53 protein-coding genes and 1 pseudogene (1 of these 54 running past the window's edge) are annotated in these 57,163 nt (G+C 68.6%); 32 read left to right on the top strand and 22 right to left on the bottom strand.

The annotated features are described in order from the left end of the window. The 8 genes from ABT115_RS11615 to ABT115_RS11580 form a co-directional block, all read left to right on the top strand. On the top strand, positions 1-457 hold the 3' portion of the coding sequence (locus ABT115_RS11615; RefSeq protein ID WP_351787049.1) for a cytochrome b N-terminal domain-containing protein. Its footprint begins 155 nt before the window's first position; only the last 457 of its 612 coding nucleotides appear in the window; its start codon lies off the left edge, out of view; it ends in the stop codon at positions 455-457. Then, complete coding sequence (locus ABT115_RS11610; protein WP_351787046.1) at positions 454-1,416, top strand: serine/threonine-protein kinase; 963 nt, start codon at positions 454-456, stop codon at positions 1,414-1,416. Before ABT115_RS11615 ends, ABT115_RS11610 begins: the two co-directional genes overlap by 4 nt. A 426-nt stretch (positions 1,417-1,842) precedes the next feature. After that, positions 1,843-2,706 carry a universal stress protein gene (locus tag ABT115_RS11605; RefSeq protein WP_351787043.1) on the top strand — a complete coding sequence of 288 codons (864 nt, stop codon included), beginning with the start codon at positions 1,843-1,845 and terminating at the stop codon, positions 2,704-2,706. 31 nt (positions 2,707-2,737) lie between these two features. Beyond that, positions 2,738-3,424: a CBS domain-containing protein gene (locus tag ABT115_RS11600; RefSeq protein ID WP_351787040.1), complete on the top strand. Its 687-nt coding sequence runs from the start codon at positions 2,738-2,740 to the stop codon at positions 3,422-3,424. Between the two features lie 244 nt (positions 3,425-3,668). After that, on the top strand, positions 3,669-4,271 hold the full coding sequence (locus tag ABT115_RS11595; protein WP_351787037.1) for a CBS domain-containing protein: 603 nt from the start codon (positions 3,669-3,671) through the stop codon (positions 4,269-4,271). A 12-nt stretch (positions 4,272-4,283) separates the two neighbouring features. Continuing rightward, on the top strand, positions 4,284-4,922 hold the full coding sequence (locus tag ABT115_RS11590) for a CBS domain-containing protein (RefSeq protein WP_351787034.1): 639 nt from the start codon (positions 4,284-4,286) through the stop codon (positions 4,920-4,922). Positions 4,923-5,047: 125 nt separating this feature from the next. Further along, positions 5,048-5,923 (top strand): universal stress protein, encoded by an 876-nt coding sequence (locus ABT115_RS11585; protein WP_351787031.1) that lies wholly within the window; start codon positions 5,048-5,050, stop codon positions 5,921-5,923. 93 nt (positions 5,924-6,016) lie between these two features. Then, on the top strand, positions 6,017-6,421 hold the full coding sequence (locus ABT115_RS11580) for a cation:proton antiporter domain-containing protein (RefSeq protein ID WP_351787028.1): 405 nt from the start codon (positions 6,017-6,019) through the stop codon (positions 6,419-6,421). 461 nt (positions 6,422-6,882) lie between these two features. Here the strand turns inward: ABT115_RS11580 and ABT115_RS11575 are convergent, their stop codons facing one another. The 5 genes from ABT115_RS11575 to ABT115_RS11555 all read right to left on the bottom strand — a co-directional run bounded on the left by ABT115_RS11575 (position 6,883) and on the right by ABT115_RS11555 (position 15,513). Beyond that, entirely contained in the window at positions 6,883-7,338 is a 456-nt protein-coding gene (locus tag ABT115_RS11575) for an Hsp20/alpha crystallin family protein (protein WP_351787025.1), read from the bottom strand. 54 nt (positions 7,339-7,392) lie between these two features. Next, on the bottom strand, positions 7,393-9,840 hold the full coding sequence (gene ppsA / locus ABT115_RS11570) for a phosphoenolpyruvate synthase (protein WP_351787022.1): 2,448 nt from the start codon (positions 9,838-9,840) through the stop codon (positions 7,393-7,395). Between the two features lie 334 nt (positions 9,841-10,174). Continuing rightward, complete coding sequence (locus ABT115_RS11565) at positions 10,175-11,686, bottom strand: AAA family ATPase (RefSeq protein WP_351787019.1); 1,512 nt, start codon at positions 11,684-11,686, stop codon at positions 10,175-10,177. 115 nt (positions 11,687-11,801) lie between these two features. After that, on the bottom strand, positions 11,802-14,204 hold the full coding sequence (locus ABT115_RS11560; protein WP_351787016.1) for a glycoside hydrolase family 65 protein: 2,403 nt from the start codon (positions 14,202-14,204) through the stop codon (positions 11,802-11,804). Between the two features lie 235 nt (positions 14,205-14,439). Next, entirely contained in the window at positions 14,440-15,513 is a 1,074-nt protein-coding gene (locus ABT115_RS11555; RefSeq protein WP_351787013.1) for a zinc-dependent alcohol dehydrogenase family protein, read from the bottom strand. A 175-nt stretch (positions 15,514-15,688) separates the two neighbouring features. On the opposite strand from ABT115_RS11555, the gene ABT115_RS30870 reads away from it, so the two are divergent. Next, positions 15,689-16,876, top strand: coding sequence for a CBS domain-containing protein (locus tag ABT115_RS30870; protein WP_502969071.1), 1,188 nt, complete (start codon positions 15,689-15,691; stop codon positions 16,874-16,876). A gap of 346 nt (positions 16,877-17,222) precedes the next feature. Here ABT115_RS30870 and ABT115_RS11540 read toward each other — a convergent pair whose 3' ends face one another. Then, positions 17,223-17,834, bottom strand: coding sequence for an Rv1733c family protein (locus tag ABT115_RS11540; protein ID WP_502969070.1), 612 nt, complete (start codon positions 17,832-17,834; stop codon positions 17,223-17,225). A 250-nt stretch (positions 17,835-18,084) separates the two neighbouring features. Here ABT115_RS11540 and ABT115_RS11535 point away from each other — a divergent pair, with 250 nt between their 5' ends. From ABT115_RS11535 to ABT115_RS11525, 3 genes are all read left to right on the top strand, one after another. Continuing rightward, the gene (locus ABT115_RS11535) at positions 18,085-18,816 is read left to right on the top strand and encodes a helix-turn-helix domain-containing protein (protein WP_351787010.1); all 732 of its coding nucleotides are present in this window, start codon (positions 18,085-18,087) and stop codon (positions 18,814-18,816) included. 49 nt (positions 18,817-18,865) lie between these two features. After that, entirely contained in the window at positions 18,866-19,390 is a 525-nt protein-coding gene (locus ABT115_RS11530) for a cyclic nucleotide-binding domain-containing protein (RefSeq protein ID WP_351787008.1), read from the top strand. Between the two features lie 93 nt (positions 19,391-19,483). Then, on the top strand, positions 19,484-20,194 hold the full coding sequence (locus ABT115_RS11525; protein WP_351787006.1) for a response regulator: 711 nt from the start codon (positions 19,484-19,486) through the stop codon (positions 20,192-20,194). Positions 20,195-20,213: 19 nt separating this feature from the next. Here ABT115_RS11525 and ABT115_RS11520 read toward each other — a convergent pair whose 3' ends face one another. Beyond that, positions 20,214-21,929, bottom strand: coding sequence for a sensor histidine kinase (locus tag ABT115_RS11520; protein WP_351787003.1), 1,716 nt, complete (start codon positions 21,927-21,929; stop codon positions 20,214-20,216). 364 nt (positions 21,930-22,293) lie between these two features. On the opposite strand from ABT115_RS11520, the gene ABT115_RS11515 reads away from it, so the two are divergent. The 9 genes from ABT115_RS11515 to ABT115_RS11475 are packed head-to-tail and all read left to right on the top strand — an operon-like array spanning position 22,294 to position 29,976. Next, on the top strand, positions 22,294-22,782 hold the full coding sequence (locus tag ABT115_RS11515) for a hypothetical protein (RefSeq protein WP_351787000.1): 489 nt from the start codon (positions 22,294-22,296) through the stop codon (positions 22,780-22,782). Continuing rightward, entirely contained in the window at positions 22,755-23,681 is a 927-nt protein-coding gene (locus tag ABT115_RS11510) for a hypothetical protein (RefSeq protein ID WP_351786997.1), read from the top strand. Before ABT115_RS11515 ends, ABT115_RS11510 begins: the two co-directional genes overlap by 28 nt. Beyond that, on the top strand, positions 23,668-25,074 hold the full coding sequence (locus ABT115_RS11505) for a V-type ATPase 116kDa subunit family protein (RefSeq protein WP_351786994.1): 1,407 nt from the start codon (positions 23,668-23,670) through the stop codon (positions 25,072-25,074). Before ABT115_RS11510 ends, ABT115_RS11505 begins: the two co-directional genes overlap by 14 nt. Further along, positions 25,071-25,493, top strand: coding sequence for an ATP synthase subunit C (locus ABT115_RS11500; protein WP_329815511.1), 423 nt, complete (start codon positions 25,071-25,073; stop codon positions 25,491-25,493). Before ABT115_RS11505 ends, ABT115_RS11500 begins: the two co-directional genes overlap by 4 nt. A 2-nt stretch (positions 25,494-25,495) precedes the next feature. Further along, a complete protein-coding gene (locus ABT115_RS11495; RefSeq protein ID WP_351786990.1) occupies positions 25,496-25,717 on the top strand; it encodes a V-type ATP synthase subunit F in 222 nt (73 codons plus the stop codon). Beyond that, positions 25,714-26,238 (top strand): hypothetical protein, encoded by a 525-nt coding sequence (locus ABT115_RS11490; RefSeq protein ID WP_351786987.1) that lies wholly within the window; start codon positions 25,714-25,716, stop codon positions 26,236-26,238. The genes ABT115_RS11495 and ABT115_RS11490 overlap by 4 nt, the downstream gene beginning before the upstream one ends. Next, a complete protein-coding gene (locus ABT115_RS11485; protein ID WP_351786984.1) occupies positions 26,226-27,968 on the top strand; it encodes a V-type ATP synthase subunit A in 1,743 nt (580 codons plus the stop codon). Before ABT115_RS11490 ends, ABT115_RS11485 begins: the two co-directional genes overlap by 13 nt. Next, positions 27,965-29,344, top strand: coding sequence for a V-type ATP synthase subunit B (locus ABT115_RS11480; RefSeq protein ID WP_351786981.1), 1,380 nt, complete (start codon positions 27,965-27,967; stop codon positions 29,342-29,344). Before ABT115_RS11485 ends, ABT115_RS11480 begins: the two co-directional genes overlap by 4 nt. Beyond that, complete coding sequence (locus tag ABT115_RS11475) at positions 29,341-29,976, top strand: V-type ATP synthase subunit D (protein ID WP_351786978.1); 636 nt, start codon at positions 29,341-29,343, stop codon at positions 29,974-29,976. The genes ABT115_RS11480 and ABT115_RS11475 overlap by 4 nt, the downstream gene beginning before the upstream one ends. Before the next feature lie 166 nt (positions 29,977-30,142). On the opposite strand, the gene ABT115_RS11470 is transcribed toward ABT115_RS11475, so the two are convergent. From ABT115_RS11470 to ABT115_RS11450, 5 genes are read right to left on the bottom strand one after another with little or no spacing between them, the layout of a single operon-like run. Continuing rightward, positions 30,143-31,534: a Ni/Fe hydrogenase subunit alpha gene (locus tag ABT115_RS11470; RefSeq protein ID WP_351786975.1), complete on the bottom strand. Its 1,392-nt coding sequence runs from the start codon at positions 31,532-31,534 to the stop codon at positions 30,143-30,145. Then, complete coding sequence (locus tag ABT115_RS11465; protein ID WP_351786972.1) at positions 31,531-32,313, bottom strand: NADH-quinone oxidoreductase subunit B family protein; 783 nt, start codon at positions 32,311-32,313, stop codon at positions 31,531-31,533. Before ABT115_RS11465 ends, ABT115_RS11470 begins: the two co-directional genes overlap by 4 nt. A 1-nt stretch (position 32,314) precedes the next feature. Further along, complete coding sequence (locus ABT115_RS11460) at positions 32,315-33,151, bottom strand: FAD/NAD(P)-binding protein (RefSeq protein ID WP_351786969.1); 837 nt, start codon at positions 33,149-33,151, stop codon at positions 32,315-32,317. After that, a complete protein-coding gene (locus ABT115_RS11455) occupies positions 33,151-33,609 on the bottom strand; it encodes a cyclic nucleotide-binding domain-containing protein (RefSeq protein ID WP_351786966.1) in 459 nt (152 codons plus the stop codon). Before ABT115_RS11455 ends, ABT115_RS11460 begins: the two co-directional genes overlap by 1 nt. Continuing rightward, on the bottom strand, positions 33,606-34,766 hold the full coding sequence (locus tag ABT115_RS11450) for a 4Fe-4S dicluster domain-containing protein (RefSeq protein ID WP_351786963.1): 1,161 nt from the start codon (positions 34,764-34,766) through the stop codon (positions 33,606-33,608). The genes ABT115_RS11455 and ABT115_RS11450 overlap by 4 nt, the downstream gene beginning before the upstream one ends. Before the next feature lie 177 nt (positions 34,767-34,943). Here ABT115_RS11450 and ABT115_RS11445 point away from each other — a divergent pair, with 177 nt between their 5' ends. Beyond that, complete coding sequence (locus ABT115_RS11445) at positions 34,944-35,447, top strand: hydrogenase maturation protease (RefSeq protein ID WP_351786960.1); 504 nt, start codon at positions 34,944-34,946, stop codon at positions 35,445-35,447. Between the two features lie 282 nt (positions 35,448-35,729). Here ABT115_RS11445 and ABT115_RS11440 read toward each other — a convergent pair whose 3' ends face one another. The 3 genes from ABT115_RS11440 to ABT115_RS11430 all read right to left on the bottom strand — a co-directional run bounded on the left by ABT115_RS11440 (position 35,730) and on the right by ABT115_RS11430 (position 38,355). Beyond that, complete coding sequence (locus ABT115_RS11440) at positions 35,730-36,602, bottom strand: CBS domain-containing protein (protein WP_351786957.1); 873 nt, start codon at positions 36,600-36,602, stop codon at positions 35,730-35,732. Positions 36,603-36,992: 390 nt separating this feature from the next. Further along, positions 36,993-37,412 (bottom strand): CBS domain-containing protein, encoded by a 420-nt coding sequence (locus tag ABT115_RS11435; RefSeq protein ID WP_351786954.1) that lies wholly within the window; start codon positions 37,410-37,412, stop codon positions 36,993-36,995. Positions 37,413-37,890: 478 nt separating this feature from the next. Then, positions 37,891-38,355, bottom strand: a complete 465-nt coding sequence (locus ABT115_RS11430) for a universal stress protein (RefSeq protein WP_351786951.1) — start codon at positions 38,353-38,355, stop codon at positions 37,891-37,893. 326 nt (positions 38,356-38,681) lie between these two features. On the opposite strand from ABT115_RS11430, the gene ABT115_RS11425 reads away from it, so the two are divergent. Then, positions 38,682-39,803, top strand: coding sequence for a DUF4118 domain-containing protein (locus tag ABT115_RS11425; RefSeq protein ID WP_351787111.1), 1,122 nt, complete (start codon positions 38,682-38,684; stop codon positions 39,801-39,803). Positions 39,804-40,329: 526 nt separating this feature from the next. Here the strand turns inward: ABT115_RS11425 and ABT115_RS11420 are convergent. From ABT115_RS11420 to ABT115_RS11410, 3 genes are all read right to left on the bottom strand, one after another. Then, entirely contained in the window at positions 40,330-40,989 is a 660-nt protein-coding gene (locus ABT115_RS11420) for an AAA family ATPase (protein ID WP_351786948.1), read from the bottom strand. A gap of 331 nt (positions 40,990-41,320) precedes the next feature. Beyond that, positions 41,321-41,989, bottom strand: coding sequence for a CBS domain-containing protein (locus tag ABT115_RS11415; protein WP_351786945.1), 669 nt, complete (start codon positions 41,987-41,989; stop codon positions 41,321-41,323). Positions 41,990-42,185: 196 nt separating this feature from the next. Continuing rightward, entirely contained in the window at positions 42,186-42,317 is a 132-nt protein-coding gene (locus tag ABT115_RS11410) for a hypothetical protein (protein WP_351786943.1), read from the bottom strand. Between the two features lie 441 nt (positions 42,318-42,758). Here ABT115_RS11410 and ABT115_RS11405 point away from each other — a divergent pair, with 441 nt between their 5' ends. Further along, a complete protein-coding gene (locus tag ABT115_RS11405; protein WP_351786940.1) occupies positions 42,759-43,559 on the top strand; it encodes a sigma 54 modulation/S30EA ribosomal C-terminal domain-containing protein in 801 nt (266 codons plus the stop codon). 70 nt (positions 43,560-43,629) lie between these two features. On the opposite strand, the gene ABT115_RS11400 is transcribed toward ABT115_RS11405, so the two are convergent. After that, entirely contained in the window at positions 43,630-44,964 is a 1,335-nt protein-coding gene (locus tag ABT115_RS11400; RefSeq protein WP_351786937.1) for a phosphoribosyltransferase family protein, read from the bottom strand. Positions 44,965-45,288: 324 nt separating this feature from the next. On the opposite strand from ABT115_RS11400, the gene ABT115_RS11395 reads away from it, so the two are divergent. Continuing rightward, the gene (locus tag ABT115_RS11395; RefSeq protein ID WP_351786934.1) at positions 45,289-45,576 is read left to right on the top strand and encodes a hypothetical protein; all 288 of its coding nucleotides are present in this window, start codon (positions 45,289-45,291) and stop codon (positions 45,574-45,576) included. 143 nt (positions 45,577-45,719) lie between these two features. Here the strand turns inward: ABT115_RS11395 and ABT115_RS11390 are convergent, their stop codons facing one another. Then, positions 45,720-45,947, bottom strand: a complete 228-nt coding sequence (locus tag ABT115_RS11390; protein WP_351786932.1) for a DUF1918 domain-containing protein — start codon at positions 45,945-45,947, stop codon at positions 45,720-45,722. A 309-nt stretch (positions 45,948-46,256) separates the two neighbouring features. Between ABT115_RS11390 and ABT115_RS11385 the strand changes: the two genes are divergently transcribed. The 6 genes and pseudogenes from ABT115_RS11385 to ABT115_RS11355 all read left to right on the top strand — a co-directional run bounded on the left by ABT115_RS11385 (position 46,257) and on the right by ABT115_RS11355 (position 52,061). Then, positions 46,257-47,012, top strand: a complete 756-nt coding sequence (locus ABT115_RS11385; protein WP_351786929.1) for a hypothetical protein — start codon at positions 46,257-46,259, stop codon at positions 47,010-47,012. Between the two features lie 6 nt (positions 47,013-47,018). Then, positions 47,019-48,989, top strand: a pseudogene (locus ABT115_RS11380) (cation-translocating P-type ATPase). Further along, the gene (locus tag ABT115_RS11370) at positions 48,965-49,729 is read left to right on the top strand and encodes a cation transporting ATPase C-terminal domain-containing protein (RefSeq protein WP_502969069.1); all 765 of its coding nucleotides are present in this window, start codon (positions 48,965-48,967) and stop codon (positions 49,727-49,729) included. Before ABT115_RS11380 ends, ABT115_RS11370 begins: the two are co-directional and overlap by 25 nt. A 76-nt stretch (positions 49,730-49,805) precedes the next feature. After that, positions 49,806-50,096, top strand: coding sequence for a hypothetical protein (locus ABT115_RS11365; protein WP_351786923.1), 291 nt, complete (start codon positions 49,806-49,808; stop codon positions 50,094-50,096). Positions 50,097-50,685: 589 nt separating this feature from the next. Then, positions 50,686-51,510 carry a SpoIIAA family protein gene (locus tag ABT115_RS11360; RefSeq protein ID WP_351786920.1) on the top strand — a complete coding sequence of 275 codons (825 nt, stop codon included), beginning with the start codon at positions 50,686-50,688 and terminating at the stop codon, positions 51,508-51,510. 131 nt (positions 51,511-51,641) lie between these two features. Next, positions 51,642-52,061 (top strand): avidin/streptavidin family protein, encoded by a 420-nt coding sequence (locus ABT115_RS11355; protein ID WP_351786917.1) that lies wholly within the window; start codon positions 51,642-51,644, stop codon positions 52,059-52,061. Positions 52,062-52,699: 638 nt separating this feature from the next. Here ABT115_RS11355 and ABT115_RS11350 read toward each other — a convergent pair. Both ABT115_RS11350 and ABT115_RS11345 read right to left on the bottom strand, forming a co-directional pair. After that, on the bottom strand, positions 52,700-54,130 hold the full coding sequence (locus tag ABT115_RS11350; protein WP_351786914.1) for a WS/DGAT/MGAT family O-acyltransferase: 1,431 nt from the start codon (positions 54,128-54,130) through the stop codon (positions 52,700-52,702). A gap of 1,022 nt (positions 54,131-55,152) precedes the next feature. Then, positions 55,153-56,451 carry an IS4 family transposase gene (locus tag ABT115_RS11345; protein WP_351787105.1) on the bottom strand — a complete coding sequence of 433 codons (1,299 nt, stop codon included), beginning with the start codon at positions 56,449-56,451 and terminating at the stop codon, positions 55,153-55,155. 360 nt (positions 56,452-56,811) lie between these two features. Here ABT115_RS11345 and ABT115_RS11340 point away from each other — a divergent pair, with 360 nt between their 5' ends. After that, entirely contained in the window at positions 56,812-56,943 is a 132-nt protein-coding gene (locus tag ABT115_RS11340) for a hypothetical protein (RefSeq protein ID WP_351786911.1), read from the top strand. Positions 56,944-57,163 lie beyond the last annotated feature (220 nt).

The following is a 57,163-nucleotide window of genomic DNA, read 5'->3' as shown; positions in this document are numbered from 1 at the left end:
CCCTGCATGGTGGCACGTGTCGGACGTCGGCAGATACATCAACAGTCTGCACCTGTGGAGTGTCGAACTGTTCATGTTCGCCATGGTCATCCACCTGTGGGGAAAGTTCTTCATGGCCGCTTGGCGCGGACGGCGGGCACTGACCTGGATCACCGGAGCCGTAGTTTTCATTACCTCGATCGGCGCCGCCTTCACTGGCTACCTGGTGCAGCAGAACTTCGACTCCCAGTGGATCGCGGACCAGGCCAAAGACGGCCTGAACTCGGTGGGCATCGGCGCCTGGTTCAACGTGCTGGACTTCGGCCAGATGTTCATGTGGCACGTCGTGCTGCTGCCCTTGGCGGTGGCCGTCCTCGCGGTGTGGCACATGCTGCTGGTGCGGCTGCGCGGTGTGGTACCGCCCATCGAGGTCAACACAGCCGAGCTCACCCCAGGCGCATCGCGGGAGTCCGTATGAGGGCACGAAAAGCCCATTGCAGGCCGGTGCCCTACCCCGGCTCCTTCCCCCAGCGGCGGTACGACCTGGTCAAGGAGTTCGTTCTTGCGCTGGTGGCGACAACACTGCTGGCCGTAGGCCTCGCGGCAGCCTTCTCCTCACCCGACGATCGACCGATCACCCTGGCCCGCTGGGCGAGAGCCGCCCCCAACGACTTCACCGCCACCGCCGTCGCCCAGCTGGGCGGCACCAGCGGCACCGCGCAGTACGGCCCCCCGTACACCGCCACTCCGGGTGCCGGGCAGAGGATCGGGCCCGTAAACCTCCAGCGCGCCGCCGGGGTGACCATCCCGATCGACACCGCACGCGACTTCGTGCTCCGCCCGCTCACAGCCGCGCCGGAGCCTGCTGCCGTCTCCGCAGGGCTGGCAGCTTGGCACACCGCCCCCGCCAGTCGTCAACAGCAGTGGACCTCCGGCTACGCCGACGCGCTCGGCAAGGCTCCTGGAGGCACCCCGGCCCGGGTCACGCCCGGCGACTACGGGCCCGTCCCGGTCCTGACCGCCCGATTGCTGGAGCTCGCAAAGGCGGGGGCCCTCGACGGCGAGCTGCTGGCTGCCGGGCACTTCTACCAGACGGACTACACCAAACCGCTGCTCTTCCTGGGCGATGGCTCATACCTCGAAGACCAGGCCCGCGCCCGGCACCTGGCAGGAGATCAGTGGGGAATGATGAACGAGACCGGCAACTACCCTGGTCAGCCCTGGTTGTGGCTGTACACGCTCTGGTACCAGATCGAACCGTTCAGCAGTTCGGGCAACGCCGACGCCCTGATCTGGGGCCTGATGGCTCTGCTCACCCTCGCGTTCATCCTGGTGCCGTTCATTCCGGGCGTCCGCTCGATCCCGCGATGGACTGGCATCTACCGCCTCGTCTGGCGCGACTACTACCACTCACAGCGGACAGCGCGGCGGCGCTGATGGTACGCCACCCGGCCCTCTCTGCTTCCGGCCGCATTGACCAGGGCGAAGGCGAGGGGACTCCGGTGTGAGAAACCGGTCGGCCAGGCGGGTGACCTTGTCCGAGTGGTCACCGGCCGCTTGCTGGCGGACACAATGCCGCCGCTGTCCGAATGCCCGACCGCATCCGGACCAAGTACCGGGGGCAGCCCCTGGCTGTCGCCCGTTTCCGCCGCCGCGACGAACGCTCGGTCGGTTCGACGCCGCCGTTTGCCTGTCGGCCCTAACACCGCAGCGGGACCGGGAGGCGGACTGGTGTGTGGCGTCCGCATCAATCGGGGCTGTTCGGCCGCGCAAGGGGCCACATGGCCCCTCCTGCGCCCCTGCCGCACAGGGCCAGGCTGAGAACACAGATCGCAGACGTGCAGCGCACAGGAGGTTCCCGCCATGCCACGTCTTGTGACAGTCGGCGTCGACGGCTCCCCCGAGAGCCGTGCGGCCGCCATATGGGCCGCCCGGGAGGCCTCCTCGCGGGAGGTGCCGCTGAGGCTCGTCCACGTCATCGACTGGCCCATCAGCCCAGCTGTTCCGCGGCTGGATCGCGAGACGGCCGACCGATGGGCCGATGAGGCACTCGCCGAGCCGTTGGAGGACGTACGCCGTCGGCACCCGCATCTGGAGATCACCACCCGGCGGCTCTCGGGCAGGCCGGCCGGTGTCCTGGCCGTCGAATCGGCCGATGCCGACCTGCTCGTCCTCGGTGCACGCGGCCTGGGCGGCTTGAGAGGATACCTCGTCGGCGCGGTGGGCACAGCGACGCTCATAGCCACTGAAACGCCCGTAGCCCTCATACGGGCGGCGGATATACCGGAGGGCAGCGGACCCGCCCGGTACGGCGAGATTGCCGTGGGTGTCGACAGCCACGAAGCTCCCGACAGGGTTCTCGCCTTCGCCTTCGAAGAGGCCGCCCGTCACAGTTGTGCCCTGCGGGCACTCCATGGCTGGCGGCTTCCTCCTGCCTACAGGTCCTTCCCATTCCTCGACTCCGACGGCGAACGGGAAGCCGCCCGGAAAGCCGCGATGATGCTCGCCGACCTGCTGCTGCCCTGGAGTCACAGATTCCCCGCGGTCAGCGTCAGCCAGATGACGTTCATGAGACCCAGCCAACTCGTCCAAGCGGCTGCGGGCGCGGATCTCCTGGTCATCGGCAGGCACCTGCGCCGCTCTCCCCTGGGCGCGCATCTCGGGCCGGTGGCGCATGCCGTTCTGCATCACGCAGCTACCCCCGTGGCCGTCGTCGCCCACGACTGACGACGACCCCGCACGAAAGGTGAATCGGACCATGATGCACCGCACCGTGGCCGAAGTCATGACCCGGGACGTGGCCACCGCCAGCCCGGAAGCGACGCTCAAGACGGTTGCCTGGAGCCTCGCCTACAACGATGTCTCGGCCCTGCCCGTCGTGGACAACCACCGCCATCCCATCGGAATCGTCTCCGAAGCCGACCTGCTCCGCAGGCAAGCCGGCCTCCCGGAGGCTGAAGGCCGTGATCAATTGCGGGGGACAGCACCCGTGGACCGCCACACCATGGACGCCCGCACCGCCGGAGATCTGATGTCCACCCCCGTGCTGACGGCCCGGCCCGAGTGGGGCATCGTCGAGACGGCCCGATTCCTGCAGGAGCGCGGCGTCAAACGCCTCCCCGTCATCGATGACACCGGCACACTCGTAGGCATAGTCAGCCGCTCCGATCTGCTGCGCCCGATGCTCCGCCGAGACGACGCCATACGCGATGAAATCGTCGACGAGGTACTGGGCCGTACTCTCCGCATGACACCCGGCGGCGTGACCGTAACCGTTCAGGAAGGAGTCGTCGTCCTGAGTGGCGGAGTCGAGGAACGTTCAACCATTCCCGTCATCGAACGCCTGTGTCTCTCCGTCGACGGCGTCGTCAGCGTCGACGAGTCCCTCGAATACGCCGTAGACGATCTGGCACCGGATCCCGATCCAGCGCACGGCAACTCCTGAGCGCTCACGCAATGGGGACGGAAAGAGCCAACCGCTTCTCGCGGTTCCTGATCGTGCGGTGCGCGGCCATCAGCCGCTTCTCCGCATCCTGGCAAATGGCTCCTCCCGCCGCTTCCATGAAAGCACCTGTTCATGCCGGGGCAACAGGGCCAAACAGTCCCCGGCGGACCCCGGGTGGTCCTATCGCCGGCAGCAGAGGATGCCGACGCTCGGACATACAGGGTCCCTTGTTCTTGGAGGAACCATGAAGCATCTGCGTACCGTCGACGACGTGATGACGCATGCCGTCATCTCGGCCAACCGCAGAACGCCGCTCAAGGACGTTGTGAAAACCATGCGTCAATGGCGGATCAGCGCGCTTCCCGTCGTGTCGGACGAGGGACGGGTCGTCGGCGTGATCTCCGAAGCCGACCTTCTGCTCAAGGCGCAGGGCGGAGATGAGTCCCGTGCCGTCTCCGCCGGTCAGCTGATGACCGTACCCGCCGTGACGGTGACCGGGAACGCGGGCATCGCGGGTGCCGCTCGGCTGATGGCCCGCGGCCACCTCAAGCGGCTGCCGGTCGTTGACGACGACGGAAGCCTGGTGGGCGTGGTCAGCCGGGGGGATCTGCTGAAGATCTACCTCCGCCCGGACGAGGACATCGCCCAGGAGCTGCGCGAGCTGATCATGACTCGGCTCATCCCGGCGGGCTCGGCCACCGTGTACGTTCATGTGTCGGACGGCATCGTCCACCTCGACGGCACCATCCCCGACCCGTCACTCAGTGACGTGCTGGTTCGGATCGCACGCACGGTGCCAGGAGTCGTGGATGTGACGGGCCAGTTCGACGCCGAAGTTCCGGCGTGAAGGAGAACGACGATGAGGCATCGCAGCGTCTGCGACCTCATGACACCCACAGCCATCAGCGTCCAGCGCGAAACCACGTTCAAGGAGATCGCCCGGCTCCTCGACGAGTTCGGCGTCACCGCCGTACCCGTCGTGGACGAGAACGGATGCGCCGTGGGCGTCGTTTCCGAGGCGGACCTGCTCCGCAGGCGCGGCTCCGGAAGCGGCACGAACGCCGCAGCCGACCTCATGAGCCACCCTGCGATCACCGCGGCTCCCGAATGGAGCGCCGTCCGCGCCGCTCGCGTCATGGAGAAATACAAGGTCAAGAGGCTCCCCGTCGTCGACAGCGGGGGCCAGCTGATCGGGGTCCTGAGCCGCAGCGACCTCCTGCAACTCTTCCTGCGCAGGGATCACGCAATCCAGGAGGAGATCCTCGAAGACGTCCTGGCCCTCACGCTCCGGCTCAGTCCCTCGTCGCTGACCGTCGAGGTCGCCGACGGACTCGTGACCCTCAGCGGCACCGTGAGCCGACACAGCCTCGTCCCCATCGTCCTGCGTCTGTGCCGGAGCGTCGACGGGGTCGTGGACGTGATCAATCGGCTCGACTACGAGCAGGACGACCTACCGGTCGACGAACGAACGGACACCCAGCGACAGAAAACGGCCTGACGCATCGACACATACGCGAGTTCCCGACCCGTGAGTTCGTCGCCGTCCCGAAAACGTCACCTCCAGGCATACAGAGAAGACGAATTCCTTGACCGCAAGCCGGGCCCATGCTCGAAGGAAGCATCATGAACCAACGCATTGTCGTCGGCATCGACGGATCCACAGAAAGTGCCGCGGCAGCTCATTGGGCAGCGCGGGAAGCGCTCCTTCGCAACGCTCCGCTGCACCTCGTCCATGCCGAAGAATGGTTCTCGCCCCTCAGCATTCCTGCCGCCAGGTCCGATGCGCGCCGCCAGTGGGCGCAGGCCCTCCTTCGCAAGGCTTCTGAGGAACTGCGGGAGGAACACCCCCAACTGGACATCAGCGCCGAATCGTTCGACGGCCGACCGGCCGACTCACTGACCAGTGCCACAGCGGGCGCGGGCATGCTGGTCCTCGGCTCCCGAGGGCTGGGCACGCTCACGGGTTTCGTCCTCGGCTCCGTCGGCATGGCAGTCCTCCACGCCGTGGAGGAACCCATTGTCGTGGTGCGAGCGACAGAGGACGCAGTGCCACACGCCCGGGGAGAGCACTCGGACCGTGACATGGTTGTGGGGATCGACATCGGCCGGCCGTGCGACGCCCTGCTCACCTTCGCGTTCGACGAGGCAGCCCGGCGCGGCTGCACGCTCCATGCGCTGCACAGCTGGATGCTGCCCCCGCTGGCGGGGTCCGGATCCGCGTACAGCCCGCAGGTCAATGCGCAGATCGCCCAGAACATGAGCACCGGCCTGGACGACATGCTGAAACCCTGGCGGGACATGTACCCAACGGTTGGTCTCGACGCGCAGGTGACGGTCGGACATGCCTCCGAGCAACTCCTGAAGGCAGGCTCCGAAGCAGGGCTCGTAGTCGTCGGCCGCCGCATCCGCCGCTCCTCGATCGGCACGCACGTCGGTCCCATCACTCATGCGATCCTCCACCACTCCACCGCGCCCGTCGCCGTCGTCGCTCACGAATAGGGTCCCGCGGCGCCGCGCCCCGAAGTCCGTCCCCTCCTGTCAGCCCATGGCGTGCGGCCGTACACCTTCGCTGATTCCCTCGCCGGAGTCGCCGTGGCCGGGAGCACGTCGGGCACTCAGGCCTCCGGAGGCGCTGTGGTGGAACTCGTCATCGGCCTGGTCTACGGCACCGTGCTCGGGCTGACGGCCGGATGGCTGCTGCGCTCCGCCTCGCGCAGAGGCTGGGCCACCGAGGATGTCGCGGGGGCGGGCGTGCTGGCATTGGCCCTGCTCGGCTACACCTCTTCCGTCGCGATCGGCGGCAACGGCTTCGTCGCCGCCTTCATGGCCGGTCTGGCTTTCGGATCGACGCACGGCGCCCCACACAGCGCGTGCTGTTGTTCATCGAGCAGTCCGCTTCGCTGCTTTCCGTACTGGTGTGGCTGCTCTTCGGTGCCGTACTGGTACCGGCCGCCGTCGATCACCTCACCTGGCAGGCAGTGCTCTACGCGGTGCTGAGCCTGACGGCGGTACGCATGGTGCCAGTGGCCCTGTCCTTCTGGCAATCGAGGAACTGGATCCGTCGTCCTCGCGGACGATCGTCCCGGTGGTCGCCTGCACCGTGCTGCTCAGTGTCCTCGCACACGGCATCACCTCCGCCCCGCTTGCCCGACGCTACGGCAGGGCATCAAGAGCCACTGGCACGCCCCCCGCAGGCCCAGCCATGAATGGTCTGCCCATCCGGGGCCTGTCGACAGGCCCCGGATGGTCACACGCCATGACGCTCTGGCGCGGCCGTCCACCGCCACGTATGCGTGCGTGCCAGTTGCGACGTCCTGGCGGGCTCTGCCGTGCCGCCTTCCTGAACGGGTCAAAGGCGCATCAGGACTATGCGTGACGGGGGCCGGCACCAGACCATAGCGGCGCTGTGGGTACCGGTGCGTGCGTCGGGCCAAGCACCACGGCACAGTAGCGGGTCGTCACGACTCGCCGCCTTCACTGGCCGCAATTCTCTTCACGGGGATGCTGCGTGTGGTTTCAGCCCTCTCGGGTTCCATCTCCACGCGCACGGTGAGGATGCCGTCCTCGTATTCTGCCTCGACTCCGTCGGACGGAATCTGGGCCGGGAGGCGAACGGTGCGATGGAAGGAGCCGTAGCGGAACTCCGAGTGGTCCTTCTCCTCCTTGCTCTCGGCGTGTTCGGCGCTGACGGTGAGGGTGTCGCCCTCAGCCGTGATGTGGATGTCCTTCTCCGGGTCCATTCCGGGAAGCTCTGCACGCAGCGTGTACTGCCCTTCCTGGCTGGTCACCTCGATCGGTATCGGGTGGACGTGAGGCATCGGCCTCCACATCGGGAAGCGGGGGAAGTCGGTTCCGAACCAGTCCATGAGGTCGGGGAAGAGACTGCGCCTGCGCTCCATCTCGGTTCCGGACATGGTGTCCTCCGTTTCCAGCGCCTTGTCGGCGCCCTCGTTGTTCGGTGTCTGTTTTCATTCGCGGTTACTGGACGACAGGCCCGCGTGGGGATGTCGGGTTTTGGATGCGGCAGTTCGGTCCTTCCCGCTCAGGTTCAGTTCGGCAGCAGCCACGTGCTGTTTCACCGTGGCGAAGCTGTCCGGGGCCACTGAGATCGAGTCGATGCCGGTCTTCACCAGGAACTCCGCGAAGCCTGGGTCATCGCTGGGGCGCTGGCCACAGAGGCCGACTGTGCGACCAACGGTCTGAGCGCGCGAAACGAGCAGTTGGATGCTGCGCGTGACCGCGGGGTTGGTTTCGTCGAAGACATGGGCGAGGGATTCGGAGTCGCGGTCGACGCCCAGGGTGAGCTGGGTCAGGTCGTTACTCCCGATGGAGAAGCCGTCGAAGCGCTCGGCGAAGTCCTGGGCCAGGATGATGTTGGAGGGGATCTCCGCCATGACGTACACCTTGAGGCCGTGCTCGCCCCTGCGCAGCCCCTGCTCCGCCATGACGTCCAGCACCCGGTCGGCCTCTTCGAGTGTCCGGCAGAAGGGAATCATGACGATGACGTTCGTCAGGCCCATCTCGTCGCGAACCCGGCGCAGCGCCCGGCATTCCAGAGCGAATCCCTCGCGGTAACCGTCGCTGTAGTAGCGGCTAGCGCCGCGCCAGCCGATCATCGGATTCGTCTCGACCGGTTCGAAGGACCGGCCACCGAGCAGACGCGCGTACTCGTTGGTCTTGAAGTCGCTGGTCCGTACGACGACCGGGGCGGGCCAGCGGGATGCGGCGATGCGTGCCACGCCGTGGGCCAGTCGGTCGACGAAGTACTGGCCGCGGTCGAGGTGGCCCTCGGTGAGCTGGTCGATGACGCGGCGGTCGTGCTGGTCCACTCGTTCGGGGTGTAGCAGCGCCATGGGGTGGACCTTGATCTGGTGGGCGACGATGAATTCCAGGCGCGCGAGCCCGATCCCGTCGGCGGGCAGGCGCCACCAGCGGAAGGCGGCGGACGGGTCGGCGAGATTGAGCATCACGCGGGTCCGGGTGGCAGGAAGTTCGGTGAGATCGGTCTCGCGCTCTTCGTAGGCCAGCTGCCCCGCGTAGACGTGGCCCCGGGTACCTTCGGCGCAGGATACGGTCGCGTCCTGGCCGTTGTGCAGTACTTCGGTGGCCCTGCCTGTGCCGACGACGGCGGGGACGCCGAGTTCTCGGCTGACGATGGCGGCATGTGAGGTCCGGCCGCCGTGGTCGGTGACGATCGCGGATGCCCGCCTCATGACCGGTTCCCAGTCCGGGTCGGTGATGCCGGTGACGAGCACCCCGCCGGTCGGGAAGCGGCCGAGATCCACCGGCGTGTCGAGGGAGATGACCGGGCCTGAGCCGATGGCCTCACCGACCGCGATGCCTTCGACGAGGCTCTGCGCCGGAGTGGTGGTCAGGCGGCAGCGGCGCAGCGTCGTCGTGCGGCGGCGGGACTGCACGGTTTCGGGGCGGGCCTGGACGATCGCCAGTTCTCCGGTCAGGCCGTCCTTGGCCCATTCCAGGTCCATGGGACACCCGTAGTGCTCTTCCACGGTCATAGCCCATTCGGCCAGCAGTCGGACTTCCGTGTCTGTAAGAACACGCCGCGAGCGCTCCTCCCTGGACGTATCGACGGTCCTGGTGAGCCCGTGCTCTCCATAGACCGCCTTCCTCCGCTTCGCTCCGATCCGGACATCGATCACAGGATCCAGTGCCGGGTCCTTCAGGCTCGGCTTGAAGACCGTGTGCTCGTCGGGGTCGACCTGGCCGCTCACGACGGTCTCGCCCAGGCCCCACGCCGCGCTGACCACGATGACCTCGGGGAAGCCGCTCTCGGGGTCGAGGGTGAAGATCACGCCGGCGCCCGCGAGGTCGGAGCGGACCATGATCTGGACGCCGACGGAGAGAGCGACCGAGAGGTGGTCGAAGCCCATCCGTTCCCGGTAGTCGATCGCGCGGTTGGTGAACAGGGAGGCATAACAGCGGTGGCAGGAGAGCAGCAGCTGGTCGGGCCCGCGCACGTTCAGGTAGGTCTCCTGCTGGCCGGCGAAACTCGCCTGTGGCAGGTCCTCGGCGGTGGCGCTGCTTCGCACGGCGACCTCGGGATCGTCACGGCCCTGGTCGCGCGCGAGCTGCTCGTACGCGGAGATGATTTCGGTCCGCAGCCCGGTCGGCAGTGGCTCGGCCATGATCATCGACCGGATCGCCGCCCCCACCTCGTCCAGCACGGCCCCTTCGTGCAGGCGCCCTGTCTGCGCTGTGATCCGTGCACGCAGCCCGTGGCTGTCGAGCAACTCCCCGTACGCGTCCGCCGTCGTCGCGAAGCCAGGAGGCACCCGCACTCCCGCAGCGGCCAGGTGCGCGGCCATCTCCCCCAGCGAGGCGTTCTTGCCACCGACACGGCCGACATCCTGCCGGCCGAACTCCGCGAAAGGTGCGACGCGTCGAGTCATTGCCATGATGTCCTCCGCCGTAGGTGCGGGTGATCGAGGGCTTCAGTAGCGCATCGGCCGACCGGATGGGATTCGCAGATCCAGCCGCGCGGGCTTGCGGGGCTGTCTCGGCCTGATCTGGGTCCGGATGCGCTGCATCGCTGTCACCTCTTCGGGAAGCGGAGCCCGGAAATCTTCGGGAGGCGGAGCCCGGAAGAGCGTCCGACTTCCACGATCGCCCCTGAAATGTCGCCGCCAAAGTGCCGAGTGGGCCATAGCCGGGAGGGACCGAACGGCCCATGGCCGGGGGTCGGATCTGGTGGCCGCCGGACCACGACGACTTCGCGAAGAGGCGTCGTCCCTAAACATCGAGGTACAGGTGTTCGAGGTCAACGAGCAAGACCTCGCCGCGAGCGTGCGCCGCATGCAGTTCGGGGCTGAATCCCGAAGCTCCATAGAGGGTCGGGCGGACGGAGCTGAGATCCTCACGGGAATCGAGCGCGTCCAGTATGTGCCTCAGGCGCTGCAGATGGTGGATGTCCATGCCGGTGTGCCAGCGTGCGAGCCCTACCGACAGAAGGGGGCCTCTCATGTGGCCGTCCCGTCGGCGGACCACGACCTCGGCGTCGAGCCCGGCAGTCGCCGACGGGTCGCTGAGGGACCCGTACGACGCAGTGCAATGTTCGGCGCCGAGGGCAGCCCAGTCGGCGAAGTGGGAGGCCCAGTCCCGGCAGACCTGAGCGAACCGTGGCCCGGCGACGAGAGTGTTGAAATCGGTTCGCGCGTCCGCCCACACCGTCTCGGCGTCACTCTGTTCGAGAGCCGCCCTGCGCGGACGTGTCACGGCGTGCTCGAAAGCGAGGAGCGGGTCCGCGATGTGGTGACGTGTGATCCCCGGCTGCAGTCCGTCCGTCTGCGATCGAAGCAGACCATGGTCACGGAGGACGGCCAGAGCACGTGAGGCATCGGTGAGCTGCTGCCCCAGGAAAGTGGCGATTTCGCCGTGGGTCGTGCAGCCTCTGGCCAGGGCGGCGAGTACGGAGTGACAAGTCCCGCGGTTCCAGGGACCGGTCTCCTCGTCGAGGAGGTGGCGAGCCTCGTGGAACAGTGGCGTGCGCGGATTCAGGACGGTGCGACAGACCCAGCCATCGAAGTCGTCCCGATCGACGGGAACGTCGTCGCCCACGTAGTCGTGCCGGTAGGCGGGTGTACCGCCGACGACCGTGTAGACGAGAAAGGCGAGCCTTGGGTCGTCGATGCCCCACAGTTGCGCTGCCTTGCGGAAGTCCAGGGGCTGGATGTCGAGCTTCAGAGCGGCAAGGGCGCGCAAGGGCGAGGAGGAGGCGAACAGTCGGGTCATTACCGGCGCGGTCTCACCACCGAGCAGCAGTCGCGCACGGTTTTCCAGCGGCGGTCTGTCGAGGTGCCGGAGGGCACCGTGGATGATGGACGGCAGAGCCGGGCTCGCGGCCACAAGGTCCGGGAACGAGTCGATGATGACGGGCAGGGGTCTGGTGTCACCCAGCGCCAGCAAGGCGTCGAGGCCCTCCTTCCAATCACGCCAGTGGCTGGGCCGTGCGACCTGCCGGTATCGCGCGTACTCCTCGCCGACCCTGCGCAGCGCCTCGGCTTCGGTGGCTTGCTGGCCACAGAAATAGAACCCTCCCGTGGCTCGTGCCACCGATTCCAGCAAGAGCGTCTTGCCCTGGCGAGGGCGCCCCATGACGACGCCCAGGCCCGTTCCCGGGTGCGGATCGCTCGAAAAGGACATCAGGGCTGCCCAATCGTCATCCCTGTCGAAGAGGCAATCGGGCTTGGCCGACCACCCGGGGTCCACGATCGAGGTCTGTTGCTGCCCGTGTATGGCATTCACACCATGCACCTCCGGAACCAGCTGAGGGCTATTTCATTCTCGGCCTCGTGGCCGTCGGGCGCGCGCTGTGGCTGCCCTCGTCGTCGCGGCGGGCCGCGCGAAAATCCATATGAAGTCAGAGCACGGGTAGACGGAACCAACGTTGTTCGCCCGCGGCCACGGTCACCAGCCGCTCACCGGGGAGGCATACGCGCAGAGGGGGTGTGAGGCGGGAGCGCGGAACACGGATCCCCAACCGGCCCGGTAGGAGACGGACACGGATGTCCCGGTGTCCGTGGTAACAGAACGTGAATGTGCAGCGTGGCATCTCGCGGAGCGGGGTGGGGTCGATGTGGAGTCCGTCCGGGCCTGCCTCCAGACCCGCGAGGTTCCGTTCGACGAGATCGAGGGTGCCGGCCATTGCACCGAGGTGGATGCCTTCCCCGGTGGTGCCGCCCTGAATGTCCGCCACATCGCCGAGCAGGGCTTCCTCGCAGTACCTCCAGGCGTCCGGGCCTCCCTCACGGGCGAGCACCCAGCCGTGCACCAGGCTGCTGAGACTTGAACCATGACTGGTACGAGCCAGGTAGTAACTGACCGTTCGTTGCCACACTTCGTCATCGAAGCGGTATCCGAGACGGTCGAAGAGGGCCCGCAGCTCGGCGGGGCGGAAGAGGTAGCCGAGCATGAGTGTGTCGGCCTGTTTGGATGCTTTATAGCGGTTGACCGTGTCACCCTCGGACTCCAGGATCCGGTCGAGGCGGCGGATGTCGCAGTAGCGGTTGCGATAGGCGTCCCAGTCCAGTTCGGCCAGCTCGCCATAGCCCTCGAACTGGCTGATGACGCCGTCGTGGAACGGTACGTATATGCGGCGGGAGAAGGCCTCCCAGCGGCTCAACGTCTCGTCGTCCAGGCCGATTCGCTCGGCCAGCTCCCGCCGACGGGCCGCATGCAGCCTGTCGAACACCTCAAGTGCACGTGCGAGCGACCAGGCGGCGGTCACGTTGGTGTACGCGTTGTCGTCGATCCCGGGAGCAGCGGCCTCGGGGTAGGCGTCGTGGTACTCGTCGGGGCCCACCACACCGCGGATGCGGTAGCGGTCACGATCGGCGTCGTACGTGGCGACGTCGCCCCAGTAGCGGGCGATGTCGAGCAACAGCTCCGCCCCTGGGCCTTGGACGAATCCAGTGTCGCCGGTGCTCTGCCCATACCGCCAGACATTCCAGGCGATGGCCGAGCCGACGTGGCGCTGCAAGTGCGAGTGGTCGGGCAGCCAACGGCCGGATCGGGGATTGAGGTGCAACGTCTGTGCCTCCTCCGCACCCGAACTACCGCTCTGCCAGGGGAACATCGCTCCTCGAAAGCCCGCCCGCCGGGCTGCGGAACGGGCCGTCGGCAGCCGACGGTGCCGGTACATGAGAAGGCCACGCGCCACCTCCGGAAAGTGCAGGGTGAGGTAGGGCAGCACGAACAGCTCGTCCCAGAAGACATGTCCTCGGTAGGCCTCGCCGTGCAAGCCCCTGGCGGGCACTCCGACGTCCAGCTCGGCCGTGTGCGGGGAAAGGGTCTGCAGAACGTGGAAGAGATGAAGCCTCAGGATGCGACCTGGTTCGCCGGGCACCTTCAGTTCGCCCTGGCTCCACAGACGTTCCCAAGCGGCACGGTGGGAAGCGAGCAGTGCGGTGAACGCCGGCGCATGTGACACGTGCTCGACGGCAAGTGAGAGTGCGTCGCCCGGAGGCCGGTCCAGCGAGGTGCGCAAGGCGGCGCACTTCACGACGGTCGCGGAATGCCCGCGGGAGAGCGGCATCCTGAGTCTCTGGGTCGTTTCCGCCTGCGTGCAGCTCGCCCTCACAGCGACGAGCGGCCGCGACGACATCCTGACGGCGATGGCGACCCGAATCCGTGACGAACGGGTCAGGCAGGACAGCCACGCCACGCCGTTGGATTCCACCCCGGCGCGGTGGCCGGTGAGGTGGCGACCGTTCAGGCCGCGGTAACGCTCGACACCGACGTTGGTGACGTTGCCGTCGATGATGGACTCGACCTCGATCGCCCCGCTCCAGCCGTACCCGTGGAAGGTGGTTCTCTGGGCGGCGAGATACGGATCACTCATGTGGACAAACCTGGTGTGGGTGACGCCGAGTCGACGGCCGTGACCGTCCTGGAAGAACAAGTGGCGAGTGAGAACGCCGCCTCGCAGGTCGAGCGAGACACTGCAGCGCCGCACGCTCGGATCATCGGGCGTAAGCCACTCACCTGCCGGTCCGTCGTCCGGCAAACAGCGGTAGCGCAGGCGCGACCAGTCGGGCAGGTTGACCATGTCCTCGTTGCAGACCAGTTCACCTGCGATGTCGGAGGAAAGCCGGTTGGAACACCCGGCAGCGTAAGTCCCCGGGTAGTGGGCGGTACCGGCGGCTGACTCAGGCGCGGCCCCCCGGGTGGCGAACCTGCCGTTGCCGAGTGTGCACAGAGCCTCGACAGTACGCTCCTTCTTCGGATCATAGCCGCTGAAGTCCCAAGTCCATTCCGTACTCATGACCACTCTCTGCAGTACTCCGGCGTTCCGTACGAGTGGGTCGGTCACCGACACTGCGGCGCTCTCCGGGCAGGCCGACATGTGAAGTACGGCGCGTCGCGGTACATGCCCACCCGCACCTGGTGAGACCTGGGGCCTTGGCGAGCGGCCGACAGCCCCAAACCGGTCGGCCCGACACGCACTTCGACGGCGGCGGGTCCGGACCCGGTCCCGCTCGTGGTCTTCACATCCCGGCTCAGGGCTGAGCCGGGGCAGTGATCTCGTTGTGCTGCGGTCCGCCCAGCGCCACCTTGAGGGCACCGGTGTCCCCGGCGCGGGAGAACACGTCGTAGGCCTCGTCCATCTGTTCCAGCTCGAAGCGGTGGGTGATCAACGGGGACGAAGCCAGCCGCCCGGCGGCCATCATGCGCAGCAGCATGGGTGTGGAGTACGTGTCGACCAGTCCCGTGGTGATGGTGATGTCCTTGATCCACAGGTCTTCGAGGTGCAGCGTCGCCGGCTTGCCATGGACGCCGATGTTCGCGACGCGACCCCCGGGACGGACCATGCGGGTGCACATGTCGAAGGCTTCGGGCAAGCCGACGGCTTCGACGACGACATCGGCGCCGAGGCCCTCAGTGAGGTCGTCGACGAGCTGTTCCGGTTCCTCCGCCGCGCTCGCTGTCGCGTCCGCGCCCAGAGAGCGTGCGGCGGCCAGCCGGGATTCGTCGAGGTCGACAGCGATGACACGTCCCGGGCTGTAGAGGCCCGCGCAGACGATGGCGGCCAGTCCGATCGGGCCGGCGCCGACCACGACGACCGTATCGCCGGGTCTCACATTTCCGTTCAGCACGCCGACCTCGTAGGAGGTCGGGAAGATGTCGGCGAGCAGTACGCCGTCATAGCTGTCGATGGAGGCCGACAAGGGGTGCACGGACAAGTCCGCGAAGGGCACCCGAACGTATTCGGCCTGAGTGCCGTGAATGGTGTGGCCGAGCACCCAGCCGCCACCGCCACGGCATTGGCCGTAGTGGCCCTCACGGCAGAAACGGCAACGGCCGCACGCGGATATGCACGAGATCAGAACACGGTCACCGGGACGGACCGTACGGACGTCGGACCCGGTCTCGACAACGGTGCCGACGGCTTCGTGCCCCAGCACCCGGCCAGGCGCCACCTCGGGCACATCGCCTTTGATGATGTGCAGGTCGGTACCGCAGATGGTGACGACGTCGACGCGGATGATGGCGTCGGCAGCGTCCTGGAGCACAGGGTCCGGAACGTCCTGCCACGCGGTTTGCCCCGGTCCCTGGAAAACGAGTGCCTTCACGACATCGCCCTCTTCCTGTGTCTACTCCAGTGACGTTCTTCCTCAGGCTGACCCGGCGTCGGCCTGTCGCACATAGGCCGGTCGGTCCCTGCCGGGACCAGGCGGACCCATCACACCTCCGGCGCCGGGAGTGCGACGGTGAAGACGGTTGCCACTCATCGAAGGAGGGACGGCCATGTCCGAGACAAACCCCGGTCCGGCCGCGCCCGCGTCGAGACCCGCGCTGCTGCTGCGCTTCCTGTCGACGCACGGCGACCGCCGTCACGAACCCGACAGAGCTCGCACCGAATTCGCGGCTGTCCTCGCACGCACGCCTGCGCGCGGTGGTACCGCTGTTATCCCCGCCTTCGCGATCGACCGCACTGAGGTTGTCCTGCATGAGCTCGCCGGGCTGTGTGAAGACGGCATTCTGCCGCGGTCCGTTCCCGTCTATTTGGACAGTCCCATGGCTCTGGCCGCGCTCGATGTCTATCGCGAAGCACTGCGTGCCCGCTCCTCCGGGATCAGGCCCGAGATTCTTGCCCACGATGTCAGCCTGGACCCGTTCCTGGCCTCCCGGTCCGTCCAGGAGTCCATTGACATCAACAGCGCGCCCGGTCCCGCGGTCATCGTCTCTTCGGCCGGGATGGCCACCGGCGGCCGGGTCCTGCACCACCTCCACCGGCTCCTGCCCGATCCACGCAACCGCTCACCCGCCCCCACCGAGGAGCCTGCCATGCCCTCCGCCCGGTACACCGTCAACGATGTCATGACGAAGACCGTCGTCACCGTCACCCCTGACACGGAATTCAAAGAGATCGCTGCCGCCATGAAGCAGTGGAAGGTCACCGCCGTGCCCGTCATCAAAGGCGATGGCCACGTCGTCGGAGTCGTTTCCGAGGCCGATCTGCTCCCCAAGGAGGAATTCCACGGGCACAGACTCGGTTTGATCGAGCAGTTGTACCGCCCGGGCGACACCGCCAAGGCTGGAGCGGTCCGCGCCGAGGAACTGATGACGAGTCCCGCCATCACGGTGAAGCCCGACGTGTTCCTCCCACAGGCGGCCCGGCTGATGGCCGACCAACGCATCAAGCGTCTGCCGGTCGTCGACGCCGACGGCAACCTCAAGGGCATCGTCAGCCGCGCCGATCTCCTCAAGGTCTTCCTGCGCTCCGACGACGACCTCACTGCCGAAATACGTCGCGAGGTCGTCAACCGACTTTTCCCCGCCTCGTCCGTGAAAGTCAGCGTCACCTGGGGCGTGGCCACACTCACCGGTCAGGTCCGCGACGCCACCCTCATTCCCATCGCCGCCCGTCTCGCTCAGTCCGTGGAAGGCGTGGTCGACGTGGACTGCCGGCTCGAAGGAGAGGCATCCGACTGAGCCCGGAAACGGGCGTGCCCCCGCTGGGCACGACGACCGGGACGTGGGCGCGTGCGGCTACCCGGAGCGAGTCCGAGCCGACCGCCATGGATGCGGATCCTCCGCATCCATGAGAGCCGCCGATGATCGTGGCATCGGGACCGGCTTCACCGAGCAGGCATGCGGTTGTCGCCTTCTCGCACAAGGCCGTCGTCGCCGGGACCGCAGGAGCAAGTCGGCGTGGCAGTGCGGCAGCCGCAAGCATGGTGCCGACCGCGACGAGTCCTGTCATGGAAACGCCTGGTTGAGTGCTCTCCATGGTCTCTCCTCGCAGTCCCATGCCCAAGGCGCGGCGAGCACCGACTTGCTACCGGTTTCGGAATTGCTCGGACAGCCCGGCCTCCACCTCGTCCCACTCCTTCTCCCACCCCCGGTACCTGAGAGCCTCCACGAGCTTCGTGAAGCTTTTCCACGCGGCGATGAATAGTCCCGTCGCCACTACGAAGGTCCCTGTCGCCGTCATCCATGCAGATGCATCGGCCGCGCCGGGCGTTGCGGGTGCCCTGCTGGTGACCACGCCTTGAGCAGTGATCCAGATCGGTACGGCCATACCGGCCGGGCTGCCCGCCCAGACGCTGACCACTGCCGTGCGCTCGGTACCGTCCGGCTGCGTCCACCGGACGGGTGCACGCACCGTTGTCTGTGCTGTGACAGCTGCGGCGGGGGCACCCGCGTCGGAAATCAGCCGCGCCTCTACCTTCCTCATATGGGGAAGTGTGTTGACACGCTGTATCTCGGCGTCGTGCACCGCACGGCCCGTGGCAGCCGACACCAGGGGTGCTGTCATCAGGAAAACCACGACCAAGAGCACCCTGCCCCAGCGCTGGATGCGATCCGATGCTCGGATCGGCAGCCCGCGTACACTGGGCGCGTCGTGTCCCTGTCCTCCTCCTTCTCCGGGGTGCGTTTCGTCAGTCATGGTCTGGCCTCGTTCCCCTGCGACAACGGACTCTGCCCGCAGTGCATCGCGAAACCTGTGAGCAGAAGCGGGTACCACCACCCTGCACACCCCGCACTGCTCGCGGCATGGGCTGAGTGGGGCGTGAGGCCGGGCCGGTCGGCCCAAGCGCCGTGTGTCCCCAACGGCACACGATGGAGCGGACGAAGAGCACGCGGAATATTGGCGGGCCTGACGGCCGGACCGGATCCCCCCGAAGGATGTGTGCATCATGGTGCACGGAGAAAGCCACTCATCGGACAGCAAGCCGGACAGAGCCCTGTCGGGAGACCTGGGCCGACGGGTGTCGACGCGTCGTGAGCAGCTCGGACTCAGCCGAGAGGCAGTGGCCGAGCGGGCTGGTTCGGCACCTGGTTACATCCAGTACGTCGAGGAGCGACAGGCTACACCAGGCATCGGGTTTCTGCTGCGGCTAGCCCAGGCGCTGGAGACCACGTTGGCCGAGCTGACCGGTAGCACGACGGAGCTGCCCCCGGGTATCGGCCGCGCTGGCTATAACACCGAGTTGCTCGAACTCAGCCCCGAGGAGTGCCGTCGGCTGTTGTCCACTCACGGCGTGGGCCGGATCGGTGTGACGACGGACGACGGGCCGGCCATCCTGCCGGTCAACTACGTCGTGGACGGTGACCGGGTCGCGTATCGCAGCGCCCGCAACACGCTGCCCGCCACCGCCGCGGACCACCCGGTCGCCTTCGAAGTGGATCACATTGATGAAGCTCTGAGCCAAGGGTGGAGCGTCCTTCTCCTCGGTACAGCGGCAGCCGTCACCGATCCCGAAGCCGCGCGCAGACTGGACGAACTCGCATACACCACTCCGTGGGCCGGCGGCCCGCGGAATGAGTGGCTGACCATCACCCCCACACGCATGACCGGGCGCCGCATTCACGTACTCGAGAGCCACGCTCCTCGGACCGGTGACAGTCCCCGAGATCTCTCGACCTGAAACCGAACGGCAACGGGTCAGGTCGGGCAGGTGACCAGGCTGGTGGCTCGTGCGGCAGCCCGCAGCGTGTCAGGGACATCGCGCCCGGGATGCCGCCAGGGACGGAGGGTTCCATGTCAACGACCAGGAGTCTGCTCGACGTGCTCCCGAGCGAGGGCCGGGCGCGTCTGCTCGACGAGGCGACCGAGGAGGTGCCGCTGGTCCTCGACGCACGCTCTTCGAGGAGGGCAGACGGGCCGACCGCTTCTGGATCATCCGCTCCGGACAGGTTGAGGTCGACCTCCATGTACCCGGCCGTCGTACGTTGGTCGTGGAGACAGTGGGCCGGGACGACCTGTTGGGCTGGTCCTGGCTGTCCACCCCGCATGTGTGGCACATGGGTGCGCACGTGATCCAGGCGGGACAGGCCGTGGAATTCGACGCCGCTGCCGTCCGCACACTGTGCGAGGACGATGCGGTGCTCGGCCGGGCCGTGTACAAGTACGTCGCCGAGACGGTGGCTAAGCGTCTGTACGGAACACGGACAAGGCTGCTGCAACTCTACGGGCCCCAGGCCGAAACCTCCGATGCTTGACGGTCCGGGGCGCGGGACCGTCCGACCCTGGTGCGCCCCCGCTGCGCGGCCCCACGATGAGTGAGCAACAGGATTCACAGCGAGGAGGACACCATGAGCGACGAAAGGAGGTTCTCGGCGCAGAGGCCGATCCGCGTGTTCCTGCTCGACGACCACGAGGTCGTGAGGCGCGGGGTGCAGGATCTCCTGGACGCGGAACCCGATATCGAGGTCGTCGGCGACGCCGGCACAGCAGATCACGCACTGGCCCGCGGCCCGGCGCTCCGCCCCGACATCGCGATTCTCGATGTTCGGCTGCCGGACGGTGACGGGATCACGGTCTGCCGTGAACTGCGTTCACGGATGCCGGAGCTCGCTTGTCTGATGCTCACCTCGTTCGACGACGACGAGGCACTGCTCGATGCGATCATGGCCGGCGCGGCCGGCTACGTGCTCAAGGAGATCAAGGGTTCGGACCTTGTCTCCGCCGTCCGCACACTGGCTTCCGGGCGCTCGACCCTCGACCCGGCGACCACGGCACGGCTGATGAACAGCCTGCGTGAGGAGGAATTCGACACTGAGCCCGCAGAGGACGACGCACTGTCGGGGCTGTCGTCCCGTGAGAAGGACGTCCTCGCTCTGATCGGTGAAGGGCTGACCAACGGCCAAATCGGTAAGCGCCTCTTCCTGTCGAAGAAGACGGTAAAGAATCACATCTCCCGTCTGCTGGCCAAGCTCGGTGTCGAGCGCCGCATCCAGGCGGCCGTGATCGCCGCGCACGCCACGGAACACTCCCCGTCCAATGCCGGGCACCGTCGAAGGTGACCGTACGGCACCCGATGCATCAGGGAATCCGCAATGGCACCCGCCAGTTCAGCCGGGTGCCGCCCTGCCTCGACGCCCCCACACTCATCTCGCCGCCGAGTTTCTCGGCGCGCCGTGCGAGATTGTCGAGCCCGCTTCGCGTACCGCTGTCCTTGGGCATGCCCACACCGTTGTCAGACACGACGAGGTCCAGTGCCCCCTCACCCACCACCATCGAGATGTCCAGCGCCGTCGCCCGTGCATGGCGGGCGACGTTGCTCAGCGCCTCGCCGAGGACCGCGATCACCTGTTCGGCGATCTCGGTCGGCACATCTGTGTCGATCAGCCCTGCCATCCGCAGAGACGGCTGGAAGCCCAGTGTCCGTGCGGCCTGCTCGACCGTGTTCCTCGTACGGGCCCGCAACCCTTGGCCGGCACGGCCCGACTCACGGGCGCGAAGGCCGAAGATGGTGGACCGGATGATCTTGATTGTCTCGTCCAGATCGTCCACCGCGCGCAGCAGTCTCTCGCTCGCCTGTGGCTGTTCCACGAGCCGCACCACGCTCTGCAGTGTCATACCGGTGGCGAACAGGCGTTGAATCGCCAGGTCGTGCAGATCCCTGGCGATGCGGTCCCGCTCCTCCAGGAGGGCGATCTGCTTAGCGGACTCGCGCCGCTCGGTGAGCTCCATCGCCAACGCGGCCTGCCCGGCGAACGCCAGGAGGGGTGAGGTCTCCGAATCGGTGAAGGCGGGACGGCCCCGTACGCGGGCCAGCAGGAGCACCCCACGGGTCCGCTGCCCCGTTTGCATCGGGACCGCGACGGCGGGACCGAGCCCCGTCCATCTCGGGGGGCCTTTGGTGATTCTCGGATCGTGCGCGACATCGAGGCTGGTGATCGGCTCGCCTGCGTCGAGAGCCGCCCCGGCGAACGATCCCTCACGTGGCAGGATCAGGCCACGATGCATCTCGGCGTCCATACCCGACGCCAGCGCCACCCGGAGGGACTGCTCCCCGGCGGGAAGTGCCAGCACGCCGAGGTCCGTGTCGAGGATGTGCGAGGAATGATCGACGATCATCTGCTGGACGTGTGCGTCGTCCGCCCCGCTCAGCAGGCCTGCGACGATTTCGTTGTTGGCTTTCTGCCAGCGTTGACGGTCACGCGTCTCCGCATAGAGACGGGCGTTCTCAATAGCCACTCCCGCTGCCACCGCGAGTGTCGAGAGCACGGTCTCGTCCTCGGCGTCGAATTCGCGGCCGCCCCGTTTCTCGGTGAGGTACAGATTGCCGAACACTTTGTCGCGGACCCGTATAGGAACCCCCAGAAACGAGTGCATCGGGGGATGGTTTGGCGGAAGCCCGTAGGACGACGGATGCTCGGAGAGTTCCGCGAGACGCAACGGCTCAGGATGATGGATCAGCTCCCCGAGAATGCCGTGCCCCTCGGGCAGCGGGCCTATGGCTGCACGTTGCTCTGCCGTCGCCCCCACCGTGAGGAACTGCGTGAGCCGGTTTCCGTCACCGACTACGCCCAAGGCCCCGTACTCGGCATCGGCCACGACGACCGCCGCCTCGACGATCCGTCGCAGCACCTGGGGCAGGTCCAGCCCTCGGCCCACCGACATGACGGCCTCCAGCAGCAGGGCCGCTTCGGCAGGGCCACGCCGCACGACATCGAGGCGCCCAAGGAGATCCTCCGGCAACGTGCTCAGCCGACGGCGCTCCGCGCTGCAGCGGTCGGTTCCGTTGTCGCTCACGGTGCCTCCGTCGTGACTCCCGCGGATCCTGGGCGGGCCACACCTCCACGGTAGTGGGCGCGCACCGAGCGGCACCTCGGGGACTGTAATCGACTCAGCTCGTACAGTCGGGCATTTCCTCCGGACGGTGACCGAAGTCCGCGTAGGCAGCCGGGATCAGCCATGCCGTCCCGGTCCGCCAGGCAGCCTTCGACGAGGTCGCTCATGCTGTGCAGGCAGGAACGGCCCTCGGTGATCAGTCCGGTACCCACTGGCTTGAGTCACCAAGAGGCCTGCCTCGGTGCGGGCCGATCGGCCCAGTCCAGGGCGACAGTGGTACGGCAAGCGGGGAGACTGAATCAGGGATGCACCTTAAGGAGCTTTCGTGGCGGTATTCCGGGACTTCCTGATGCGGTTCCGTCCGGCCGGTTCGCCGGGCCCGGCCACAACGGGTGTGCCCGCAGATCGTTCGGCGGACCTCGCGGCCGAACTGGAGCCAATACTCTCCCGCCTGGGACAGGCAGAGACAGAGGCGCAGCAGATCCGCGAAGCGGCCGCTCAGCGTGCGGATCAGAACCGACGGGCCGCTGCAGACGAGGCCGAGAAAATCGTGGTGCTGGCCCGGATCCGCGCCCGTGAGGTGCGGACGGAGAGCGCCGCGCATACCTACGGTCTGGCCAAGACCGAGGCGGCGGAGTGTCTTGCGGAGTCGGAGCGCAGAGCCGCCCTGCTGAAGCGCCGAGCGCAGCAACGCATGGCTTCCCTCGTCGACCGTGTGCTGGCGGACTGCGGAGAGACCGGCGCCTCGGTGGTGACCGGAGAGGAATGCGCCGGGGGGAGGCCTCGGTGGGAGCGGGATGGGTCGCGGGGGTGACCCGGGCCAGAGCCATGGCGTCGCGCCGTCTGGGAGTCCACTCGGCCCGGGAAGTGGCTGCCGCGGCCACGCTCGGTGACGCCTTCGAACAGCTGGCGGCTACGCCGTATCGGCGCGTGCTCGACGCGGAGGCCGGGCTGGCGGCCGCACAGCGATCCGTAGCGGCGACCCTGCTGTGGCATCTGCGGGTGATGGCGGGCTGGCTGCCGCGTCAAGGGGCTGGCGCGGTCCGCCTGCTGGCGGCCGGCTTCGAGGTCGCCAACGTGGAGGAGCACCTGCGGGTGCTGTCGGGCGCAGCCCCCGACAGGCCGGGCCCGTACCGGCTCGGCGGGTTGGCGACGGCCTGGCCTCGGCTGGCAGAGAGCCGGTCGCCGGTTGAACTGCGGGACGCGTTGGCCGCCTGTGCGTGGGGGGATCCGGGGGGCGACTCGGCGGCTGCGGTGGGCATCGGTGTGCGGATCTCGGCCGCCACCCGCACAGCAGGGGCCGTACCAGAGGCGGTGTCCTGGGCAGCAGGACGTCTTGCCCTGCTGGTCGCCCGAGAGCTGTTCATTCACGGTCGTCGGTTGACGAAACCGTCCGGTCGGCGCGCTGCCCGGGTCCTTGGCCCAGGAGTTCTGCGCGCCGCCACCTTCGCCGACTTCCGTCAGCAGCTGCCGGGCACGGCGCGCTGGGCGATGGACGGTATCGACGAGTCGGCTGACCTCTGGCGAGCCGAGGCGCACTGGTGGACACAGGTCGAGAAGGACGGCTCCGCGCTGCTGCGCGGCTCGCGCCTGGACACCGCCCCGGTCATCGGTGCTGTTGCGGTGCTCTCCACGGACGCCTGGCGGGTACGGGCGGCGCTGGAGTCGGCCGCGCGGGGCGGCGCGCTGGAGGCGTTCGATGCGCTGGGCTGAGGCCGTGACACCGGTCCGCATGCAACGGGTGGCGATCGTCGCGCCGCGCGAGGCACTCCGGGAGATGCTGGTGCGGCTCGCGGACGCCGGGTGCATCGAGATCGACCGGGCCGACGGCGCCGGGCAGGGCGAGCGTGGACCGGCCGCGCGTCGGCTGCAGCTTCTGCGCGCCGAGCCACCGAGAGCGATGCTCTCCGCCGACCCTCCCGACCTCGACGCCCTCGAACACGAGGGCCACGCGGATCTGCTGGCGGGCGAGGCACAGCTTGAGGAGCGTTCCGGCAGCGCTGTGCGGCGTGGAAACGTGGTGGCGCTGGCCGGCTGGTGCCCAGCCGCCGAGGTACCGGCAACGGCTGGGCGAGTGGCCGAGTCCGGCGGCGCGCTCGTGGCGTTGACACCACCGCGGGGCGTCGACCCGCCGACCCTGTTGCGCAGCACCGGACCGGTGCACCGTTCTTTCACACCGCTTGTACGCACCTACGGAACAGTGCCGTACGTCGATGTCGACCCGACGTGGCCGGCCGGGATCGCGTACGTGGTGATGTTCGGCATGATGTTCGGCGACGTGGGGCACGGCGCGCTGCTGCTCCTGATGGCGTTTCTGCTGCGGACCGGCCGCCCCCACAGGCTGGTGCGGCTCCGTGCGATGTGGCCCTTCGTCGCGGGGGCCGGGGTCACGAGCATTGCGTTCGGCTTCGCCTACGGCGAGTTCTTCGGTCCGACGAAGATCCTTCCCGCACTGTGGCTGGCCCCTCTGGACCATCCCGAACAGCTGCTCGCGGTCGCGGGCGCAGTGGGCGCTGTGCTGCTCGCGCTGGCGTACGGCGCGGGAATCGTCAATCGCTGGCGTGAGGGCGGCCCGAAACGGGCGCTGTACGCGGTCTCCGGCATTGCGGGCTCGGCCCTTTTCCTCGGCCTCGTGGGCCTCGCCGCGGGTGGATTTCTGCACCGCACGTACCTCACTTACATGGGAACGGTGATCGCGGCCAGCGGTCTCGTACTGGCCGCCTCGGGACTGTTCACCGCTTCGGGGGGCGGTGCCGCCGGTGCGATGCAGACCGCGGTCCAACTCTTCGACGCGGTGGCACGGATCTTCTCGAACACCGTCTCCTTCGCACGTCTGGCCGCCTTCGGGCTGACGCACGCGGCGCTCGGCGCCGTCGTGTGGCGGGGAACGACCGCACTGGCCCATATGGGTCCGGGCGGGCTGATAGGGGCGGTGGCCGTCTTCACCGTCGGCAATGCCCTGGCGTTCTCACTAGAGGCGTTGGTTGCCGGGGTACAGGCCCTGCGGCTCGAGTTCTACGAGCTGTTCTCCCGGGTCTTCGAGACCTGGGGCCGTCCCTTCCGCCCTTGGCATGTGCCCACGCAACACACGGAGGTGGCACCGTGATCGCCTGGCTCGTCGCCCTTCCCGCCCTCGCGGTCATCTTTACCGTCACCCGCCAGTTGGCGCGCCGGCACGGCCGGGCCGCCCTCCGGTTGATCATCGCCGCCGACGTGCTGCTGTTCGGTGGTGCGCTCGCTCTGCTGATCGTCGCGCTCAGCGGCGGCGCGGCGCGGGCGGCGGCGTCCAGCACAGCCGCTGCCGGGTCCGGTGCCGGGTCCGCCGCTCTGATCGGCGCCGCAATCGCGGTGGCAGGGGCCTCGATCGGGGCCTCGATCGCCGTCGCCTATACCGGAGCGGCGGCGCTGGCCGCCATGAGCGAGCGCCCCGAGCTGTTCGGCCGGGCAATGGTCATCGTCGGACTCGCCGAAGGAATCGCCATCTACGGACTCGTCGTCGCGGTCCTGCTGCTGGGCAAGGCCTGACCATGGGGCGGGTGGTAGCCATCGGAGAACGGGCACGGGTGGCCGGGCTGTCGCTGGCCGGGGTGAGCGTCCTCGTCGCAGAAGACCCCGAGGCGGTACGCCGGGCCTGGCAGAGCGTGTCGGACGAGGTCACACTGGCGATCGTCACCCCGGCCGCGGCCGAGGCGCTCGGCCGGACGCAGGTGCAAGGCACGCGGCCCCTGATCGCGGTGATGCCGACATGACGACACCAACCGCTGGCCGGGCAGAGGCCCTCGCGACGGTACGGGCCGAGTTGCTGCGTGCGGCCCGGGCCGACGCCGAAGCACTGATCGTCCAGGCCACGCGCGATGTCGAGGCGGTGCTCGACCGCGCCAGGAACGAAGCCGAGGAGATCGTGGAACAGGCCCACCGCGAGGGTGCGGCAGAGGGCACCGCCGCCGGAGCGGCGGTACTGCTGCGGGCCCGCCGGAATGCCAGGGCCTGCGAGCAGACTGCCCGCCGGGAAGCATACGAGGAGCTCCGCCACCAAGTGACAGAACGCTTCCGGGCCCTGCGGTACACGGCGGACTATCCCGGCATACGCGACAGGTTGGAGCGGCGGGCCCGGCAGCTCCTCGGTCCCGACGCCGCGGTTGCCGAACAGCCCGGTGGCGGGGTGGTCGGCCACGCCACCGGTCGGCTGGCCGACTTCTCTCTGGACGCCCTGGCCGCCCGTGCGCTCGATCGCCTGGGCGCGGACACGGAAGCCTTGTGGGCGCCGTGACGGGCTCGCCCCGAGCCGATCCCGCGATCCTGCGGGTCGCGGGACCGCTGGTCGAATTGGAGTACACCGGAGACACCGCCATGAACGACCTGGTCTCCCTGGGAGAGGTAGGACTGCCCGGCGAGGTGGTGGCGATCACCGACACTGTGGTGACCGCCCAGGCGTACGAATACACCGGTGGCCTGGCACCCGGACACCGCGCCCACCCCCGGGGCAGTCCGCTGTCGGCGCGACTGGGCCCCGGGCTGCTCGGCGGGATCTTCGATGGCCTGCTCCGCCCGCTGTCGGGCTCCGGCGACTGGCTGCTGCCCGGAAGCGGAGGAAGCGACGACGAGGCGCGTACCTGGGGGTTCACCCCTGCCGTGGCAGTCGGCGATCAGTTGACAGGGGGGCAGGCGCTCGGCGAGGTCCTGGAGGCGGGTCCCGTGCAGACTCGGATCCTGGCACCGCCCGGCTGCACCGGCCAGGTGGAGAAGATCGTCCCGGAAGGCCATTACACCCAGGACTCGCTGCTGGCCGTCGTCGGCGGCACCGAGGTCCGGATGACCGCCGACTGGCCGATCCGCCGGCCGCGCCCCGTGCGTGAACGCCTTGACGCCCGCCGACCGCTGCACACCGGTCAGCGTGCGATCGACCTGCTCTTCCCCGTGGCCCGGGGCAGCACGGTAGCCGTCCCTGGCGGATTTGGGACCGGCAAGACCCTGCTACTTCAGCAGATCGCCAAGTGGTGCGACGCCGATGTCATCGTCTACGTCGGCTGCGGCGAGCGCGGCAACGAAATGGCCGATGTCATCGCCGAACTTTCCGAGCTCGCGGACCCGCGTACCGGAGGCCGGCTGGTCGAGCGCACGGTAGTCATCGCCAACACCTCCAACATGCCGATGATGGCGCGGGAGGCCAGCATCTACACCGGTGCGACGGTCGCGGAATACTTCCGGGACATGGGGCGCGATGTAGTGGTCATCGCCGACTCCACGTCGCGGTGGGCCGAGGCGCTGCGCGAGTTCGCCTCCCGCACCGGCGCCCTGCCGGCCGAGGAGGGATATCCGGCGGGTCTCGCCTCGGCGATCGCCGCGTTCTACGAGCGGGCCGGTGCGGTGACCACCCTTGGGGGTGACCGGGGCTCGGTCACCGTGATCGGCGCGGTGTCCCCGCCCGGGGCGGACATGGCCGAGCCGGTGACCGCCCACACCGAACGGTTCGTACGCTGCCTGTGGACGCTGGACCGCGAGCTGGCCTATGCCCGCCACTATCCGGCGATCTCCTGGGCGGGGTCCTTCTCGCGCGACGCCGACACCCTCGCGGCCGGGCACGCGGAGGCCCGCGACCCGGCATGGCCGGGCAGGCAGGCGGAGATCAGCTCCCTGCTGGCGGAGGCCGACCGGCTCACCGATCTCGTCGACCTGGTCGGCATCACCGCACTCCCCGGGCAGGAACGCGTCAGCGTGCTCGGCGGCCGGCTGGTACGCGAAGGGGTCCTCCAGCAAAGTGCCCTGTCCGACCGGGACGCCTACTGTGGTCCGGAGAAGACCTCGGCGCTGGCAGAAGCGGTCCTCACGGTCATCGCGCGGTGCCGGGAGCTGGCTGCGGCCGGTGTGCCTGCAGGCTCCATCGAGGAGGCGGACTTCGGCCCTCTGCTGCGCGCCCGCGAGGAAGTCGGCCCGCACGACTCTGCGGGCGTGGCCCTCCGGCGGGACGCCGTGCTCGCCGTGCTGAGGGAACTGACGTGACCGCCTGGGGCGAGGTCGAGTACACGGCCGTCCGTGAGCTGCGCGGCCCACTCGCCGTCGTGGAAGGGGTGAGCGGGGTCGGCTGGGACGAGTTCGTCCGGGTCACCCTGGAGTCCGGCGAGCAACGGCACGGCCTCGTGCTGGAAGTGGACCGCGAAGTCGCTGTGGTGCAGGTCCTGGAGGACACCGCCGGCATGGATCCCGCACGCGTGCGGATGGCCTTCGCCGGGGGGCCGCTGCGCATCCCGGTCGGCCCCGGCTGGCTGGGCCGGGTCTGCAACGGTCGCGGCGACCCGGCCGATGGCGGGCCCCCGGTCTTCGGGCCAACCACCGCGGCCGTCGGTGGGACCCCGATCAACCCGGTGCGCCGACAGCCACCCGGAGAGCCCGTACTCACCGGTGTCGCCGCCGTCGACGGGCTCACCACACTGGTGCGCGGGCAGAAGCTGCCGGTGTTCTCCGTCGCCGGTCTGCCCCATCTGGAGCTGGCCGTCCAGATCGCCGCCCAGTCCACCACCGGTGGCGAGCCGTTCTGCGTGGTCTTCGCCGGTATGGGACTTACCCACGCCGATGCCTCCTTCGTCCGAGATGCCCTGGAGGAGCGCTCCGCCGCCCACGAGCTGGTGCTGCTGCTCAACACGGCTGACGAACCAGTCATCGAGCGGATCCTCACCCCGCGTCTGGCACTCACCGTCGCCGAGAACCTCGCGTTCGACGGTGGCAGGCACGTTCTCGTGGTGATGACGGACATGACCAGCTATGCGGAGGCATTGCGCGAGGTGTCCGCGGCGCGCGGCGAGATTCCGGCGCGTCGCGCCTACCCCGGCTACCTCTACAGCGACCTCGCCTCCCTTTACGAGCGCTGCGGGCGGATCCAGGGCCGACCGGGCTCCGTCACGGTCCTGCCTGTGCTGACCATGCCCGCGGGCGACATCACCCACCCGGTTCCCGATCTGACCGGGTACATCACCGAAGGTCAGGTCGTCCTCTCCCGTGAGACCCACGCCCAGGGTGTCTACCCCCCTGTGGACGCGCTTTCCTCGCTTTCCCGGCTGATGCGCAAGGGCGCCGGGCCCGGCCGCACTCGCGACGACCATCTCGACGTCGCGGCGCAACTGCTGGCCGCGCTCGCCCGCGCCCGTCAGGTCCGCGAACTCACCGACCTGGTCGGGGAGACGGCCCTGAGCCCGGCCGACCGCCGGTACCTGGAGTTCGACCAAGCCTTCCTGCACCGCTTCGTAGATCAGCGACCCGACGAACTGCGCACCCTGGACCAGACCCTGGACCGCGCCTGGCAGGTGCTCCTCACCCTGCCCCGCAGTCAGCTCGCCATGCTGCCGACCGCCCTGCTCGACGTGCACGGGGCAGGGACGTGAGCACCCTTCACGTCCCGCCCGGACGTGCCGGACGCCTCCGTCTTCGGCACAGCCTGCACGTCGCCGAGCGCGGCGCGGACCTCCTCGAACAGAAGCTCCGCATCCTGCGCGCCGAGCACCAGCGTCTACAACAGGCCGAGGAAGCCACCGCGCATGTCTGGCAGAAGCGGGTGAAGGAGGCCGAAACCTGGCTGGTGCGCGGTCTCCTGCTGAGCGGGGAGGGAGCCTTGGAGGCGGCGGCGGAAGCGCTGGACCGAACCGACGTCGCGGCCCACTGGACCAGCTTCATGGGCGCCCGGTACCCGGAGGGCGTCTCCTGCACCGTGCCCACGCGCCCCCCTACCATTGCCGCACCGGCCAACACCGCTTTGGTGCACGCCGAGGCCGCGTACCGAGATGCGGTCCGGGCGGCCGCAGAGCACGCCGCGGCCGCAGCCGCCGTCCGCATCATCGACGCGGAGGTGCTGAGCACCCGCCAACGGGTCCGCGCCCTGCAACGCCACTGGATCCCGAATCTGCGCGAGGCACTCGCCCGGACCGACCTCGCCCTGGAAGAGAGCGAACACGAAGATGCCGTCCGACGACGCTGGGCCTCCAGCGTGCGTCGGGAAGAAGGACCGCGCTCCCGATGAAACGCCGGCCACCGCAGGTGCAAAAGGCAGCATGCGGCACCGTCCTGCGGACTCGCCCCCGCAGGACGTACGGGCGAAACACGACAAGTCGGGCGCGCCGGGATCTCCTGTACGCGGACCCGATGCGTGCCGTGCCGCACTCCCCTCCTGTGGTCTGCGCGCGCGATCAATACACCCCCCAGTTCGTCTTTCGGGTTCGCTCGACGGTGAGGTCGAGGAAGTGGGCCGAGCATGAGATGCACGGGTCGTGATTGCGGATCGCCCGTTCGCACAGGGTGGTCAGCTCCGCGTCGGTGGGGTCGCCGTCCCCCAGGCGTTCCTGCACGATGCGGCGGAGGTCCTCCTCGATCGCGCCGAGGTTCTGCGCGGTCGGCGGGACCAGGCCGGCGTCGGTGACGGTCCCTTCGGCGTCGAGGGTGTAGCGGTGGTAGAGCAGACCGCGCGGCGCCTCGGTCGCCCCGTGCCCGGTACCGGCTCGTGCGGGCACGTCGACGTAGGGGCGCGGTGGGGGTTCGTAGGAGTCGATGATGCGCAGTGCCTCGTCGACTGCGTAGAGCACCTCGACCGCTCGGACGATGATGCTGCGGAAGGGGTTTCGGCAGACCGTGCCTTGCCGGGGGTCGCCGAGTCCGGCGTCGTGGGCGGCCTGGAGGGCGATCGACGACAGCCAGCGGCCACTGATGGCGTATCGAGCGAGTGAGCCGGTGAGATGGCGGCGGCCGTCCAGCAGGGAGTGGAGGGCAGTTGAGTGGGGCACTTGGCTCTCGGCGACATGGGCACCGAACTCGCCGACCCCGAAGGTACGCAGGGGCAGCGCGCGGTCGGATCCGGGGGGAAGGCCGGCGGTGTGCGGCGCAGGCATGACGGTCGGGGTTCCGGACTCGATCGCGTAGGTGCCGGGATCGGACAGCGCGAACAGGTCGTTGTCGCATCCGGCGTCGGGGAACTCGAAGCCGGCCACCCAGCGAACGGTTTGGGCCGCATCGTCGCGGGCCCGGCGCAAGCGCTCGGCCAGCGGGCGCAGTTCGGTCGTGCTCGGGGTGCGGTGGAATCCGCCGAGTCGCACATTGACCGGGTGGATCGCCCGGCCGCCCAGCAGTTCGATGATCGCGTTGCCGGCCTGCTTGAGCCGAAGGCCGCGTTCGACGTCGGCACGTCGGGTGCGGGCCATGTCGATGACGCTGTCGCAGCCGAGGAAGTCGGGCGCGTGGAGGAGGTAGATGTGCAGCGTCTGGCTCTCGATCCACTCACCGCAGTAGAGCAGCCTCCGCAACGCGGCCAAGGGTCCTTCCACGACGACGCCGCAGGCGTCCTCAACCGCGCGACAGGCACTCAGCTGGTACGCCACCGGGCAGATCCCGCACACCCGGGAGGTGATATCGGGTGGCTCGGTGTAGGAACGCCCGCGCAGGAATGCCTCGAAGAAGCGCGGAGGTTCGTAGATCGCCAGTCGCGCCTCGGTGACCTCGGCCCCATCCGTGCGCAGGTACAGCGCGCCCTCACCCTCGACGCGGGCGAGCGATCCGACGTGCAACACCCTTGATCCGCGATGGGTCACCCTTCCAGTTCCTTCCGGGAGGCCGCGTCGAACTCGGGAGCGGCGGTATTGAAGGTGCGCAGCACCCGCACCACGTCAAGGGTGTCCATGCCGTCGCGACGCAGAAGGGGGATGAACGAAGGGAAGTTGGTCGAGTTCGACGGGCCGAAGCAGCCGTAACAGCCTCGTCCGTACGCGGGGCAGAGCGCACCGCATCCGGCGTGGGTGACCGGTCCCAGGCAGGGCGTGCCATGGGCCACCGTCACGCAGACCGTGCCGCGCTGCTTGCATTCGAAGCAGACACTGTGCGCGGGTACGTCCGGTTTTCGGCCGGCCAGGTAGGCGGTGATGACCTCCACCAGTTGGCCGCGGTCGATGGGGCAGCCGCGCAGCTCGAAGTCCACGGGAACATGGGCGCTGATGGGTGTGGAGGTGGCGAGCGTCTCGATGTAGTCCGGTCTGGCGTAGACGGCGGCTTGGAAGTCGGCGACGTTGGCGTAGTTACGCAGCGCCTGGACACCGCCCGCGGTCGCGCACGCCCCGATGGTCACCAATCTCCTCGAAGCGGCCCGGATCTGCTGGATCCGGTCGGCGTCCTGCCGGGTGGTGACCGACCCCTCGACCAGTGACAGATCGTACGGGCCCGGCGCGTCGGCACTGGAAGCCTCCAGGAAGTGCGAGATCTCCACCTTTTCGGCGATGCCGAGGAGTTCGTCCTCACAGTCCAGCACGGTGAGCTGACATCCGTCACATGAGGCGAACTTCCACACGGCGAGTCTGGGACGCTCGCTCGAGTTCATGTCACAACTCCCTGACCAGGAGTAGGGATCGGGCCTTGGTCCAGTTGACCACGGGGCCGTCGCGGCAGAGCAGGAGGGGACCGAGCTGGCAGTGTCCGCAGTGGCCGGTGGCACACTGCATGTTGCGTTCCAGCGAGACCCTGACCAGCTCCGGATCCATGCCGCGGTGCACCAACTCGTCGGCTGTGGCCCGGATCATCGGCTCGGGGCCACAAATGAACGCCGACGACGCCCCGGGGCCGAAGACAGCCCGGTCGAGCAGGGTCGTCACCACGCCGACCTCGCCCGTCCACAGCGGGTCCGGGCGGTCCACGGTGGTCAGGACCCGGGCAGCCGACCGCCAACCGCGAATCTCCTCCCCGTAGAGCAGCTCGTGGGGCGTGCGCGCCCCGATGAGGACGTTCAGCCGTCCGTATCGCTCGGGTGCGGCAATCGCGTCACGTACGAGTGGGCGCAGCGGCGCCAGCCCGATGCCACCGGCCACGACGATCAGGTCCGTCCCGGCCGCGGCGAGTAGTTCCCAGCTGGTGCCGAACGGACCGCGCACTCCGACCGTGTCGCCACGCCGCAGCCTGTGCAGCGCGCCGGAGACCGCTCCGACCGTGCGGACGGTGTGCGTCAGCCGGTGCCCGTCGATCCCGGAGACCGACAACGGGATGTCGCCGACGCCGAAGGCGTATACCATCGCGAACTGCCCAGGAGCGAACGGCTGCAGGGCCGAACGGACCGGTTGCAGGACGATGGTGGCGGTGTCGGGCGTCTCGGCCTTGCGTTCCACCACCCGGTACGGAATAGGGGCGGTTCCCGGCCGAGCAGTCGATGATGCGGAGGCCGTCATCACGACTCACCGGCGTCGGGGGGCCCGTACAGGTCGAGCAGGCGGATTCGGGTGGACTTCAACCGCCGTGCGATCACCTGCGCAACGCAGTTGGTCAACGCCAGGCCGAACGACGGATCCTTTTCACACGCGGCTCGGACCCGCTCCGCGTCGAACTCTGACGCCGATACGGTGCTGCGGGCCTGCGCGCCGAGGTGCCAACGGTACGGCTCGAACAGCCAGGACCAGCCCAGCAGATCGCCTTCGCCGAGGGTCTCCACGACTGCCTCGGACCGGCCCGGTACGTGGATGTCGAGCGCGACGTGCCCGGAACGAATGATCCAGAACCGGTCGGCGACGCCTCCCTCCTCGAAGATACGGGTGCCATCGGGGAAGGAGACATCGCGGGCAGTCGCGACCAGCTGCTCGCGGTGGCCGGGCGGCAGGGCACCGAGAAAGCCGTGGCGGACGACGGTCATGCCGGGTTCTCCCCCGTATCCTGCCGAGCGGCCTCCCGTTCCAGGTTGAGCGCGTGGGCCTCCTCGGTGATGTCGATGCCGACCGGGCACCACACGATGCAGCGTCCGCAGCCGACGCACCCGGAGCTGTCGAATTGGTCGTACCAGGTGCCGAGTTTGTGGGTGGCCCACTGCCGGTAGCGACTGCGCGAGGAGTTGCGGACCGGTCCTGCCTGCAGGTGGGAGAAATCCAGGTCGAAGCAGGACTCCCAGCGCCGCCACCGCTCGGCGTGGTCTCCAGTGAGGTCCGTGACGTCCTCGGTGGTGGTGCAGAAGCAGGTCGGGCAGACCATGGTGCAGTTTCCGCAGGTCAGGCAGCGGGCCGCGACGTCGTCCCAGCGCTCGGCCGTGAGGGTCTCGCGCATCAGCAGCTGCAGGTCCACCGGCGGCATGCTGCGGCCCATGCGATCCGCCGCGTCGGCGACACGCTCACTCGCCGCGGTCCGAGTCGCGGGGTCGGCGGGGCGATGGGGCAGCTCGGCCAGGACCGACTCTCCCTCCTCGCTCCCGATCCGCACCAGGAATCGGTGTCCGTCGGAATCGAGCACCTCGGTCAGCGCCAGGTCGTAGCCGGGCCCCACAGCCGGCCCGGTGCCCATGGACACGCAGAAGCAGGTGGCACCCGGCTCGGTACACTCCGCCGCCACCAGGAAGGCCCGCTCACGACGCCCACGGTACGCCGGGTCGTTGTACCTCCCGCCGGTCAGCACCCGGTCCTGAATCGCGATGGCCCGCAGGTCGCAGGGGCGCACGCCGAGGAACGCGTACGACGACGGTGATGTCCGGTCCTCGGTCACCACCAGCTCGCCGTCGGCACCGCGGTCGGCTGTCCACTGCCGCTCGCGCGGCGGGTGCAGAAACCTCTTCCAGGACTGAGGGCCCGCACTGTGCGCGAACACGGCGCCGTCCTCGCGGGCACGCAGCCGGTAGACACCTGCCTCCAACTCGACTCCCCAACCGTAGGGGAGTTCCGCACCGCCGGAGATTTCGGACAGGACGATCGCCCCGTCGCGGACGGTCGGTCCCACGACCGTCCGCCCACGCCCGGCCAGGACCGTGATCAGCGCGTCCAGGCCGTCCTTGCCGATCACCGCGGCCGTGCCGCCGTCGTCCGCCATCGCCAACCTTTCGACGCCGCCGATGATGCCTTCCCGGCCAGTATGCGCACGGACCTGCTGCCCGACAGGGGCCGACCGGCCCCTGCGTGGTCCAGGTGGCTGCGTCCGTCACCCCGAACGGACCCCACGCGGACCCCGAACAACTGGCGAGCCCGTCCGGCGGGAAGGGGTAAGTGCGTGAGCCTCTCCACGCGGATCGCCGTCATCGGCGTCGGGAACGAGTTCCGCCACGACGACGGTGTGGGCTGGGCCGTCGTGGCCCAGTTGGCGGAGCGAGCCGAGGCACGGCCGCTGCCGAGGGGGACCGCGCTTCTGGTGTGCGACGGCGACCCCGCCCGACTGATCACTCTGTGGGAAGACGCCGACCTCGCCATCGTGGTGGACGCCGCACACGCACACCCCGGGCATCCCGGTCGGCTGCATCGCCTGAAACTGGACGACGGGAAGCTGCCGCAGACAGGCAGTGCGATAAGTTCCCACGGGCTCGGGCTCGGCGACGCCGTCGAACTCGCCCGAGAACTGGACCGTCTGCCCGGACAACTGATCGTCTACGCCATCGAAGGAGCCGATAGCAGCCTGGGCACCGGCCTGTCAGCACCGGTGGCAGCCATCGTGGAGCCGCTCACCGAACGCATCGCGAAAGAAATCGCGCTGCACGTGGGTTCTGCCGGCAGCCGATAGGCGCGAACTGGTTGCGTACGCCGACCCGCCTCGTCGAGCACGCCGTTCCGGGTCCACGCGGCGAAGCCGTCTCGGCGCTGTTCCGGACTTCGAGCATCGAACTGCCCACACCCCGCGTGGGGCGTTCCAGGCAGTGATGACCTGCACCGTCCAGAGCGCACTCGAATTCCCTCCCGAGGTCCATCATCACGCTGGGCGACAGCTCGGGTACCCGGTCGAACGAGAGCCCGGACAACGAGTGCGTGGACCGCGTGCCGGCCTACGGAAGTGGGGACTCCGGCGTCACTCTGCGGCAGAGTTCAGATGATCGATCACTTCGGTCACATCATCGATGTCCTTGATCTCCGCGAGAAGCCGCGGGACATCGGCTTCCTCCATCCGGCCACTGACGTCCACCACGCCGTTGCGCACGGTGACCTCGACGGTTTTCCCCGCAGCCGGGAAGACTTCGGCGAGGATCCTCGACTCGATCTCCTCGCGAATCCCGGCATCGTCGCGTATCAGCGCATTGAGCAGTGCGTTCCTGTGCACGACACCGATCAGGCGGCCCTCGTGGTCCGTCACCGGCAGGCGCTTGAGACGCGACAAAGACACAAGCCAGGTGGCTTCGGCAACGGTCGAACCGGGGAACACGGTGACAGCCGGAGTGGTCATCAGCGTCTCGGCAGTCTCAGCACGGGCCTTGTCGTGCAGCCGCCGCTCCCTCAGACGGCCGATGGCGCCGGGTTCGTATCCGGACGCTTCGACCGCGGCCTTCGCCAGCAGGTCGGACTCAGATACCACGCCCATCACGCGGTCGTCTGCGTCGACCACCGGCAGGGACCCGACGTGTTCACGGGCCAGGCTCCGGGCGATGTCCAGAAACAGCATGTCGCCGTGCACCGATGCGGCCGGTGCGTCCATGACGTCACGGACCAGTAGCGGCGCGGATTCGGCACCGGACACCGGCTTGGCGGACTCCTTCACCCGCCCGGCTGGAGCCGACTCGGGAGCGGTCGGGCGCCGTGCCGCCGCCTGCTTGGCGGACACCGTGGCCACCGCCCCGAGGTAGCGCAACAGCATGTCCTGCCGTTGTGGTTCGTCGGGCGTCCATGCCTTCCCGGGCACCGCGCGGCGGGCTTCGGCCGCTGCCGCGATGTTCTCGCGCTCAGTCATGGTGGGCTCCTCCACTCTTGCCGAGCCGGCCTACGTTCCCAGTCTTCCGCTGCTGTGGCAGGCGCCAAGGGCCGGTCGGCCCCAACAAGACAGGCGGTGAGTCCGGAAGGGGCGCAGGGCAGGAGGACCGTCTTCGTGGGTGTCCGGGGAGCAGGCGCAGTCGATCCTCTCCGAGGTGGCTCGTGAGGCTGGCCCGTACGCCGACCGGGACGAACGAGCAGCGGTGTGGGGGAAGCCCCTGCGCGATACCCCGCTGGGGCCGCTACGTCTCAACGCCCGGCACGCGGGGCGGTGGTGCCACGGCCGCTGCAGTGTGGAGGCTGAACGCTCACCACTGGACGTACCGGAGGGCCGTCTCTTCAGGCAGGCCCCGAACGTCGCCAACGGTGTTCACTTCGCAGCGCAAATGACCTCGACGAAGTGGCCCACCTGCTCCTCCGGTAGGCAACGTGCGAGGTCCGCCTCGCTGATCATGCCGACCAAGCGATGGTTCTCGATTACCGGCAGCCGCCGGATCTTGTGCTCCTCCATGGTCCGCCGAACGTCATCCGTGTCGGCCCCGGCGTCAATGGTGATCGGCTTGCCCTCCTCGAGCATGCCTGCGGTCATGCTCTTCGGGTCCTTGCCCTTGGCGAGACACTTCACCACGATGTCGCGGTCGGTGATAATCCCGTGGAGCCTGTCGTCCGGACCGCAGACCGGGAGGGCCCCGACGCCCAGCTCACTCATCCGGCGTGCCGCGTCCTCCAGCGTCTCGTTCTCCTGGATGCAGGATGCACCAGCGTGCATGATCTCCCGTGCAGTGGTCATGATCCTCTCCTTCGAGCTTCTACGTGGGCAGAGCCCGTAGATTCGGGCACGCCCAGATCTGGTACCCCTTGAATCCAGTGTGGATTCCTCGTATCCCGTACGCATGCCAGCGAAGAGGAGCCACCACTTCAGCCCTCGCTGCGAGAAGGTCGCCGGAGGTGTTGCACCTCCTTGTACAACTGTCGGCCGTGGAGCTTCCGTCAGGCGTCCGAATCCTCAATGGGGGCGTCAGCAGCCGTTTCGCGTTCGCTCATCAGTGAGGTCGAGGAAGTGGGCGGATCGTGATTGCGGAGCGCCCGTTCGCACAGGGCGGTCAGCTCCACATCGGTGGAGCTGTGTCTCCCACGCGTTCCTGCGCGTTGCGGCGAACGTGCACCTCGACCGCGCCGAAGTTCTGCGCGGCCGGCGGTACCAGGTCTGCGTCGGTGACGGTCCCCCGGCATCGAGGGTGTAGCGATGGTGGAGCAGGCCGCGCTGTTCAGGTTCCGTGACCGGATCCGCGGACCACGACGACGGGGCACGGCGCATGCTGCACGCAGTGCTGGCCAACCGACCCCAGAAGGGCCTGGTTGAATCCGCCGTGCCCCCGGTTGCCTACGACCAGCATTCGAGCTCCTGCGGCGGCATCGAGCAGAACGGCAGCCGGGTGCCCGTGGGCCGAGATGGGACGGAGGTCGACCGTCCGTGCCGGGCCCGGGCCAAGGGCCTCGTCGATCGCCTGATCCAGGATCTTGCGTGCCTGCTTCTGGTAGTCAGCCGGATCCTTGTCTGTGGGCGGGGCCAAGCCATACCAGGCCGTCGGGAAGTCCCAGGCAATAGTCGCGTCGACCACGCCACCCATCAGCTTCGCCTGGCCGACCGCCCACCGCAGGGCTGCCTTCGACGATTCGGAGCCATCGACACCCACAACAATCCGCGGAACTGATGTTGCTTCGTCACCCATCACGCACCTGCCTGGTCGCGCTTGGCATCCTCTTCTCACCATCCCTGTGGCAGCCGCGGGCCGCCACCTCGATGGGGCGTCGATGACGTATGCCGACGGCTGTACCTCGCGGCCCTCGCACTTGGACAGCAGCCCGGTGGGCTGCTCGAAGACGCCGTCTCTCTGTTATTTGGCGAAGTGGCCGCAGACGATTTCCCTATAGGCCCCCCAGTAGACGCTCCAGAGAGGCACTCACTCGCCCATGGAAAGGCCGTCAACTAGGCTCTGGATCACAGCGCACGATTGAGCCGGTGGTGTTGCGGAGGTAGGTGACTGTCCACCGGGCCATGCCCCCCTGCCACCGCACGTTGCTGCCCTTCGGCGGTGGCGACCGGTGTCTGAGCGGCCGGAATCCGCGGCAACCGGCCGCGAGGGCTGGGAGGCAGGCCGTCCTGTGCGGCCGGGCACTCACCGGCGAGCCCGAGGGTGAACACGTGCTCCGCCGTGCCGTCCAATTCGCAGCGGACAGCCATGCCCAGCTCATCGGCGTCCACGTCCGTGAACCCACCGGCCTCGTCGAACCCGACCCGCCCTGGCTGGAGGGCCAACGCCGCCTCCTGACCGAACTCGGCGGCCGCTATGCCCAGATCGCCGGAACCGACGTGGCCCAAGCCATCCTCGACTTCGCCGAAGCGGAGCGGTCCCGCAACCTGGTCCTGGGCGCCAGCCGGCGCACCCCCGGATACGAACTCCTGCACGGCTCGGTGATCAGCCGCGCCGTCCACCGGGCCGGGCCGGACGAGCTCCACGTCATCCCGTTCCGCCGGCCTCCCAAGCGGCCTCTCACCGCCCGACTCCCGCACCTCAGCCGCCACCGGCGGGTGCCCCTGCCTCCTCGGCGCGCGGCCGTCGGCTGGCTGCTCGCCGTCGTGGCACCGCTTGCGGTCGCGGTGGCCCTGCTCCCGGCCCGGGCCACCCTCGGGCTGGCCGGAGCACTGTTCTGTACGCTCCTGGCCGTCGTCCTCACCGCCGTCGTCGGCGGCATCCGCCCCGCCGTCACGGCCACGCTGATCGGCTTCCTGGCCGCGGACGTCCTCTACACCCGCCCCTACCACAACCTGCGCATCGGCCACCTGATCGACCCGGTCGCACTGCTCGCCTTCGCCGTCGTCGGCGCCACCGTAGGGCTCCTCATCGACATCCTGGCCAGACGCGGGCTCCAGGTCGCCCGCTCGCAGAACGAGGCCGAGAACCTGGCCCGCCTGGTCGCCGATGTCATCGCTGATGGCCCAGGACCCCGGCGGAGCTGGTGGACGCCGTGCGCCGCACCTTCGACCCGGACGCCATCGCCCTCCTGCGCCCCACCGAAACGGGCTGGCAGACCGAGGCCGCAGCGGGCGGCCCACTCCCCGCCACTCCCGACGAAGCCCCGTTCAGCGTCGAGCTCTCCGACGGCCGCGTCCTTGTGATGGCAGGCGGCAGGCTCACTGCCCGTGACGCGCAGCTCCTGCGTGCCTTCGCCACCCAGCTACGCCTGAATCAGGAGAAGATCCAACTCGGTCGGCTGCACCGCGGCTGATCGGGTCGATCCGTACGTCACCGGAGCGCCGCGCGGGTGGTGGTGAGTTCCGTATGAGGAGCAGGGATCCTGGTCGTCGGGCGCGGAGGGCACCGTGCCGCTCCGGGCGTGCAGATCGGTCCCGTGGCGCACGCGGCCATCCACCATGGCGCAATGTGCGGTCGCCGTCGTCCCCCACGGCTGATCCATCGGGTGTCCTGACCGCTCGCCCTTCCGACGCGAGCCCTCAGACGCACCCTCAGACTGCTCCGGAAGGCCGGTCATCACCAAGCTCCGCCTGCACGTGCGTCACGCGACCGTGCTCCTGTGCGCCCTGCTCGTGCTGACCGACATCGAGGTCGCACGCTGACCAACGATCTTCGCCGCAGGCCGCCCACGACCAGGACGGCAGCGATCTCGCTGTCGATCCGCGCCAGTCACATCGCGTGCCATGTCGGGGTTTCGCCGACGCCGGCGCGGACCAGCAAGGCGAGGCCGGGTTCGTCGATGCCCCGGAGCCGCGCGGCCTGCCGGAAGCCCAGCGGAGGAAGCGTGAGTTTCAGATCGGCCAGTTCGCGCAGCGGTGAGGCCGCGCTGAACAGCCGGTGCATCACCGGCAGGGCGCTGCCGCTCAGCAGCAGGCGCGGGCGGTTGTCCCGGCCCGTGTCGCGCAGGCGCCGGTAGGCGCTGTGGATGATGGAGGGCAGCGCGGGACTCTGCCGTACCAGGTCGGGGAAGTCGTCGACGACCGGGACAGGCCGTCGGTCACCCAGCGCAAGCAGCGCGTCGACGGCGTTCTCCCAGCCGCGCCAGTGGCTTGGCGGCGCTGTGCCCGTGTACTGGGACAGTTCGTCGGCAAGCCGACGCAGGGACTCGACCTGAGCCGCCGACTGCGCTCCGAAGTAGAAGCCACCCAGCGCTGCAGTGAGTGCCTTCAGGAGGTACGTCTTGCCTTGCCGCAGCCGTCCCCACACCACACCGAGACCGGGTCCGGGCCGGGTGTCACCGGCGAACGCGACGAGTGCGTCCCACTCGGTGTCGCGGTCGAAAACCGCCTTCGGCTTCGCGGGACGAGAAACGCCGGACGGCGATACCACTACTCCCCTCGCTCGACGGCACTCCTGCCATCAGTACATCGATTGCTGGACGCCACGACATGAGCGGCCACGTACGGACAGCCAGCTCAGGCCCTGATGGCGCCCCCTCCGCCGCCTGCGTCCTCCCAGCCCGTTCCCGCTGTTCCAAGCCAGACCTCGCTGCGGCGGCCTGCCACGCGGCAACGTCCATGCGGGTGTCTATACGATCCGTGCGCGAGCCGGACCCGATCTGCTATGCATCTGACTTGTCGCGTCCGTCGGCCGCTGTCCCCGGGCGCCGAACGAGCCTGTCGGCCATTGATGCACACCGGCCACGCGGTGGCGGCCGATCCTACGCGACCATGTCGTCGACGGCGTAGTCGATCAACGGCCTGACGGTGACGACCCCGTCCACGCCGTTGGCGAGATGTTCGGCGATCTGGGCGGTGCTGCGGTTCCCGACCTCCCCGCGCAGGGTGACGACACCGTCGTGAACCTGGACCTGCACCTCCGTTCCGCCCAGCCGCAGCATCCCTTTCAGTACGTCGTCGCGGATCTCCTCGCGGATTTCCTCGTCCGGGCGCAGGAAGACGCGCAGCAGGTCCGAGCGGCTGACGATGCCGATGACGCGGTCGGTCTCGTCCACGACCAGCAGCCGCCTGACCCGGTGGCGGTCCATCGTCCGGGCCGCCTGGGGGACCGGCCAGTCGGCGTGAGCGGTGACCACGGGGGTGGTCATCAGCCCGGCGGCGTTCTCCGCGCGCGCCTTGGCCCTCTCGTGCGGCCACCCGGGTGGTGCTTCCTGCTCGCCGCACCTGTCGGGTTGCTCGGCCGGCTTGCGGAGCAGGTCGGCTTCGGAGACCAGTCCCATGGGGACACCACGTGTGTCGACCACGGGCACGGCGCTGATGCCATGGGTGGTCAGGACGGAGGTGATCTCTTTGAACGGGGTGTCAGGACTGATGGTGACGACATCGCGTGTCATCACTTCGCTGACGGTGCTGTGCTGGGCGACGGACATCGTGGGAGCTCCTTCCTGCGTGCGCGCGTCGCGCGAACGCCGGCTCGCGTCCCCCTGCCTTCCACTGTGCTCCTTGCGTGTCCGGCCCCTCTCGGGCCGATAGTCCCGAATGTCGGCAAAATCCAGGGGGAATGCGAGAGAACGCCACCTACCTGGCGGCGTCATCCTGCGAATCAATCTGAGGAATTCTCTGTCGTTACTGAGCGCTGTCACGGAACGTGCGCAGGATGCGTTGGGCGTGGTGGCGGTCCTCCGTGTCCAGGGCTTCCGACACGGCCTTGGGCCAGACGCTCGCGCTGTGGATGGCGTGCTCGAAGTCAGGTGACATCAATGGCGCTGCGGCGGCTTCTCTTTTCCCCGCCCAGAGCTCCATGTTAGGGCGGGCGTGGCCGGTTGGCAGCCGCATCGCCGCACGGCACCACGAGACTGCGCGTTCAGGACCACTGGGGTCTTGGGGCCTCCCCCTGAGTGGTGGACACGCTGATACTGGATCTGCCGCTGGCCGAAGAGCAGAACCTGGGGGCGGCAGCGGGCGCAACGCCGCCGATCTGCGAGGGCGTGACATCGGCACCCGGATCAACGCTGCGTGAGGTCCGGTGGCGCCCGCCGAACTGCGCTCAGACCGTGCGTCCGGGCCCGTCGCTGCACGGACCGCTTCGGCGTGTCCCGCTCAGGGCAAGGAGGTTGATCGGACGGGCACACTGGCCGTGCGAGCAGGCCCGATGAGCGCAAGTGTGGATAGTGGCATGAACGGCGCGAGGAGGCTGCCATGAAGCGATCGGCACCACAGCAGGCTCCCGAGATCCAGGTGGAGACCCAGGGGCAGATGCCGCCAGGAGCCATCGAGTACGCACAGGAGAAGGTGCGGGCGCTCACCGGCCGGACGCGCGAGCCGGTTCTGTTCGCCCGCGTCAGACTGACCCACATGGCCAACCCCGCCATGGAACGGCCAGCAATCGCCCAGGCCAATCTGGACCTCAACGGGCGTCCGGCCCGCGCGCACGTGGCCGCCACGACCGTGACCGAGGCCGTCGACCTGCTGCAGGACCGGCTCGTCGCACGGCTGGAGCACCTGGAACAGCACTGGGAGGCTCCACGCGGCAAGACACCCGTGCCGGGCCCGCACGAGTGGCGTCACGGCAGCGAGCCCACCCACCGTCCCGACTTCTTCCCGCGCCCCGCCGAGGAGCGACAGGTCGTACGGCACAAGTCCTACTCGCTGGCCTGGGAGTCGCCCGACGAGGCGGCCTTCGAACTGGAGACGATGGACTACGACTTCCACCTCTTCACCGACATCGGCACCGGCGAGGACAGCGTGCTCTACCGGTCGGGCCCGACGGGCTACCGCCTCGCCCAGGTGCATTCACACCCCGAGCTGGTCGGCCCGGCGGCCGTGCCACTGACCCTGAGCGAGCTTCCCGCTCCCCGGATGAACGTGGACGAGGCGAGACAGCGGCTGGATCTCACCGGGTTCCCGTTCGTATTCTTCGCCGACGCCACCACCGGGCGGGGAAATATCCTCTACCACCGCTACGACGGCCATTACGGCCTGATCTCTCCCGTCGGGTAGCGGCCCGTCACCTGAGAGCCGTGCCCAGGCGGGAAGCCTGGTCCCGGAGCCGGCGACGTGCCCCCTGCGTTCAGAATCGGGCCACCCCGTGAGATGCCGGGGCCATGTGGTCGGTGAACCAGTCACGGGCGAGGCGGGTGACCTGTTCCAGGGTGCCAGGTTCCTCGAAGAGGTGGGTGGCGCCGGGGACGATCGCGAGCTGGTTCTCGCACCGCAACCGGGCCTGCGCCTCGCGATTGAGGCCGAGTACGAGTCGGTCGTGGCCGCCGACGATGAGCAGGGTGGGGGCGGTCACGGCCGACAGCCGTGGTCCGGCGAGGTCGGGCCTGCCGCCGCGGGAGACGACTGCCGCGATCCGGGCGTCGGGCTCGGCGCCTGCCCAGAGCGCGGCGGCAGCGCCGGTGCTGGCGCCGAAGTAGCCGATGACCAGACCCTGTGCCTCGGGCTGCTCGCGCAGCCAGCCGGTGGCGTCCGTGAGCCGTCGGGCGAGGAGACCCGTGTCGAAGACGTTGGTCCGGTCGGTCTCCTCTTCCTCGGTGAGCAGGTCGAACAGCAGGGTGCCCAGCCCGGCCCGGTTCAGGCCGGCCGCGACGAACCGGTTGCGCGGGCTGTGTCGACTGCTGCCGCTGCCGTGCGCGAACACCACGATCCCGAGCGCGCCCTCGGGCACCGTAAGCTGTCCCCGCAGCACCAGTGGCCCCGCGCGCACATCCGCCTCTCGGTCCTCGGGCGTGGCTTGCCCGGGCGGAGCCCGGCGGGCGCTCACTGGACGGGCGAGCGCCTCCTCCAGGCAGGAGACGACCTCGTCGTCGTCGGTCTGGGAGAAGTCGGCGTAGAACTGCCCGATCGCATGGAAGTTCCACGGCGTGTGCGGGCACACCAGTTCGTCGGCGTCAGCACCCAGGCGCGCGGTCCAGTCGTGCGGTGCCACGGGGACCGCAAGCACGACCCGTGCGGCCCCGCGAGCGCGGGCGATCTGACAGGCCGCGCGTGCTGTCGAACCTGTGGCGACCCCGTCGTCGACGACCAGTACCGTGCGGCCGGCCAGGGCTGCCGGTTCCCGTCTGCCGCGGTAGCGCCGTGCACGGCTTTCGAGTACCTCCCGCTCGCGTGCCTCGACCTCGGCCAGCTCGTGCGGGGTGACACGCGCGGTGCGCACCACCTCGTCGTTGATCACGCGGATGCCGCCTTCGCCGATGGCTCCCATGCCCAGCTCTGGCTGGAACGGCACGCCCAGTTTGCGTACCAGGCAGACGTCCAGCGGTGCGCCCAGTGCCTTTGCGACCTCCGCGGCGACCGGGATCCCTCCGCGAGGCAGCCCCAGCACCACGATGTCGGCACCCTTGAACTGCTGCAGCCGGGCCGCCAGCCGTCGGCCGGCATCTCGACGATCCAGGAAGAACACGATCCGTCCTCCTCGCCCCGGGGGAACACGGCTACAACGCCGTGTACACGTGCCCCGTACTTCCATCCTCACCCCAGCGGAGAACGAATGCGCACCGCTGTGGAAGGCGCTCCTGGATCTGGGGACCCTCCCGCGTGCGGACGGTGGAGTGGAGGGGATCACGGCGTCAGTGCTGCGGACGCGATCGTGGCGTCACGGTGAACCGCCTGATCACCAGAGAACCGCCGGACGGAGCCCGAGGCGCCAACACCCTTGCCTTCAATCAATGATGACAGCCCATCATTGCATCAACGGGGCGGCCTGGCCCGGTTGCCGGCAGCGGGCATGCGGGACACCGACGACACCCATGTCGTCGAGGTAAAACCATCCGGCCTCAAGCGCGACGGCATCGAAATCAGCGAGCGGGAACTGCGCATCACCGGGGAGCACAAGGAACTGGGACGCGACGAGGCCAATAGACTCTCGGCGACGGCGCGCTGGCCGTCACCGTGTCCAAGGCGCAGTCCGCCAAGCCCCGGCACGCCTGCGGCAGCAGGCCGGGCCGCAGTATCAGCCGAACAGACGGCGCACCCGGATCGTGTCGATGCGCCTCCAGCCGAGCTTGGGCAGTAGCAACCACCCAAGCTCGTCACTGCGGCCCCTGCTGCCGCCCGCCCCTGCGACGGCCGTGCGTCGCACCGCCCGGCGCCGTGGCAGCGTGGCGCCGCATACAGGCCGCCGCGAGGAGCTGTTCCCGCTCCCTGCGGCGTGCCTGGTCACTGCCTTTCCCGGTGCGGCTGCCCGAACGAGGTCTCGTGTGCCGGATGGGTCTCGATCACGCATCCGGGGCCGGGAAAGATCTCTGTCTCGTGACCGTCTTCGTAGCGCACCCGGTAGGGTGGTTCGCCGTTTTCGCCGAGCACTTTCACGACGGTGACATGGTGTTCGGGAGATCCCACGGTTCTGCTGGTGAACCGCAGCACGTCACCTTCATGCGCCTTCATCGTGGCTCACCTCGCTCCCTGCTGCCGTCTTTCCCTGTCTTCGTTCAGGATGACTCTGGCGGGTGGCTCGCGCAGAAGGGCCGTTCGGGTACCTCCGGCGGACTGTCGGGCCCGTGACCAGGTCGGTGCCGGACGCGCCCCGCGGCTCGTGCGGTGGGCGGGCGCTGCCTTCCTGGAACCTCTCTACAAGCAGCCCGGTCCTTTCGCGTCCGTCTACCTGGACACGTCCCGCGACGCCGCCATCGAGGATCCCGGGCGGCGGGCACCGTGGGCAGCGACACCGACGTTCCCGGCACTCACGGTCAGGCCGTGTTCACCGCCCACGGACGCCTGGCCCTGCTGGACGAACTGCCCGCACCACCCGCACGGGACACCGCGCACTTCGGTGCGCTACCGGACACCATGCCGCTGATCGTCCAGCACGCGCCCGGGATCCCGTACCTGGCAGTGCACGTACATTACGGTGACCGTCACTCCACGGACGCCACCGGCACCGTACGGATCGAAGCCGAGGCGGGCACATGGCCGCTGACCGAGGTCACGCCAGGCCACCGCCTGGACGAGGAGATCCCGGTGGCCGCCTGGCCCCGCGCCGCCGGAGAGGTCGGCCGGGAGCTGGAAGGTCACGCACGGCGCATCGATGTCGAGACGGTGGTCGACTTCGAGGAGCAGGCCCGCATCGGTCTCGCCAGGGCGATCGTCAATGCCATCGGCCTCGACCGGCCGGTGCGTGTCACCGCGTGCGTCATGGAAGGCAACCCCGCGCGTGTTCTGCTGGACGCCGCCCAAGGGGCGGATCTGCTGGTCGTGGGCAACCGGGGGGCACGGCGACTTCACCGAGGTGCTGCTGGGATCGGTCGGCCAGCACTGTGTCCAGCACTCACCGTGTCCCGGCGTTGTCATCCGCGACGCCAAGGGCCGGTGAACCGTTCTGCGGTCCGGACCTCTCCGTCGAGCAGGAGCAGTTCGCCGTGCACCCAGTGCCCCCGACCGTGTCGGTTCCGTCAGCCGGCGAGACAGGGGGCCGGTCCGGCCGACCACCAGCCGGCGGACGCCAGGCGATGAGGCGGGATGAACGCTGAAGCCGGTGGGGCCGCCGTGGTGGAACTCGATCCGGAGGAGCGCCTGGACCTGCTGTTGCGGGATCTGCGCAGTACGCGGGAGGGGCTGTCCTCGCGTGAGGCGGCTCGGCGGCTGGTGCGCTACGGGGCGCACGAGTTGCGGCGGCGTGGCGGCAGGCGCTGGCCGGGCGAGTTGGCCCGGCAGGTCACCCACCCGCTGGCGCTGCTGTTGTGGGTGGCCGCGCTGCTGGCGTGGTGGGCGGGGATCGTGGCGGTGGCGGTGGCCATCGTGGTGGTGATCGTGGTGAACGCGGCGTTCGCCTTCGTACAGGAGATGCAGGCCGAACGGGCCGTGGAAACGCTGGCCGCCTACCTGCCGGCGCATGCGACCGTGGTGCGGGATGGGCACGTCCAGCAGGTCGAGGCGGTCACCCTGGTGCCCGGCGACGTGTTGGTGATCGAGGAGGGGGACCGTATCTCGGCCGACGCACGGCTGATCGAGGGCGGGATCGAGGTCGATCTGTCGCCACTGACCGGTGAGGCGATGCCCGCCTACCGTGCGGCCGACCGGGTCGACGTCCATGTCCCGCTGCTGTCGGCGCGCGACCTCGTCTTCAGCGGCACCACGTGCACCGAGGGCGAGGCCAGAGCGGTGGTCTTCGCGACCGGCATGCACACCGAACTCGGGCGTATCGCGGCGCTCTCCGAGCGTGTCGAACGGGAGATCAGCCCGCTGGAGGCGCAGGTCCGGCGGGTGGCGTGGCTGATCGCGGTGATCGCGGTGGTCATGGGGGTGGCGTTCCTGCCACTGGCCATGTTCGCGGCGAAGCTGCCGTTCCACGACGCGGTCGTCTTCGCCGTCGGCCTGCTGGTCGGCAACGTGCCCGAGGGACTGCTGCCGGTGATCACGCTGGCCCTGGCGCTGGGCGTGCGGGAGCTGGTGCGGCGTGGAGCGGTCGTCAAACGCCTCAGCGCGGTGGAGACGCTCGGTTCCACGGACGTGATCTGCACCGACAAGACCGGCACCCTCACCGAGAACCGTATGCAGGTCACCGCCGTGTGGACCGCCGCGGGTCAGCAGGGGCTCGCCGACACCGCCACCACCGAGGGACCGCCCGAGGACGAGGCGTTGTGTGCTCTCGCGACGGTGGTGGCTTGGTGCAACAACGCGCAGCTGGACACTCCCGGCGGCCCGGTGGGTGATCCCACCGAACTGGCACTGCTGACAGCGGCCGCGGATCTGGGTTGCGGTGTCGGCACCGACGAGCGGGATGCCGGGCGCCGCCGCCAGTCCCACTTCGACCCCGTACGCAAACTGATGTCGACGATCGACCAGCGCGACGACGACGGACTCTGGATCGATGTCAAGGGAGCTCCCGAGGCGCTCCTGCCGCTGTGCACCACCATCAGACAGGTCGACGGCACGATCGGCCCGCTCACCGAGCAACAGCGCCTTACGATCGCCGGACAGGTGGACACATTCGCCCGCTAGGGGCTCCGTGTCCTGGCCGCGGCCGAGCGGCACCTGGCCATCGGCGCCCAACTGCCGCAGAGCCGCGAGGAGGCCGAAGACCGGCTGGTCTTCCTGGGGCTGGTGGCGATGGCCGATCCGCCCCGCCCCGAGGTGGCCGACGCGGTCGCCCGCTGCCACAGCGCCGGCATCCGCATCATCGTGGTCACCGGCGACCACGCCCTGACCGCAACCGCGATCGCCGGCCAGGTCGGCATCGGCGGCCCCAAGCCGAAGGTGGTCACCGGCGACGTACTCGACCACACGCCCGAACACGAACTCGACCAGCTTCTGCGCCACCACCGGGAGCTGATCTTCGCCCGCACCTCCCCGGAGGCAAAGCTGCGGATCGCCGACGCGCTGCGCTCCGAAGGCCACGTCGTGGCCATGACCGGCGACGGCGTCAACGACGCACCCGCCCTGCGGCGGGCCGACATTGGGGTCGCATGGGCCGCTCCGGCACCGACGTAGCCCGCGAGGCGGCCACCATGGTGCTCACCGACGACAACTTCGCCACCATCGTCGCCGCGGTGCACGCGGGCCGCCGCGTCTACGACAACATCCGCAAGTTCATCTGCTACATCTTCGCCCACACCACCCCGGAGGTCGCCCCCTTCCTGGTCTACGCCCTGGCCGGCGGCGCCGTCCCGCTGCCGCTCACCGTGCTGCAACTCCTCGTCTTCGACGTCGGCACCGAGACCCTCCCCGCACTCGCCCTGGGCCGGGAGAAGGCCGAGCCCGGACTGATGGACCGCCCTCCCCGCCCCCGCTCCGAAGGCGTCATCCGGGGCCCGATGCTGCTGCGCGCCTGGCTCTTCCTCGGTGTCATCTGCGCCGCCTTGCAGCTGACCGGCTTCTTCGCCGTTCTCTGGCACGCCGACTGGCACCCCGGAGCCCGTGCTGCTATGGGGCATCGCCTTCGAACTCACCCTCGCTGCCGTCTTCATCTACACCCCGCCCCTCCAGGCCCTCCTGGGCACCGCCGCTCTCACCCCACGCATGCTTGCCCTCGTCATCCCCTTCCCCTTCATCGTCTGGGGCGCCGACGAACTACGGCGCTGGCTGCTACGACGCCGACGGACTATCCCGGCGAGGTAGCGGTCCGCAGGCCGGTGACGAGAACGCTGTTCAGCATGTCGGCCCGGACGATAGTGGGACCCGACGTGAAGGGCCGTTCGGCCCCTGTCGTCGCGTACGCCGCGCGCGCATGATGACCGTACGACCCGGCCGCGCCAAAGCACGGCGCTCCAGATTGGGCCGCGAGGAGGAATCTGGGAGGTGGTCGCCGTGAGCACGGCTCCCTGGCGCCAGTCACGCAGGTGCTCGATATCCGTTCTGGACCTGCCGTGCGCGGAGCGCACTGTCGGCGTGGATGCAGCCCTGAAGCTGCCGAATGTGATGATGCTAGTGGTCGAGGACACTGGCGCCCAGATCGCACACGAAGACTGGCAGCACCATGAACCAACGCGCTGGCACCCGCAGGCTCGCCGTTGCTGGCGTTCCGAGGGCCGGCTCCTGCGAGCCAAGAAGACCCGTTTGAAGAAACTGGCTGCCCAGTGCCTGGACGCCCCGGACTGAGCACGGCTCCGAGAAGCGGTAGCGCATTGCGGCACGTCCACAAGCCACAGTTGAGGGATAGGGCCCTCCTGGGGGTGGCGCGCATCCTGCGTTGCGTCCGGGAAGGGGGTTCACCAGAGTCAGCGAGGTGGGGCCCCGGCAACTCCTCGTTGAGGCCCGGGTGTTGGATTGCCGCGAGGGTACCGGCCTCTTCTCGCACCACGACTGTCAACGACGCCCAGGAATCCCAGTGGTCACGGCAACGGCGCGGGCCCTCGCGTCGTGGGGGAAATAGCACCTCGACTCGATTGGAAAATTGACGATTTGTCAGCTCGGCCCCGTAGTGCGGAATTGCACCGGAACTCCGGCTGGGGCCGCGCCTGGGTGTTACTCCCGCTGCTCCTCCCGGCCTGCGTCCTCACGGTGTTTCTGGGCGAGTGGCTCCTGGAAAGTGGCGCCGCCCTGCCGGCCACCGGGAAGGGGCGAGCAGGAAGGACGCCCATGACGCGGTCGTGGAGATCTTGGCATCTTGCCATGATGAGGTGGGAGGGAAAGTCTCGATATGAGTCGATTCTGGCAGCAGGGATGGGTCTCGGCTGAGAGGAACGGCATGCTTGACAGAGTCCAGGACGTGCCCCCCGGGGTCGACGCCGTGAAGGCGATCGGCACGGTGTCGAAGGACGACTACAAAGCGGTGATCGAGCCGCTCGTCGACGACGCACGCAGGAAAGGCCGCCGCATCCGGCTCTTGTGGGAGTGCGGCCCGGAATTCCGGTCGTTCACCCCAGCGGCCGGGTGGGAGGACCTCAAGGTGGGGACCGGCGCCATGCGCCTGTTCGAAGGGTGCGCCGTCGTCAGCGACATCGGCTGGATCCGGCAGTCGATCCGGCTCGCGAGCTTCCTGATGCCCTGTCCGGTACGCGTCTTCGGCGGCCAGGATCGCGAAGAGGCCCTGCGCTGGCTCGTCTCACTGCCCGAAGGGCCCGGCGCGTCCCACCAACTCCTGTCCGAGTCCAAGGTTCTCGTGGTCGAGGTCGAACAGCCCTTGCGCGCACAGGACTTCGACGCGCTGGCACAGACCGCCGACAGCTGGCTCGAAACCCACGACGAACTGGCCGGTGTCGTGGTGCACGCTCGAGCCTTTCCGGGATGGGAGAACATCGGAAGCCTGCTCCAGCATGTGCGTTTCGTCCGTGACCATCATCGCAAGGTCAGGAGGATTGCATTGGCGGCCGACAGTAAGCTCGCGGGCCTCGTGCCTCACTTCGCGAACCACTTCGTCCAAGCCGAAGTACGGCAGTTCGGATACGGAGAACTCGACGACGCCGTCGCCTGGGCCTCGAGCCCGCCCGACCGTAACCCTGCCGGTGCGGGGTTGAGTTGGCAGCCCCCTCCGCCCAGGCGCTACGTCCAAGGGCCGCGCATCGAGCCGTAAGGGATTCCGCATCCCGGCGTTCTTGAGTGAAGTTTGAAGCGGATGCCAGCCGCCAACGGTGCCCGAGCGGCCATGCGGCGCAGGCAGGTGCCGGTCGAGATGCGCAGGCGCTAGCGGGCAAGGAGTAGATCATGCCCGTTGACGGACAGTGGTACAACGAGTTCGGTTCGCAAATGAACCTCGAGTCGGACCTGGAGGGTACCGTCACCGGAAGGTACGTCACCGCCGTGGGACACACGCCGGGGACGTACGTCCTCACTGGACGCCATGACGGACCGATGAGCCCGGGGAACGGCATCGCTGTCGGCTGGACGGTCGCCTGGCGCAACGAGCATGGCAACGTGGGCTCCGTCACGAGTTGGAGCGGCCAATTCTTTGCCAACCCAGACCGTATCTTCACTGCCTGGCTACTGACCCGCTCCGCCACGGCGGAGGCGTGGGAGTCCACTGTGGTCGGGCAAGATGTGTTCACTCGGCAGAAGCCGACCAGCGAGGACGTCGATCGCGCTCTTCACGGTGGCCGGCCGGTCTCGCACCCGATGCCGTCCTGAAGGTCGATACCCGCGAGTGCGTCCAGCAGCCACGTCCGGACCGGTCACCGGGAACGTCGGGAGTGGTACAGAGGATCGGCCAGGAGAGTCGCGACTCATCAAGTCCGCAGGCACCGTGAGGCCCTTGTCACGGCGTCACGCACAGGGACACCAGCAAGCAACACCCTCGCCGTGGCGACCCCGGAGATCGCCCGCAGCAGACGAGGTTGTCCGGCTCGGAAGTAGCGTAGGAGCGTCCGGGAAATACCGGCGACCCTCGGCTGGGCGGCTGTCTACCGGGGGTCCGGCGTCCGGCTCTCAGCGAGCACTGTGTCTCTTCCCCGGGGGGGCCGGTCGGTCCGGCCGGTGACGTCGGGAAACCCCTATGCGATGGAGTTGGCGGACCGGCGACGGGAAGCGGAGCAGGAGAGTCGAAGCGTCCTGCCGGAGCATCGACCACACCTTCGGGACGGCGTTGGCAACCTCGAAGCACATGTTGCGGTGGCTGAGGACGCAGCCACTGGGCTGGTCGTGCCGCCCGTCCGGCAGAACCCCTGTACGCACCACGGCGACAGCTCGTTCCGGTCCCTGTCGTGGCCGCCTACTTTCTCGCGAGGACCTGCCGTAGGACCGGACTCGGGCTCCAAGGCCCGGGCACCTTACCCGACCAGCGACTTCAGCTCCTCCAAAGCGTCGTGCAGGTAGTCGGCGATGTGCCAGACGTCAGGAACCATCGCGCGGTCGACCACGATCCCCATACCGAGCTCGCCCTTGTAGGAGAACGCAGTGATGTTCAGGCCGCCGCCGGCATCATTGATCAGGGACACCGGGTACTGAGCGAGGACCGCTCGGCCGCACATGTACAGCGGGATCTGCGGGCCGGGGACGTTCGAGACGGTCAGATTCACCGCCGGGCACCCCCGGGCCAGCAGGCCAAAGAGCGCGCGATCAGCCAGACCGGTCAACGCGGCAGGCACGCTCTCGCAGAGCCCCTGCAACCACTGAGCCGGGGCCAGATCGAAGCGCTCCTTGATCTTCTGCATCGCCTCGTGGGTGGCCTGCAGCCGCTCGCGCGGGTCGGCGATCTGGGTCCCCAGCGAGGTGAGCATCACAGTGATCCGATTACCGGTCTCCCCTACGCCCTTCCTGCGCAGCGCGAACGGCACGCAGGCCACAAGCGGCTCCTCGGGCAGTGCGTCGTGGCCGATCAGCCACCGCCGTACGGCCGTCGCGGCAAGGTCAACGACCACGTCGTTGACCGTCACGCCGAAGGCGTTCTTGATGCTTTTCACCTCGTCCAGCGGAAGATCCGTGAAGGCGAAGCGCCGGTGGCGGGAGATCGGTCCGTTGAAGGGCGTCCACGGCACGGCCAGGCTCGGCAGCTCCGGAGCCCCCTCAAGCCCAGCGAGGCGGCGGGTCACCGACCGGACCGCCTTCGACACCGGGACCGCCCCCGGTAGCCGGGAGACCAGCGGAATCTCATCGAGATACGGCACTGTCTCAACGACGGACCGCGTCAGGCGCGCGGGATGGGCGACCATCCCCGCCACGGACCTCGCCAGGACCTCAGCCGTGGGCGGGACGCGATCAGGCTGCGCACGCGGGCCGGGTCGCTGACGCTGCGGGCTCGGCTCCCGATTCATGAAAGCGTTCAGCAGCACCGCCCCGCCCACGCCGTCGACCGCCGCGTGATGCGCCTTGACGTACACCGCTGTACGCCTGCCGTGCAGCCCGCCGATCACGTACACCTCCCACAGCGGATAGCAGCGGTCCAGGCGCTGCTCGTGCAGCCAAGCGACCTGCTCGGCCAACTGATGGTCGTTGCCAGGTCGCGGCAGGGCCAGCTCGCGTACGTGATAGCCCAGGTCCACGGACTCGTCCTCCACCCAGTACGGGCGGTCCAGGCCCAACGGCACCGTCATGAGCCTCTGCCGTAGCACGGGGGTGACCGCGCAGCGCTCCTCCACCAGCTCGACCAAGTCGTCCCGGGAGAACTGCCCGTCGACGATCGACAAGCCTCCGATGTTGGCGACATTAGTGTCGCTCTCGTAACCGAGGAACTGCGCATCAAGCGCGCTCAATTGCCGCACGACACCCTCCTTGCCCCGCTGGCTGACATCCCGTCGCACCGCTGCACGCTGTGCCGGGAGCTACACACAGGTCGTTGTTTGTGACTGCTCACCCCTTGATCTCGATGTGGCGCCTTGATATCGATGTGGCGGTCTTGGGGTCTGCGCCTCGGGTACGGTCACCGTCAGGACCTCGTGAAGGAGGGACGGCTGGCCTCTTCGGCTTTCACTTCCGTGGACAGCAACGCCCGATACTGCGGATCACGTCTGCCACACTGCTGCATTCGGGTCACCTCCATCCTGGCCCGACCCCCCGCAATTCGCCTACCGGGGCGTCGCACCTGCGCCACCCTGGCCGACATCCGAGAAGACGGCTGCCCCATCTGGTCGGTCTACGAAGGCGGACGTACCTGGGAACAGTGAGCGCCGAGCCGGACAGCGAGCGCCCAAATGTGGGGCGTGCAGAGCAGCCACGAAGCCCACCAGACCTCCTTGAAGCACCACCTCGCCTGTGGCGTCCTGCTGCCCCGCGCAGGTCCGCGAGCGGGTCGGCGGGGTTGCGGTGGCGGCGGGCCCACTCCGCGCGGTTCTCGGCGGTCGTGCCGAGCCGAAGCTGGGCAGGGTTGGTGCAGCCGTGGGAGTCGCAGCGGTGGCAGAGGACCGGGTTCTCGACGCCGGACCATCCGAGGTGGGGATTACCCCGTGGGCCAGCCGGAAGGCAAAGAGATGGGCCGGGACGGTGCCGCGGCGTGAGGGGCCCGGTAGGCTCGCGGCGCGAAAGGAACCATGCGCCAGCCACGGCCAGCACAAGCGTTCGGAGCGACGGTACTGTTTCGCCTCGAACCTGGCGATAATGATCTGCGATGCCCTGGGATTTCGTGTGAGTGGCGAGCCCGCAGACAAGCACCCCCACACGAACGAGGCGGAAACGACACCCTTCGATCACCCGGCCACGTCCTCGCTCCGTCCATCCTCGCCCAGGAAAGCCCGATTTGGTCCCCGACACGGTGCCGAACAGGTGTCATTAGGGCAAGGCCGTGAACTTACGGACTGATCGTTGGCGTCGAGATGTTGATGCTGAGGGTGGTCGTGTAGGTGCGTCGGTCGACCTTGAGGCTCTTGTACGCGTATCGGGACAGGGGTCGTTTCACTGCGCGGGGGCTGATGCGGAGGCGGCGGGTGGGCATGAGCTGGTCCAGGACGGCTCGGCCGATCGTTCCGACGAGGTCGATCACGGTGTCGGCGATGATGCCCGCGGCCTGAATGATCTGATCGCGGGCGCATCGGAGCGCAACACTGAAACTGCCCCGGTCCGGGTCCACTCCGGGTGTGGTCCCGGTGGCGTCGGCGATTGCGATCCGCAGGACCTGGTAGGCACTCAGCAGCGAGTAGACCTCCTGAGCGATGCCGGCCCAGGTCTTCGAGCGCAGGACCCGTCGGCCCAGCATCGACTTCTTGATCGCGAAGTAGGCGGACTCCACTTCCCATCGCTCGTGATACAGGCTGACCAGGTCGGATGCCGGGTATCGGTGGTGGTCAAGGAGGTTGGTGGCCAGTCGGTAGAGCCCGGTCTGACGGCCCTGGCTGGTGGTGATGGTGATCTCGCACTCGATGATGCGGACCTCGGTGCCGCCGAAGCGGGAGAGGTAGGAGCCGTCGTCGAAGCGGGCCAGGACCGGGGGTTTGCGGGCGGCCGAGACGCGAGCCAGGAAGGCAGCCTCGGTGGCGGCGACAGCGGCCAGGAACGTATTGCTGGAGAAGCCCCGGTCGAGCAGGACGATCATTCCGGCGTGAAGGGAGCGCGTCAGTCGCTTGCCGTAGACGGTCTCGCCGCTGGACCGGGGCCCGAAGGCGGCGTCCAGGACCGCCCGGGTGCCGCAGGCCACCAGCGCGGTCGGGCAGATCTGCGGGTAGCCGGAGGCTGCGTACTGGTTGGTGCCCTTGCCCAGGCGGGCCCGGTGCAGCGGGCTGTCGGGGACATCAAGGTAGGTGCCGTCGATCGCGACGGTCAGTAAGCCCTTGAAACGGGCGCCGACGGTACGGATCGCTGTGGCCGGCCCGCGCAGCAGGTCGAACAGGGCCCGCATGGGGCGGACACCGAGACGGGTCCGGGCGTCCCAGAGCGCCGTTCCGGTCACCTTCGCGACTGGTATCGCCTCCAGCGCGGCGGTGAGCTTGCGCCAGACGGCCAGGTAGCCGCAGTCCTCGAACAGGGCTGCGGCCAGCAGCAGGTAGACCACCACCCGGGCGGGGATCTTCCGCAGTCGTTGCTGGACGGCACCGGTCTCGATGAGGGCCGAATCGACCATCTCGAACGGGACGATCTGGGTGAGTTCCCCCAGGTGTCCGGGGGCGAACAGGCCCTTGGCTACCGTGATTTCACGCGTGATGACACACTGATCGGACAGCGGAGCCTCCGGTGCTGTGAACGGCTGTCTTGGTCGACTGCCAGTTCTACCGGGGCTCCGCTTCTCACGTCAGGACTCGCCGCAGATCAGAGCGAACTTGCCAACGCCCCCCAGAACCGTAACTTCACGGCCTTGCGCTAAAGCCGTCGCGGGCGACGCGCGAAAGATCCGCGCGACGGGGGCGTCATGCGGCTACACGTGTGCGGTGCGCGGGAGCCATGTGGTCGGTGAGCCGGCTCCGCGGCGGCCCACGGGGCGGCGGCAGCCCCCCCGGTACTGGCGCCCAAGTACCAGATGGCGAGCCCCTCGGTCTCGGTCTGTGCCCGCAGCCAGCCGGTGGCCTGCCGGGTGCGCCGGGCAGCCGCTCGCACCGCCCCCAAGGCCCAGGAGGCCAAGCCGCGGTACATCGAGATCACCCAGGCCTGAACCGCAGCAAGGCAAGGTGACGGGGTGGTTGGCGTCGCCCGCCCCGTCATATGGGCGGCAAGGCCGCCACCGTCGTCATCCGGCCTGGTCCCGTACTGCCCTCGGCAGTCGAGCCGTCGGGGACGGAACCCGTCCCCCCGCAACCCCAAATGTGGCAAATTAGGGAAGTTTGGATACTCCTCCTGCGTTGTCGTGTCCGGGAAGCTGGTGACAGCGTCGG

The organism is Streptomyces sp. NPDC001832, from assembly GCF_040297265.1.
Lineage (GTDB): Bacteria > Actinomycetota > Actinomycetes > Streptomycetales > Streptomycetaceae > Streptomyces.
The sequence above is the reverse complement of the archived record's forward strand: the minus strand, read 5'-3'. Positions and strand labels throughout refer to the sequence as shown.

Coding starts and splice junctions, on each gene's coding strand:
- ABT115_RS11575 (WP_351787025.1), bottom strand. CDS start 7,338: ATGTCCGGAACCGAGATGGAGCGCAGGCGCAGTCTCTTCCCCGACCTC.
- ABT115_RS11355 (WP_351786917.1), top strand. CDS start 51,642: ATGCCCGTTGACGGACAGTGGTACAACGAGTTCGGTTCGCAAATGAAC.
- ABT115_RS11465 (WP_351786972.1), bottom strand. CDS start 32,313: ATGAACTCGAGCGAGCGTCCCAGACTCGCCGTGTGGAAGTTCGCCTCA.
- ABT115_RS11505 (WP_351786994.1), top strand. CDS start 23,668: ATGCGCTGGGCTGAGGCCGTGACACCGGTCCGCATGCAACGGGTGGCG.
- ABT115_RS30870 (WP_502969071.1), top strand. CDS start 15,689: ATGTCCGAGACAAACCCCGGTCCGGCCGCGCCCGCGTCGAGACCCGCG.
- ABT115_RS11390 (WP_351786932.1), bottom strand. CDS start 45,947: ATGAAGGCGCATGAAGGTGACGTGCTGCGGTTCACCAGCAGAACCGTG.
- ABT115_RS11610 (WP_351787046.1), top strand. CDS start 454: ATGAGGGCACGAAAAGCCCATTGCAGGCCGGTGCCCTACCCCGGCTCC.
- ABT115_RS11535 (WP_351787010.1), top strand. CDS start 18,085: ATGGTGCACGGAGAAAGCCACTCATCGGACAGCAAGCCGGACAGAGCC.
- ABT115_RS11605 (WP_351787043.1), top strand. CDS start 1,843: ATGCCACGTCTTGTGACAGTCGGCGTCGACGGCTCCCCCGAGAGCCGT.
- ABT115_RS11430 (WP_351786951.1), bottom strand. CDS start 38,355: ATGGGTGACGAAGCAACATCAGTTCCGCGGATTGTTGTGGGTGTCGAT.
- ABT115_RS11460 (WP_351786969.1), bottom strand. CDS start 33,151: ATGACGGCCTCCGCATCATCGACTGCTCGGCCGGGAACCGCCCCTATT.
- ABT115_RS11370 (WP_502969069.1), top strand. CDS start 48,965: ATGGGCCGCTCCGGCACCGACGTAGCCCGCGAGGCGGCCACCATGGTG.
- ppsA (WP_351787022.1), bottom strand. CDS start 9,840: ATGGCAATGACTCGACGCGTCGCACCTTTCGCGGAGTTCGGCCGGCAG.
- ABT115_RS11435 (WP_351786954.1), bottom strand. CDS start 37,412: ATGACCACTGCACGGGAGATCATGCACGCTGGTGCATCCTGCATCCAG.
- ABT115_RS11415 (WP_351786945.1), bottom strand. CDS start 41,989: ATGTCCGTCGCCCAGCACAGCACCGTCAGCGAAGTGATGACACGCGAT.
- ABT115_RS11455 (WP_351786966.1), bottom strand. CDS start 33,609: ATGACCGTCGTCCGCCACGGCTTTCTCGGTGCCCTGCCGCCCGGCCAC.
- ABT115_RS11595 (WP_351787037.1), top strand. CDS start 3,669: ATGAAGCATCTGCGTACCGTCGACGACGTGATGACGCATGCCGTCATC.
- ABT115_RS11340 (WP_351786911.1), top strand. CDS start 56,812: ATGGCGAGCCCCTCGGTCTCGGTCTGTGCCCGCAGCCAGCCGGTGGCC.
- ABT115_RS11525 (WP_351787006.1), top strand. CDS start 19,484: ATGAGCGACGAAAGGAGGTTCTCGGCGCAGAGGCCGATCCGCGTGTTC.
- ABT115_RS11450 (WP_351786963.1), bottom strand. CDS start 34,766: ATGGCGGACGACGGCGGCACGGCCGCGGTGATCGGCAAGGACGGCCTG.
- ABT115_RS11600 (WP_351787040.1), top strand. CDS start 2,738: ATGATGCACCGCACCGTGGCCGAAGTCATGACCCGGGACGTGGCCACC.
- ABT115_RS11440 (WP_351786957.1), bottom strand. CDS start 36,602: ATGACTGAGCGCGAGAACATCGCGGCAGCGGCCGAAGCCCGCCGCGCG.
- ABT115_RS11495 (WP_351786990.1), top strand. CDS start 25,496: ATGGGGCGGGTGGTAGCCATCGGAGAACGGGCACGGGTGGCCGGGCTG.
- ABT115_RS11410 (WP_351786943.1), bottom strand. CDS start 42,317: ATGTCACCTGACTTCGAGCACGCCATCCACAGCGCGAGCGTCTGGCCC.
- ABT115_RS11585 (WP_351787031.1), top strand. CDS start 5,048: ATGAACCAACGCATTGTCGTCGGCATCGACGGATCCACAGAAAGTGCC.
- ABT115_RS11490 (WP_351786987.1), top strand. CDS start 25,714: ATGACGACACCAACCGCTGGCCGGGCAGAGGCCCTCGCGACGGTACGG.
- ABT115_RS11405 (WP_351786940.1), top strand. CDS start 42,759: ATGAAGCGATCGGCACCACAGCAGGCTCCCGAGATCCAGGTGGAGACC.
- ABT115_RS11395 (WP_351786934.1), top strand. CDS start 45,289: ATGCGGGACACCGACGACACCCATGTCGTCGAGGTAAAACCATCCGGC.
- ABT115_RS11590 (WP_351787034.1), top strand. CDS start 4,284: ATGAGGCATCGCAGCGTCTGCGACCTCATGACACCCACAGCCATCAGC.
- ABT115_RS11560 (WP_351787016.1), bottom strand. CDS start 14,204: ATGAGTACGGAATGGACTTGGGACTTCAGCGGCTATGATCCGAAGAAG.
- ABT115_RS11540 (WP_502969070.1), bottom strand. CDS start 17,834: ATGACTGACGAAACGCACCCCGGAGAAGGAGGAGGACAGGGACACGAC.
- ABT115_RS11360 (WP_351786920.1), top strand. CDS start 50,686: ATGCTTGACAGAGTCCAGGACGTGCCCCCCGGGGTCGACGCCGTGAAG.
- ABT115_RS11425 (WP_351787111.1), top strand. CDS start 38,682: ATGCCCCCCTGCCACCGCACGTTGCTGCCCTTCGGCGGTGGCGACCGG.